The sequence below is a fragment of the Paenibacillus sp. sgz302190 genome, assembly GCF_059820445.1.
On record NZ_JBZYAO010000006.1, the window covers coordinates 57,672 to 115,342 of the forward strand.

The window sequence follows — 57,671 nt, forward strand, 5'->3', positions numbered from 1 at the left end:
AGCTTCAATCTTATGACGGAAAAAATCCGGAATCTGATCAACGACGTCTACAAGCTAGAACTCCAGAAGAAGGACTTGGAGCTGGAACGGGTGCGGGCGGAGCTTAATATGCTGCAAAGCCAAGTGGATCCGCACTTCCTGTTCAACACGCTCAACGCCATTCTGGTCGTATGCAAGAAGTACCGGTATGAGCATGTGACGGAAACTATCCGCAACCTGTCCCAAATATTAAGAAGGCTGCTTAGCTGGAAGGATGACCTAGTGACGATCGAAGAGGAAATCACCTTTATCGAGATGTATCTGCAGATTGAAAAGTTTCGGTTTCAAGACCGTTTTGAATATGAAATGGACATCGATCCGGGGGTCCTCTCCTGCCGGATTCCCAAGATGAGTATCCAATTCTTGGTGGAGAACTCCTGCAAGCACGGGCTTCAATCGGTGAAAGGGGACCGGAGAATCTGCATCTCGGCCGGGTTGGATGAGCGCCATCTGGTCATGAAGGTCAAGGATAACGGAATCGGTATGGACACCGCCAAGCTGAATGGGATATTCCAAAATTTATATATAGAGGAAACAACAGAGAAAAACATTGGACTGCGGAACGTATACAAACGGCTGAATCTTTATTACAACGACAGATCCTTGTTTACAATAGACAGTAAGGAAAATGAACAGACAACCGTTACGATCCGTGTTCCTCTGAATCTGATTCTGCCTCAGGAGGAGCTGGAAGATAATGTATAAAGTGCTGTTTGCCGATGACGAGCCGATCGCATTGGAAGGCATCCGGCTAATGGCCGAATGGGAGGAGCTGGGGTTCGAGATATGCGGCATGTGCGCCAACGGGGAAGAAGCTTTGGCGGTTGCAGAGGACTGTAAGCCCGATCTGATCATTACGGATATCCGGATGCCGGTGATCGACGGCTTGGAACTGATCGACCGGATTCGGGGGCTGTCGGAAAACTACTACCCGATCTTCATCATCATGAGCGGGTACGGCGACTTCGAATATGCCAGATCCGCATTGCGGTACGGAGTGCGCCATTATTTGCTCAAGCCGGTCATGGATAAAGAATGGGAAATGATCTTGAAAGATATCATGCAGGAGCTTGCGGTTCGTGCACAGGAGCATAGCAGGCAGGAGCTGGAGTCGTACAGACTCCTGCCGGCGGTGCTTGCCCCCATTCTCCGAGGAGAGATGCAGGAGCCGGATGAGAGCGTATCCGGACAAATCGGAGAGCTGGACCGACAAGCCAAAGCATGGAGATACATTCTGATCGAGGGGTTGAAGGGAGAGAATCTGGAATGCTGCGCGGCATACTCCAGCCCGCCCCGAGTGATGTTTATCGACCTTATGCCCGGCCAGGCCGGTTTGGTGGCAGACGATGCCCTGGATGTCATTGCTTTGGCCCGAAAGGTCTCTGACGGGCTACGGCAGCAAGGAATGGAAATCTGCGTTTCGGTCGGGCCGTCCGTGCCTTCACTTCTGGATTTGACGGTATCCTATTCGGGGGCGAAGGAGGTGTCTGTCCACCACTTTTTCCATGATGATGAAGGTCTCGTCGTTTATGAATCCGCAGCCCGTTTCGAGGTCAGCTACGATCTTCAGGCCATGGCGACAGCGGAGGAGCTGTTTGCCGCAGCGGAGCGGCTTCAGGAGCAGGAGGCGGCAGACATCATGAAGCGTTTATTCGCCTCATTCCAACAGCATAAGACTGCGCCGGAAGTGGTGCGGATGCTTAGCATGGATGTGGTTTTGAAGAGCACGGAGGTGCTGCGGGAGCTGGGGGCGTCGACAGCTGACATGTGGCCGAGGTTCCGCGATCTGCTCCAAAATGGGCCGAAATCGCTGACGGGCTTGGAACACTCCATGCGGGGTTATCTGGACGAATATATGAACCGGTTGAGGAAGCAGAAGGAATTCAACTCTGGACACCCCCTTCATGGGATTGAACGTTACATTCAGGAGAATTACAAGAAGCCGCTTACGATCAAGGAGATCGGGGAACGGTTTTATATGAATCCTGTGTACCTGGGTCAGGCATTCATGAAGAAAAACGGCGTGGGCATCACTGAATATATACATGACCTGCGTATTGAAGAGTCCAAGAAAATGCTTACGGAATCAGACGCTACGATCCGTTCCATCGCGGAGGAGGTCGGATACGTGCATTATCATCATTTTCTGAGAGAGTTCGAGAAGCGGGTTTCCGAGAAGCCGATCGTGTACAGGCAGACGGGTAAATCCTAAAGAATGGGGAGGGGGAGAACCTTATCATAATGAGGGAGACGGCCTGTAAGAACGGGACATCTAAAGGAGGCTTGCCAAACTATGAACAAGGAAATACCGGCCTTGCACGGGGCTTTCAAAGGATTATTCAGAATCGGCGCCGCCGTTAGTACGCTGATGCCGAAGCCAGCGTTTTGGAGCCTCATCGGGGCTTAATCACGTTTGTGCCTGAGCTGCTGGAGCAGAGCTGTGAGCTCGTGACTGTTAGCCGGCTTTTGGAATTAAGTAAGACGAAGCAGTAAACGTCACGCCGATGGATCAAAGGGGGATCCAATCTACCTTTGAAGAACTCGGCTATTTATTGCTTTTCCTGAGTTTTTACCAGAATCTAACTTGAAGTGCATAGGTCATGAATGAAAGCCGAGAAAAATAAACCGCTCCGAAGAGCGGTTTATTTTTCTCGGAGTGAGGGTTGCCCTCTTTTGTCATCTAAGTTTGAAGAAGCAAAATCACAGGTGATTATGAAGTGAGTGGTCTTTCTACCCGGAGTTGGCTACCCGATTAATGGGCAGCCTCTTACCGATTGTCGAATACTTACGGCTTGAGTTCGATCGCCAGGCAGTTGACGTACGGCGTCGGCTGCCGGTCCGGCAGCGAAACGATGAGCGCTCCGTACGGTTGTTCGAACGGTACTGCGCCTACGCCAAGCAGCCGAACGGATTCCACTTTGTCTGCCGGCGTCAACGCACGAATGACGGCACGATGATCTTCCGGCCACCGCATCTGGAATGCGTAAAGCGTATTTCCCTTTTGGGTGAAACGGAAGTCGCCGGAGTTCCATTCCACCCTGTCCTCCTTGAAATGATCAATGACGACGCGGGAATGTCCTTCGCCCGATACGCGGAACGGCCGGGTGCCGTACACGCCTTCCCCGCATATCCGGATCCATTTGGCCATCTCCTGCAGGATATACGTGCACTCGTCATCAATCGTACCGTCCGGCTTCTGCGGAATATTGAGGAGCAGATTGCCGTTCTTGGCGATGATGTCGACCAGAATTTCAATGACATGCCCTGGTTTCTTATAGACCGTTTTCACATTATAGAACCAATCCCCGACACACGTATCGGTCTGCCACGGGTCAGGCCTGATGTCCGGCGACTGGCTGCGTTCAATGTCGAGGATGCCGATGCGGTAAACGTCCTGCCTGCGGTCCTTCTGGTTATAGACTGCGCGATTCACGCCGCCATAGGCCGCAGCGCTCGTATTGTACAGATGCGCGACCGCATTCAGTCCGGCTGCGAACGACGGGTCATCCAAGGAGGCGTCCCTTTGATCCCAGGCGCTAGCGAACGGCAGTCCGCCATCGGAGTACAGCAGATCCGGCTGGTACAGATCGATGACTTCCTTGATGATGTCGAACCAGCGCTGATGCCACCAAGGATTGATTGTATACCATGGCGTCGGTTCCATTTGCAGGTTGTCCGGTTGATAATGCTCGCGGTTCGGCAAATACAAATCCTCGTACTTGGGATCGTTTCCGTCATAAGGGATGCCCGCATAAGGGCCCTCCTTATCCTGTCCTTTATTGAAATGAAACCAGCTGAACGTCGCTCCCAGATGCTCGGTCAGCCCGAAAGGCAGTCCCCGGCGGGAAGCGGCGGCTTTCCACAGCGCAACGATATCTTTCTTCGGTCCCATGTTGACCGAATTAAAGCGGTGGATTTTCGAGTCGTAGTTGAAAAAGTTGTCGTGGTGCATCGCCTGTGCGACGAAATATTTGGCACCGGCAGCTACGTACAAGTCCATCAGCGATTCCGGATCGAATTTCTCCGCTTTCCACAGCTGTACGATATCTTTGTAGCCGAATGTTGACGGATGTCCGTAATGGCGGATATGGTACCGGTATTGCTCGGAACCTTCGTAATACATGTTCCTGGCGTACCAGTCCCCGTACATTGGCACCGATTGTGCGCCCCAATGCGACCATATGCCGAGCTTAGCATCCCGGAACCATTCCGGGCACTCGAATTTCCTGAGCGATTCAAATGTGGGTTCGAAAGGACCCTTGGCGATGTGCGCCTTAACCATGCGGATCAGGCCTCCTATTTTTTTGTTACAGCCTTATCCTAGCAGTATTGTGGTATACTCATGAATATAGAATCCTAACTTCTTGTTGTATAAAATTATCTATCTTTCCATAATCGGTGATTACCCATGGACAATGCCCAACAACAACTGATCCGGCTTTATCTCGATAACCTTCAGGTTCACGTAACCGCAATGGGACATAACCAGGTTTGGTCCGACTGGCGGGATCTCGATTACACGCCGGACTATAACAAATTTTATTTGATTTGCGATGGCGAAGGCTGGTTGAAAATCGGCGATACGGAGTATACGCCTAAACCGGGGCAGTGGTACCTGATGCCGCAAGGAGTGAAGCAATCTTACTCCTATACGGACGGCCCGCGCTTTACGAAATATTGGTGCCATTTTACGGCCAAGGTCGGGGAAAACAACCTGTTCAATCTGCTAAAAATACCCGTATTTCTCGAACCGGGGAAAGACGGCGAACCGAAGCAGCTGTTCCGAGAACTGCTTTCCTGCGAATCCGGTACGTCCCTATCCGCTCCCCTGCTGATTAAAGCGGCCATGCTGAAGTTGATTGCATATTATGTTGAGCATGCAGCTTCCGACGTGGCAGGCGTCGAACTCGCTGCAGTGTCCGAACCCCTTCAAGGTGTCATCGAGCATATCCAACTAAACTATCATCGAAACTTGACGATCGACGAGTTGGCGGAACGCGCCCATCTGCATCCCAACTATTTTATCCGCGTGTTCAAAAGGCGTTTCGGCACATCTCCGATTCAATACGTTAACAGAAAAAGGATAGAAGAAGCGAAGTGGCTATTGACCTCCACGGACCTCATGCTGGCGGAAATCGGCGCTAAAGTTGGCATTCCCGACATCTCCTATCTATCCAAATTATTCAAATCATCCACGGGTTTATCTCCGACTGCGTATCGATTGACTCATCATCCGAATCCGTCTAATTCGACAATATGAACGAAGATATGGAGGGGGCAAAAGCCCTTTCTTTTTATGTGCTCCGAATCGGTATGATCGCGAAAGAAGTCGGCTCCCCGCAAGACGAATATCCTCTTTCAACCGCTCGCGAAGTTTTTGGGGTAAGGGCGCCTTTTTACGCTCCAACGAACAATTTCTTCAAACATTTCCCCCCCCATGATACAATAGTGTTGAGATGAGGGCAGCAAGCCGCCTATAATCGCATAGAAATCGTAGAATGTTCTGACATCGTTCAAGCAGGAGTGATTATATCGGTTCGGGAGTGGCGCAGCTTGAAAAACATGTCCATTTTGACGCAATTAATTTTCGCATTCAGTGTGATTATGCTCGCTTTAACCTTGGTTGTCAGCTTTTTTTCCTATCAAAAGTCTTCGGAAATTCTCTATCAGAAATCCACCCAGTTTTTGCTATATTCCATCAATCAAATGAAAGAGCGTATGGACAATACATTAGAAGAATACGATGAATTTTCCAAACAACTTGCTTATAGTCCGGCGGTTTTGGACTACTTGACCCAGATCCACATGAAAATACCCCCCAAGATTCCGAAATACGAGTTGGAGAAAGAGATCGCGCGGCAGAGCCAGACATTTGCCCGTGGCATCATCGTTCAAATTTTGGATGAGAACGAGAATGCTTATACGGCTTTCAATGGGTTCGACTTGGCGTGGAAGAATATAAACGAACTGAAAAGTATGGCCTGGTATCCCCACGTCGCTCAAGCGGAGGGAAGCGTGGTTTGGGCGGGAGGCGAGATGAAAAATACGATTCTTGTTCCGGCCGTAATTGGCAGTCGTATCGTTAATAGTTGGACCGATTTGAAGCCTATTGGGCAAATTCTCGTTATTATCCCTGCTACCGTCATTGAAAACATCAGTCAGGACAAGCAACTGGCGGAGATTGAAAATATTCGGATTGTCGATCGCTACCATCGTATCGTTTATTCCAAACAGAAGTCGGAGATAGGTCAAACGATAGCCGCCGGGGAACAGAGACTTCTCCGACTTCAAGACGCGTCGATCATGACGGAAACGATTGAGGAAGAAGACCGATTTATTATCAAAGCCAACTCGTCGTACAGCCAGTTTACCATACTATCCTACGTCAACAAGCATACGTTGGAACGTGAAATGAAGCAGATGCAATACCGCATCATTACGATTGGATTGATCGCTTTGGCGGGGGCGATACTTTTTGTATTGCTTTTCTCCTGGTCTTTATCCCGGCCACTAAGATTATTAACGCAGAGCTTTCAGAAAATCAGACGAGGTATCCTGCTACCGATTCACGGTCAGTATGCAAATCGGGAAGTAATCACACTGATTCATGGTTTTAACAAAATGGTCGGCGACTTAAACAAGGCGGTAAAAGATTTGGCCGACAAACAGATCAGCGAGGAACAGGCGCAGTTAATTGCACTGAGGGCGCAGTTTCAGCCGCATTTTATGTACAACACGCTGAATACGATCTTCTGGATGCTGTATAACAAGGGCGAGGAACAGACGGCGGAGATGGTGCATTCGTTAAGCGAAATGCTGCGATATACGATACAACCCGGTTCGGATTTAGTTCCGTTAAAGGAAGATTTGAAGCAGCTGCAGCGTTATATTACCCTGCAGACTTATCGTTTCGAAGATAAGCTTCAAGTCGATTTGCAAGTGGAAGATGAGATTTTGGATGTCCGCGTCATACGTCTGCTCTTTCAGCCTCTGGTAGAAAATGCGATTATCCATGGGCTGGAACCAATGGATCGAAGTCCAGGACTGATTCGTATCCTGGTGTTTCGCGATGGCGGAGATCTTGTGTTATCTGTCGAGGATAACGGGGTCGGTGTGAGCGAGAACCAATACAGAGACTTGCTGGAGCATCGGGGTTCCCCCAATGATTCCCACACACGTTTGGGCTTGATCAATTTAAATCAAAGAATAAAGCTGATTTATAGGTTGGACAGGGGGATTGAACTGTCCAAAAGCGAATTGGGCGGGTTAAAAGTCACTGTGCGAATTCCTGTTATGGAAGCGGGCGAACGAAGATGATGATTTTGGTGGTTGACGACGAGCGGTTACCCAGAACCTCACTGGCCGGGATGATCAGATCCATCGATCCGAAGCATGTTGTAATGGAAGCCGAGAACACGAACGAAGCTTTGGAATTGTTCACCCTTCATCCCATTGATCTCGTGATCTCGGACATTCGGATGCCGGGCAGAGGCGGATTGGATTTGGTCAAAGAGATCAGGGAGATGAACGAAGAGGCGAATGTCGTGCTGCTATCCGGGTATGCCGATTTTGAATACGCTATAACCGGTATCCGCTTGCGCATATTTGAATACGTTACGAAGCCTGTAAGCAAGCAGCAAGTGACGGAGTTGCTCCGCAAGGTGGAGGATAGGCTTGTGGAGAGGAAATCGAAAAACATGCTGAACCGGTTGCGCGACAAAAATATGCTCGAGAAGCGGATACGCGATTGGTGCCACAACATCCCTATCCCCTATTACGACGAAATGCTCCTGCCGGATTACAGCGAGATCGCTTTGTTTCATATATATGCTTCAAACCTTGTAGAAATGGACCACCGGATACGGTTTTTCTTGAAAAATATTTTCGAAGAAATGTTGTCGGAGATTGGTATTCCGGTGTTTGTTGACGAAATTCGTCAAGTCACGTTAGTGTTCTTCTCCCAAAATGTCCCCGAAGAGTCGTTACTGTTCAAAATCAGGGAAAGTCAGCAGACGGTCGAGCGGCTCATCCGGCAAAATCTGTCCATGGGTTGGGGAGGCATCATCGCCGATTTGGCTGCAATCCCCCGGCTGTATCAGCAAAGTATGGTGACTTTAGGAGCCGAATCGTTGTCCGATTGTACGATTGTGGAGGCGAGCCATTATTTGGTCAAGAAAGCGATTGAACTCATCCAGCAGCATTATGCAGAGGACATTTCGCTTCTGACGCTTGGAGAGCAGCTTCACGTCAATCCGAATTATTTGGGCCGGTTGTTCAAGAAGGAAATCGACATGAATTTCACCGATTATTTGGTGCGCATCAGAATGGACCAAGCGAAGCGACTGCTTAAGCAAACTACGCTGAAAGTATACGAGATCGCGCATGAGGTCGGATACGAAGACAACGCGTATTTCAGCAGATTATTCAAAGCATTGCATGCAATGACGCCGAATGAATACCGCAACCTCGATAAGTCATAACGGCGTAAGGCCCTTTTTCGAGAAACGGAGAAGGGTCGTTTTTTGTCGTTTTAATCCAAGAAAAGTATGTTTGTTCACGTTTCGGAAAAGGTTCAGTCCATTTTATAATTTAGGAGTAATCTATCCAAATACAGAAGGGTTGGTACAGAAGATGAGAACGTTGGCAAATGTGCTGATATCGGTCATTCTCGCAGGATCCATGGTAGCGCTTTCCGCTTGCAGCAACAGCACTGGCGGTAACAAATCGGATCAACAAGACGGCAAACCGGATAAGGTATCCATTCGCATTATGACCAGATGGGCGGATAATACGCCGGGTCCCGTCGCATTCAGAGACCGCATCAAGCAGTTTCAGAAGGAAAACCCGAATATCGAAGTCCTGGATGAGTCGATAACCGACGAATCCGCTTATATGACTAAATTCAAAACGGGTATCGCTTCCGGGGATCTTCCGGCCATCAGCCAGACATGGGGCGGTGAAGCCTTCAAGATTTATGCGGATAACGGAACATTTCTCGACTTATCCGGTGCAATGAATGATGACAAGGGATGGTCGGATCAGCTTCTGCCATTGTTCGAGAACTGGCAGTTTAAGGGCAAAGAAGGCGTCTATGGCATTCCGGCTGAATTTTTCGCTGTAGGCATCTTCTATAACAAAGAGATTTTTAAGAAACTCAATTTACAGCCGCCGCAGACGCTGGAGGAGCTGTTGGAACAGGCGCCAAAGCTGCAAGCGGCTGGATACATCCCAATGGCGTTGGGAGCCAAAGATACATGGCGGGGAGGACACTTCTTTAACAACTTGGTGATGAAGCAGTTCGGTCCGCAAAAAATCGATGATTTGGCCACACGCAAAGCACATTATGATGACCCTGACATGGTTTCCTTATTCAAACTCATCTCGGACTTTAATCAGGCAGGGGTTTTCGGCGACAACGCGGTAAGCGTGGATATGAATCAGGAGAAAGCGTTGTTCCTAAGCGGCCGTTCGGCGATGCATATGGACGGCAGTTGGTTCATCGGCGAGGCTTCTAGCAGTGAAATCAAGGATAAGATCGGCTTTGTTCCGTTTCCTTATTTTAAGGATAAGCCGGAGAATAAAGACAACTGGATGGGCGGCGCCGGCGGCGGTTTCTCCGTTTACGGCAAGCTTAAGGACAAAGAGAAGGGAGCGGCCATCAAACTGTTGAAGTACCTGACATCCGTCGACTATTTCCGGAAACAGGAGGAAGTAAATCAAGGCGGCGTTTACCCAGTTAAAATGTCGCCGAATCCGAATGTGAACAATCCGATCTCCTCGGATTTCGTGAACGCAATCAAGAACGCAAAGGTTTACAAAAATGACGTTCCTTCCTATGATAAACTGCCGCAGTTGCTTGATCGCGTGAGAAATTCAATTCAAGGCTTGTTCGTTAAGAATCCGCCGGAGAAAGTGGCCAAAGAAATTGCCGATGAAATTAAGAAAAGCAATTAACGAAGGGAGTTCAACCGGCAACCTTGTCGGTTGAACCCCTCAATGGAGGACTTCACATGTTTGCACATCGAGCAAAATGGATCGGAATCGGCTTCGTTTTTCCGGCATTGATTCTGTATACCTTACTCCTAATTTATCCCGCCTTCTTTGCTGTTTACATGTCGTTTTTCAATTGGAATCTCATTGCAGAATCAACCATGGAGTTTGTCGGGTTCCATCACTATATGCAGATGCTGGAAGATGCCACATTCTGGAGATCATTGACAAACGCTTGCTGGTTCATTCTAGGCTCATTTCTAGTCCTCATGCCAATCGCGTTCGCTCTGGCCTTGGTTGTGACGGGTGATCGGAAATTCAAGCGGTTTTTCAAGACGGCATTTTTTATGCCGGTCGTTCTTCCGATTACTGCAGTTGGGTTGATGTGGACTTTTATTTTGAACCCTAACTTTGGTGCATTGAACGCTTTGCTAGAAACCTTGGGCTTGGGCTGGTTGGCGCACGACTGGCTTGGCGATCCGGATCGTTCCATTTTTACAGTTGTCCTCGTAAACGCGTGGGTGTTTGCCGGGTTAAATATGGTTATCTTTGCAGCAGGTCTCGTTTCCATCCCCAAGGACATTTACCAAGCAGCCGAAATTGATGGTGCAAGCCGTTCTCAACAGATTGCGCTGATCACAATTCCAATGATGAAGGAAACGTTTAAAATTTTTTCGATTCTTGCAATTACCGGCTCTCTCAAGGTGTTCGACATCGTCTATGTCATGACGGGCGGGGGCCCGAATCAGAAGACCGAAGTGCCGGCATCGCTTCTCTTCAACGAAGCCTTCAGATACAACAATTTTGGCTTAGGAAACAGCATCGGGACGTTTATTCTGGTAACTGGTCTGACGATCAGCCTTATCCTGAATCGCTTCGCCAAACAAGATGCGTAGGAAACGAGGAAACGATGAGAACGAAAAATATCGCAATTTATCTATTCGCAGTTGTATGGGCCGCAATTACGCTATATCCCTTATATTTTACGCTGATTTCCTCTGTGAAGACGAATAATGAAATCTTCGGCATGTCCGCTTTCAAGCTGCCGACCGAATACCATTTCGAGTATTACGTCCGTGTTTTTGTCGAAGCAGGTTTAGGCAAAGCGCTCTTCAATTCATTCTTTATTTCATCTATGAGCACCTTTTTGGTCGTCCTGCTGGCATCGATGGCATCCTTTTACTTGGCCAAAGGGAATGGAAAGCTGCCCGGCTTACTTTACATGTATTTGATCGTAGGCATTATGGTGCCCTTCCATTCGACACTAATACCTTTGGTTAAATTGGTGGCGTTGGTGAACGGGTACAACAGTTACTTGACGATTATTGTCATATATTCGACATTTCATATCCCGTTTGCGGTTTTTCTGATTACCGGGTATATCAGAGGCTTGAACAAGGAAATCGATGAATCCGCTTTGGTGGACGGATGTGGTCCGGTGCGTTATCTATTTTCTTTTGTAATCCCGATTTGCATGCCGATTATTTCCACCACTGCGATTCTGACGTTTTTATTCACTTACAATGAATTGATTTTCGCTGTCTTGTTCTTAACCAAAAAAGAAATGTATACCATCTCGCTCTCCATGCTTTCTTTTGTAGGTGAAAGAAGTGTCGAAATGGGCCCGATTTTTGCCGCCATTGTCATTGCCATCTTGCCGATGATCGCAGTCTACTTGCTGATGCAGGAAAAAGTGATAGGCGGGCTAAGCAGCGGGGCTGTAAAGGGATGAATACGATCGGTTATACGTCGTCTTAGTTCATGAAAAAACGCAGAAAAGTCAGCGGCACAGATAATTAATAGTCCCTCCCCCTCGCGAACCTTTTTTCGCCGTCATGGATCTAGGTGTATAGATATCCGCATGCAGAGGAGCTCGCCGTCCGGCGGATCTGGTTCCCGAGTTCATTGGGGCAGATGTGCTAAGGGGGAGGTCTGATAACCGAGGTACCAGACTTAAACTAGGCCCTTCCTACAGTTCATCGGAAAGCGGAAAGCGTTACGTCCTATCGACCGTTTGAAGGAAATGATTATGCGGGATGGGAATCTGGTCATAAGTACATGTAACAGAGCGGATTTCCGGATACCAACATATAATCAATACGGGGCAATCCCAAAAGTCATCGATGACAGAGGGAATGCCTCTTTTTTGTGTAATATCATTGTGCCAAAATGCATCCCGATTCATCACATGTCATCATTCGAAAAATTCTATTGATCGACATATAGATTGTACAAATGCGCAGGCCATAATGCTGTTGATTGACGCCGCTTACAGCAACAACGGAGTTGTTCCGTCCGCGACAAGATGTATAATGAATAAATCGAAAGTCTAATGGAGAGCCGGTGAATCGTCATGAGCATCCTTCAGCGAATCAGTTTGTCGCGATGGTTCCGCAACCAGCGCATTCGAACGAAAATATTCGCGGTATACATTCCCTTGATTCTAGTCCCTCTCCTCATTCTGGGCTACACCTCCAAGGTTATCTACTCGGAGGCGATCATCGAGAAGACTCGCCGGAAGCGTTTGCACGGGCGTTTAAGAATCTTCATGGGATAATGCCGATATCTGCGCGTGATAAAGGCGTTTCTCTAAAAGCCTATCCACGAATGTCCTTTCATATTTCAATAAAAGGAGATATCGAAATGAATTACCGAATTGAACAAAAAAGGTCTTTTGAGATGTTTGGAGTTTTTGGTCTTGTAAATTCGGACAGGAAAACAGCATTTTCTGAAGTTTCTGAATTCCGTAAAAAAATGTGATGATGCTGGCAGTGTTGTTTATGAACGAATTGCTGGGACGCTTTAGCAACACCGTATTGCACGTATGATCAAGCCGGAGAATCCTTCAAATACATGATATGTTATCATTTACCAAAGGGGCTTGAAGTTATTTGACCGAGCAAATCTCGACAACTTTGTCATTCGAATTGCGGTAGGCATCGCCAAGAACGGTTAGCGCTGCCGTTTGATTCAGTTTCTTCAATCAAGGCTGATGCCTTGTTCCGGCTCCTGAATTTGGATCTGAACCCGAACCAGATAATGCTCGGGTTCAGATAACACCACCTCGTTAAGGATACAATCCTCGTAAGCGTTCCCTTCTATAATCAGCTGATTGCTCTCGATATACTCAAATATTTGCGGGTAAATTTTGTCCGTTTCCCCATAATTCGCTCTGGCATAACACACCAATTCCATAATCTGGTATTTGATTTCCTCCTTCTTCTGGCGAAGCAATTCGAGCGTGCTGGAGGCAGTTCGATTTTCTAGATGTGTTTTGATTTTATCCAGAGGCATGCCAAGCTCTTTAAGCGCTTGTCGGCAACAAGAGCAGGCTTAAATAGACCGATGCGATCATAAAAAATGAGCGTTTTCCGAGCAACTTCGGATAGGCTCGCAAATGAGCTGATCGAAAGAAATTCTGATGGATGCATATTTCCCACCGGGCCGGATTGACTGTATAGTTACTATACAGTATATAATACCATTTGTTACTCCGAGTATTCAACGAATATGCGCGCTAATTAGCCCCAAATCTATAAAAGGAGATCACTTATGTTAAAACGATTGTTGAAAAGCGTCAGAGAATATAAAAAAGAGACGCTGCTTACCCCGTTGTTTTTGCTGGGAGAGGTGGTGATGGAAGTATTGATTCCGTTATTCATGGCTCGGCTGATCGATCAAGGAATTAGCGGCGGGAACATGAGCATGATCGGGAAATATGGCCTGATCCTAGTGCTGTTTGCTCTTACATCCCTTTTGTTCGGGGCGCTTGCAGGCAGATATTCTGCAATTGCAATGGCCGGGTTTGGCAAAAACCTGCGTTTTGATCTGTTTCGGAATGTTCAGCGATTGTCCTACTCCAGCCTCGATAAATTTTCCACCGCCAGCATTGTGACACGTCTTACAACGGATATTACGCATGTTCAGAATGCGTTTATGATGATTATTCGGATGGCTTTCCACAGCCCGGTCATGATGATTTTTGCAACGGTGATGACCTTCCAGATCAGCCCTTCCATTGCGATGCTGTTTTTGGTTGCAGTACCACTCTTGGCTATTGGCATGTATCTGATTATGCGATATTCATTTCCTGTTTTTGAACGGGCGTTTGATCAATATGATGAAATGAACAAGGTGGTACAGGAAAACGTAAGAGGCATTCGTGTCGTCAAGTCGTATGTTCGAGAAGAGAAGGAAGTTTCCAAATTCAGAAAGGTTTCAGAACGAATTTTCACGGAAATGGTTAAAGCGGAACGGATACTGGCTCTTGAAATGCCCTTGATGCAAATCGTTCTCTACAGCGTTATGCTTCTGGTTTCATGGATTGGCGCCAAGCTGGTGGTAGGCGGAACAATGACGACGGGCGAATTGACGAGCGTTTTGGCCTACTCGCTGCAAATTTTGATGAGTCTTATGACCTTGGGCATTATATTGGTTGTCATTGCCATTGCTCGCGCTTCAGCGGTGAGAATTGATGCATTGCTGCAGGAGGAACCGGAAATTAAAAGCCCGGCCTCCCCAGTTATGGATGTTGCTTCCGGAGAAGTTGAATTCCGCAATGTTTCCTTCCGCTATTCCAGCAATGCCGAGAAATTTGCCTTATCTGGCGTCAATCTTCATATTCGTTCCGGACAGACCATAGGCATCATTGGCGGGACTGGCAGCGCCAAAACATCGCTTGTGCAACTAATTCCACGCCTTTACGATGTAAGCGAGGGAGAAGTGCTCGTAGGAGGAACCAACGTCAAAAGCTTTGATATTTATGCTTTGCGCAATCAGGTGGCGATGGTTCTGCAAAAAAATGTTCTGTTTGAAGGCACCATTAAAGAAAATTTGCGCTGGGGCAATGAAAACGCCAGTGATGAGGAGCTTATAGAAGCTTGTAAAGCAGCACAGGCCCATGACTTTATCTCCGCTTTCCCCGACGGATACGATACCCGGATCGATCAGGGGGGAACCAATGTTTCCGGCGGTCAAAAGCAGCGCTTGTGTATAGCAAGAGCTTTGCTCAAGAAGCCCCAAATTCTGATTCTGGATGATTCAACAAGCGCTGTGGATACCAAAACGGATGCATTAATCCGCAGAATGTTTAAAGAAAACATCCCGAATACGACAAAGATCATTATTGCACAGCGTATATCTTCCGTGGAGGAAGCAGACCAGATTATTGTCATGGACGGCGGTAAAATTACAGACATTGGCTCACATGATGATCTGCTGGTCAGAAGCACCATTTATCAGGAAGTCTGGCACTTGCAAACGAAAGGAGGAAAGCAGCATGCCGAGTACTAACAACTATTGGAAAACCAGTATACGCCTGCTGGCTTACTTTAAACATTACAAACTATTGTCCGGGCTGATCTTGCTCTTTGTGCTGCTGGGCTCTGCCGTATCTGTCGTAACCGCTGTTTTTTTGCGCGTGCTGATTGATGATTTTATTGTGCCGCTGCTCGCAGACCAGAATCCGCTCTTTAACAGCCTGCTGCACGCATTAATCTTGCTCGGCGTCATCTACATGGTCGGCGTAATAAGCACCTTTGTCTATAAGCGGATAATGATAACAATCTCGCAAAAAATAATGAGGAATATTCGGGACGATCTGTTTAGCCAAATGCAGAAGCTTCCGTTGAAATATTTTGATCGGAAAGCGCATGGCGATATTATGAGTCATTATTCCAACGATGTCGATACGCTGAGCATGATGCTTGCAGACGCATTGCCGCAGCTGCTATCTTCAACGGTTACAATTATAGTCGTGTTCTTCTCCATGCTCTATATGGATATTCCGCTTACGCTTCTCGTTTTACTTGGCGTTGCGCTCATGCTATGGATAACGAAGATCGTAGGCAAGAAAGCGACCGGATATTTCTTCCAGCAGCAGGAATCGATAGGAAAAGTAGAAGGCTATATTGAGGAGATTATTAATGGTCAGAAGGTGGTTCAAGTATTTTGCCGCGAAGAAAAGGCCATTGAGCACTTCTCAAAAATAAATAATGAGCTGTTCAATCACGCTTCAACCGCCAACACATATTCCAATATTTTGATGCCGATCACGGCCAATATTGCCACCTTGATTTATGTACTCGTTGCAATTTTAGGCGGGGCTTTGGCCATTTCTGGCTGGGATCCCGGCCTGACTTTAGGCAGCATTGCGGCATTTCTTGGTCTTTCCAGAAACTTTACCATGCCCATTTCAGAAATGTCCTCTCAAATCAGTATGTTTGTCGTCTCACTGGCAGGAGCCCAGCGGATTTTCAACTTGATGGATGAAATGCCTGAAGTCGACGAAGGCAGCGTTACGTTGGAAAAGCATAAGGATGAAAGCGGCTGGTATTGGAAGCTGGAGGATGGCTCACACCTGCCTTTAAAAGGAAAGGTTGAATTAAAGCAGGTGTCCTTTTCCTACGATGGCAAGAAGCAGGTTTTGCATGACGTTACACTTTACGCCAATCCGGGACAGAAGCTTGCGTTCGTCGGAGCCACAGGAGCAGGGAAAACAACGATAGCCAACCTGCTGAACCGCTTTTATGATATTGAAGAGGGAGAAATTATTTATGACGGCATTAATATCAAGCGGATTCGCAAGGCTGATCTACGCCGTTCGTTAGGTATTGTTCTGCAGGATACACATCTGTTCACAGGAACAGTTGCTGACAATATCCGATACGGACGTCTCGACGCCACCGATGAAGAAGTCAGGGAGGCGGCCAGACTGTCTTATGCAGACAGCTTTATTGAGCGTTTGCCAGACGGCTATAACACCTGGATCGAAGGAAATGGAGGCGATCTTTCGCAGGGACAGACCCAGTTGCTTGCCATTGCCCGCGCTGCAATTGCCAATCCTCCGGTTATGATTCTAGATGAAGCAACCTCCTCCGTAGATACGAGAACAGAAGGAATTGTCCAGATGGGTATGGATAATCTGATGAAAGGACGAACTGTGTTTATAATAGCTCACCGCCTATCCACAGTGCAACATTCAAATGCGATTATGGTGTTGGATAAAGGGCAAATTATTGAACGCGGAGATCATGAGCAGCTTATCATGCACGGAGGAATCTATTATCAATTATATACCGGGGCTTTTGAACTGGAATAAACAAAGGATACTTCAGGAAATTGTTCGGCTTCTTTTCGATGAGACGCAGGCTTATACATTTCTCGCTATTCTTCAGGCATATGCCGCCGTAACGGTAGAGAATTGAGTAGCAGTTGAGGATGGATGGTGCGATTCTGCGAGTCGCCGCGACAGTACTTTAATCAAATACGCTTTAAGACGGAAGCACAGTCCATTCGCATATGTGAATGAACTGTGTTTTTTGTCTTAAGGATTTCGAAAAAGGATAACGCTTTCATTTTGTCAACGATGGGTAAGCAAAGTAAAGAGATGTACATTGTTTGCCTGCTGGTCCAATCCTATAATAAATGCATACACAACGTCATTGTGTAGAGGTCACAATAAATAAATTCGATGAATGGGGGAAGGACATGGAAGCGAAAAAACACAAATCGAAGGCATTGCTAGTATCCATCATATCGATTGCTGCTTTATTAACCGCGTGTAGCGGGCAGAACAATTCAACAGGTACTGGGCAGGGCAAGGGTTCTAACGTTGAGTCGGGGAGTGCAGCGGGGAATGAGGCGAAGGGAGCAAATGAAGATCCGTTAGGGAAATACGATCCGCCGATTGAAGTGTCTTTCATCCGGAATCTCAACGACGTTGTAGAAAACAACGTGCTGGGCGTGCTGAAGGGCGAAACGTTCGAAGACAACCGCTGGACCCGCTTATACAACGATCAACTGGGCATCAAAATCAAAAATAAATGGATTGTCAAAGGAAGCGATACTTCAGAGCAATATTTGCAGAAATTGAATGTAACTCTGGCTTCCGGCGATTTGCCTGACGTCATTGCAGTGAACGCGACTCAATTGAAGCAATTGGCCGACTCCGGTCAGATTGAAGATATGACGGCCTTATATCAGAAATACGCCTCTCCGTTACTCAAAGAGGTCTCGTCACAGGAGGGTTCAAGTCCGTTCGACGCCGCTACGATTGACGGCAAACTGATGGCGGTCCCGCAGGTTGAATCTTCGATCGAACGCGCCATGTTTATCTGGATTCGTACGGATTGGTTAAAGAAGCTGGAACTTCAGCCTCCGAAAACGCTGGCTGATGTGCGGGCGATTTCCAAAGCATTCGCAGAAAAGGATCCGGACGGCAACGGTAAAAAGGATACATACGGCCTTGGCTTGACCAAAGATTTGTGGGGAGGGGCCATGGGGTTGGAAGGGTTTATGGCCGGCTATAAAGCTTATCCGAATTTGTGGAAGACAGACGCTTCCGGCAAATTAGTTTTTGGCGGTATTCAGCCCGAAGTAAAGAAAGCGCTTCAAGATTTGCAGAGTATGTTTAAGAACGGGGAACTGGATCAGGAATTCGGCATTAAAGACGGGGGCAAGGTATCCGAGCAGATCACTGCCGGAAAGATCGGAATGGAATATGGCGAACAATGGAATTCCATCTGGCCGCTTCAGTTGAACCGGAACAATGACCCGAATGCGCAGTGGCGTGCATTTCCAATTGTTTCGGAATCCGGCGAAACGCCTAAAGTGCCTTTAAAATTCAGTACGACAAGGTTTTTTGCAGTTAAAAAGGGAGTTAAGCATCCTGAAGCGGTTATCAAAATGTTCAATCTTCATCTGGAGAAGAACTTTGGCAAGACAGGGGAGTTTGACAAATATTATGCACCGCCTGAAGCGGAAAGCGTATGGCAGTTATCCCCTGTGACGCCTTCTCCGCTAAAGAAAAACGTGGAGGCGTTTAGAGCCATTGACGCAGCCCGTAAAGCCGGCGACTTCTCGACGTTGAAGGGGGAGCCCAAAACGATACAGGGGAAATTAGATGCTTATAATTCAGGGTCTAAGGACGGGTTTGCGCTGTGGGGCTGGGAGCGAATTTACGGTCCGGAAGGTTCCGAGGGAGTTGTTGACCAGTACGATAAAAACGACCAGTTCCTCATGGATAAGTTCGTTGGCGCGCCTACTCCTACTATGGTGGAGCGCAAATCTACTCTGGAAAAGTTGCAGAATGAGACGTATACGAAAATCATTATGGGCGCATCCGTTGATGAATTCGATAAGTTCGTGCAAGATTGGACCAAGCTGGGCGGAGAACAAATAACAAAAGAAGTAAACGATTGGTATGCTTCAAAGAAGAAGTAGTAACAGGCAGGGGTTGGAAGTGCCTTCCTTCCTCTGCTTATTTTGCTTCATATGACGGAGGATGGATATGATAACAAGGAAACGGTTAAATGAGCTTCCCCTGCATCTGATGATATTGCCGGGATTGCTGCTTATTGTCTTATTCTCATATGTCCCCATGGGCGGGATTATCATTGCCTTTCAAAAGTTTATCCCGGCGAAGGGCCTCTTTGGCGATCAGCGGTGGATTGGGTTGGACAATTTCAGGTACGTATGGAATTTGCCGAGTTTTAAACAGGTTCTTTGGAATACCCTCTTTATTTCGGGTCTTAAGCTTATTCTCGGTCTGATCGTACCGATTGTCTGCGCTGTTCTTCTCAATGAATTGAAGAATGAAGTCATAAAAAGAAGCGTTCAGACAACGATCTATTTGCCCTATTTTCTCTCTTGGGTCGTTCTTAGCGGGATCCTGATCGATATTCTGTCTCCGTCGAACGGTATCGTGAACGGGATGCTGGGCGCTCTAGGCATGAAAAAAATATTTTTTCTTGGGGACAATCATTGGTTCCCGTTTACGCTGATATTTTCCGATGTATGGAAGAATTTTGGATACGGGACAATCGTTTATTTGGCGGCCATTACCGGCATTGATCCGGGACTCTATGAATCTGCAACCATAGACGGCGCCAATCGCTGGAACAAAATATGGCATATCACCCTTCCAGGCATGCGCATGGTTATCGTTCTCTTATGCGTTCTAAGCCTGGGACAACTGTTCAATGCGGGGTTTGATCAAGTATTCAATTTGTATAGTCCTCAAGTATATCAAAGCGGCGATATTCTGGATACGTTCGTTTATCGGATCGGTTTGTTAGATGCTCAATACGGCGTGGCAACTGCTGTCGGACTTTTCAAATCGGTCGTATCGCTCATACTGATATCCGGCTCGTACTTTGCCGCCTATCGATTTGCGAATTATAGAATTTTCTAGAAGGAGGGAAACCTGTGGTACATCTATCGGCTAAACTTGTTTCGGATAAGGGGATCAGGGTATCCCGCAAGCGTATCGATTGGTTTTCTGTTGTGAATACTTCCTTTCTCATCTTGATATCCTTCATATGTGTGCTTCCGTTAATCCATATTATCGCCGTTTCGTTCAGCTCAAGCACTGCGGCGTCGGCAGGCTATGTGAAGCTGTGGCCGGTTGATTTCACCTTGGCTTCCTATGCATATACGGCGAGCCGGGAAGCATTCTGGCAATCCATGCTGGTTTCGTTGGAACGTATTGCGATCGGAACGCCGTTAAACCTATTATTAACTATACTGGTCGCTTACCCTTTAGCCAAAGAATCGGGCTCGTTTCGTTTTCGCAACATCTATGCATGGATCTTTTTTATTCCCATGCTTTTTTACGGCGGCTTGATCCCTTGGTATACGACAATCAAGCAGTACAATCTGCTTGACACGATCTGGGCGCTTGTTTTGCCGGGTGCGGTTCCTGTATTCAGTATCGTGCTGCTGCTTAATTTTTTTCGCGAAGTGCCCAAAGAGCTTGCGGAGGCTGCTACCATTGACGGAGCAGGCCACTGGATAACGCTTTGGAAAATTTATGTGCCGATATCCATGCCCGCGCTTGCAACCCTTGCCTTGTTTTCGATGGTGGAGCATTGGAACAGTTGGTTTGACGGCCTGCTGCTGATGGGGGACCCGAACCATTACCCGCTGCAAAGCTACATCCAGACGATTGTTATTCAACAAAATTTATCGAATATGTCCCGCGACGAAGCGTTGAATTTGGCTCTGATATCGGACAGGACGCTGAAATCCTCGCAAATTTTCCTGGGTTCACTTCCGATTATTATGGCGTACCCATTTCTGCAAAAGTACTTTGTAAAAGGGATTGTTTTGGGAAGCGTGAAGGGGTGACAGCCGAAAGGTATCCCGGAGGGCGATTTGCAATCTTTATGCAAACATGGTTTCAAGTTATAATGAAGGAAAACGTTTGGAGGTTCCCTCTCCTTGCTCAACCGTCAACCGTTCTCTCTGAGAAATACGATTTTCCTGCGGCTGCTCGCTACATTTTTACTGATCATGCTGCCAATTCTTTCGCTTGGCGTCTATTTGTATCACTGGATTGTACAGACGGCAAGCGAAGACATCTCAAAGACTGCTGTCTCCCAGATTACTTTCTATTTGACCGATCTTGAGAACGAGCTGGAGCGAATGAAATTGCAGCAGTTCAGTATCCTGGAAGACGAGGACCTCAATGAATTGACGCTAACCTGGAATTCCATGGACGCCTTCAAGCGCACGGAAAAAATCAACACGTTGTGGAAACGGCTTAATGCCATTCAAAACAGCAGTATGTACATCAAAAATGTGAGTGCTGACATCTTTCCGATTTCAAAATCCGTTTCATCCGCAAATGGGACTCGGGATTTGGACCCGCTATCCTACTACGAGAATCGCTCGAAATTTGACGTCAGGAACAACCAGGTCATCGAGTGGAAAGGGAGCTTATACTTAAGCGCAGCCAAACAGAGCGCCACCAAAGGGGATCAGCCCCTATTTATTATCGAAATCGAACTTGACACCGCGAAGCTTCGGGAGGCGCTAAGTCAACTCAATACATACGCCGGCAGCGGCACACTGCTGTTCTCCAAGAAAACCGGGAACATCCTTGTAAGCGTTTCTGAAAATCAATTGCAACAAGATATGGATGCTCTCGTTTCACAAATCGACATATCGACATTTGCTCAAAAGGGAACCTATAATAGGTTAGGCAGCCGTTATTACACTGCGTTTGCAAGTTCCGATTATCTGAATATGTCCATCATCCGATTCATTCCTGAACAAATCATCAAGAAGCCGCTGGGTAAGTTCTATGCATGGGCATGGCTGTTTATTTTCGTTGCCATTGTGATTATTGCCGTGTATGCGTTCTCCACCTATAAATTTATACATAAACCGCTGCTATCGCTTGTTAAGAGCTTTCGGCGCGTGGAAAGCGGCGATCTTCAGTTTGTTATCGCACATGAATCCAAGGACGAGTTCGGATATTTGTACGGCCGATTCAACCAAATGATCGCGAATCTGCGTTCGCTGATAGATCAGGTCTACAAACAAAAAATTATGACTCAGCGTGCCGAACTGAAACAACTTCAATCTCAAATTAATCCGCATTTCCTATACAACAGCTTTTTTATCCTGAATACGATGGCAAAGACGGGCGACGTCGAGCGAATCGAGCAGTTCACGACTCAGCTTGGGGAGTACTTCCAATTTGTGACCCGTAATGCTTCGGATGAAGTATCGTTGAAACAAGAAATTCACCATGCCAGAATGTACACGGAGATCCAGGAGCTTCGCTTTTCACGGCGCATTCGGGTGCAGTTCGACTCGCTCCCGCGGGAAGCCGAACAGGTGTCGGTTCCCCGGTTGATTATCCAGCCCATCATTGAAAACGCATTCGAACATAGTTTGGAGCGAATGAGGCATAGCGGATTGATTGTCATCCGGTTCGAAGTGGAAGAAAGGGAAATCCGCATCATAGTCGAAGATAACGGCCAAAGCTTGTCGGACCATGCGTTAGAGCGCATAGCAAATTCTTTGGCTGACGATAATGAACATACGGAGACGACAGGTCTTGTGAATATCCACCGCCGTGTAAAGATTACGTTTGGTGATGCGTATGGTTTGCGGGTGAGCAGAAGCGAGCTCGGGGGACTGAAAGTCATCATTTGTTTTTCCTTTAGAGGGGATGAAGCTCATGATTAGATTGCTTATCGTCGATGATGAAGAAATTATTACAGAAGGACTATTTGAGGTGCTTAAGCAATTGAATCTTGGGCTTGATATGTACAAAGCTTATGCCGGAGAAGAAGCGCTGGATTTGATGAATAGAACGAGAGTGGATATTGTGTTATCCGATATTCGGATGCCCGGCATGGATGGCCTGGAGCTCATGAAAAACATACGGAGTCAATGGCCGCATTGCAAAATCATTTTTTTGACCGGATATAATGACTTTGATTATATATACCAGGCGATCCAAACATCGGGGGTGAGCTATCTCCTTAAAAGCGAAGGATATGACAAGATCATCAAGGCGGTAACCGATGCCATTAAGGAATTGGAGAACAGTCTGAAGTTCCATGATCTGATCAAGCAGTCAAGCGAGAAGCTAACTATGCTTGAAACGCTTGCCCAAGGCAATTATTTCAGGTATCTGCTTCAGGGGGCGAGAGCTGCGGAGGAGCTGGGGGTTGATTTCCGCAAATTGGGCATTGTCCTCGATCCCTACCTCCCCGTGCTCGTGGTGCTTGGCGACCTGCAGCGTACGAACCTGCGCCAGTCGTTTGCCGAAAGCCAGGAGGCTGCATTAGCCGTTAAATTTTTGGCTGAAACCTTCCTTGCGGAGCGGACCGACAGTCTTGGAATCATTGACCGATACGGCGACCTTGTATGGCTTATCCAGCCGGAGCGCGGCAAGCGAATAGAGCCAGGTGAAGCCTATGTCCGCACGGTCAGGTTCTTAGAAGGCCAATTTGAGCTGCTGCAGCAAGCCTGTATGGATTCGCTGGGACTCACTTTTGCCATTACGCTCTGTGCTGAACCGTGTGAATGGAAGCAGCTTTCCATGGCGTATGAACGGATCAGAAACCAACAGCATAGGAGAGCAGGCGACGGCGCCCAGATGATACAAACCATTTACATGGAAACGATCGAGACTGCGGCTCCTTCGCGATCTTTGAGGGAAAAGGAGGAAGCGTTGGCGATTCATCTCGAAGGAGGCAGCAGAGAGGGGTTTCTGCTACTGCTGCAAGAGTTGACCGAAACGGCTTTCGTTGAGGGCAGAATCGGGGGCACCTTTGTCTTGGAGCTCTATTACACGATAGCACTGCTTCTATTATCATACATCAATCGTTGGGAGCTGCATGACAAGGTTGAAGCAAGCAGTCTTATGCAGAGAGATATGCATGCATCTTGGCAGGACAGTTTCGTTTATTTGAAAAAGATTGCGGAGTCTTTGTTCGATCTTCGATTGAGCGGAGAACGCAGCAGGGCGGCTGCAGCGATCGACAAGGTCCGTTTGTACATTGACGAACATATTGGCGAGGACTTGTCGCTTGCGCGTTTAGCCAATGTCATTCATTTCAATCCATCTTATTTGTCGCGGCTTTTTAAACAGGAAAGCGGAATCAATCTATCTGAGTACATAGATGAAGCTAGAATAGAAAAAGCGAAAGAATTGCTGAAACAGGACGAGATAAAAATAGCCGAGGTGGGTGTTCGGATAGGGTATGAAACTCCTCATTCATTTACCCGATTTTTCAAAAAGTCATTCGGCTTTACACCGCTGGAATATCGGGAAGGCTTGAGGAAATAAGCGGATCTGCAAAGTTTAAAAGCGGCCAATTGCAGGTCAGCAGATGCTCAAAAAAAAGCTGGACGGAGAACATCGCGTTTTTTCGTCCAGCTTTCATTATTATTTACTTAAAGATGCGCTGCGAGAATTGGTACAGCCCGCTGCTCCAGACTTTCCCTTCGTGTCCGCCCACATCCAGATACCACATGTGCGGGATGTTCATGCCGTTCAAGCTATTATGGAAATTTTGGCTGACCCACAGCAGACCGTCCGAAGCGCCGACGGACAGCCACAGCAGTTTCAGTTGGCTGGCGACCTGAGACGGGTTGGAGATGAGCTGCGATGCCGACTTCGTATTCGGAGCGGACGAGAACGCGCCGATCCAAGAGAACTTGTCCAGATGGGTCAACCCGAAGTTCAGCGTTTGTCCGCCGCCCATCGACAAGCCGGCGAGCGCGCGATGCTGCTTATCCTTGTACACCGGAAAATTAGAGTCGATGTAAGGAACGAGGTCATTGATCAGATCGAACTCAAACTTTTCAAAGGCGGCTACCTTGTCCGGAGCATAAATATCGCCTACCGGACGATCATCCCACATGGCGCGGCCGTTCGGGAATACCACAATCATCGGCTCCAGTTTGTTCTCGGAGTACAGGTTGTCGAGAATATTCCGCGGATTCATATTATTGAGCCATTCATACTGATCCCCGCCAATACCGTGCAGCAAGTAGAGGACGTTATAGGTTTTCGAAGGCGTATAGCCCGGAGGCGTATACACCATTGCGTTCCGCGACTTGCCTACTGTTTTGGAATAATAGCTAATCTGCTGAACGTTCCCGTGCGGAATATTATTGCGGTAAGCATCATACCCCTTCGGAGCCGGGATAACGGGGCCGTTTGCAGCCGCGACTGCAGAGCTGCTCTGCTCCTGTGTCTGGGACGCGGCAGTGGACATCGTCGGCACCAGCAGCGCAGTGGCCAATGCCAGACTTAAAATACGAGTTAAACCTTTCTTCATTTCATCTTCTCCTCCTTGGATTTGTGAATTTTGTTGGCTTTGCCAGCTTGGAGTGAACCCTGATTCACTCTGTTCTGTTACTCGCTCAGAAGCGATCCTCCTTGATGCCGAATTGAAACCCCTTTCAACGCTGAGTAGCATCCCCCCTCCCGGCTTGCAGTACCCTCGCTCGCGAAGCAAAGCAGTGTGCAGTCATTATTGTAAGCGCATACAAATGAATAATACCATATTTGATATATTTTGTAAATGAATACCTTTCGGAATTTGTTAAAAAATTCACGCAGAGACAGAAGAATTCGTCTTATTGTCTTTTCCATGATATTTTGCGGCTCCACATTGAATATTTGTTATTCAGATTAATGATTTGGTATTTCTGGCATCAAGGGGCAAGCCTATAATGGAAACAGTCCGCCGCAGCCAGTTTTACCAACTATCGTTATTAGGAGGAGTCAACGTGTATCGGAAAGTATACTCTACACTTTTAAGCATCAGTCTTGTTGTCCCTTTCTTCTCGCCGACAGCGCCGGCTTTGGCCGCTTCTGCAGAAGCAAAGCCATCGTCTGCGGATGTTAGCTTCGTGGACATGAATGGTCACTGGGCGAATCTTGCTGTTGCGAAATTTGCAAAGGCAGGTGTTGTAACCGGTTACGACAATCAGGAGTTTCATCCGGATGAGCCGGTAACACGCGCTGAATTCGTCACATTCCTTAACCGTGTGTTCCGGTATGAGGGTAATGGACCGTCATCGTTTACGGATGTTAAACCTTCCGATTGGTATATGGATTCCGTATCCAAAGCTGCACAGGCCGGATTAATCGAAGGGTACCCGGATGGGAGATTTCTACCGAATGAGCGAATTTTGCGTCAAGATGCCGCACTTTTGCTAGCTCGGGCTTTTCAAATCGGCAGCCATGCCAATGATTCGACATCCCGGTTCCACGATGCTGCGAAAATTGATGATTATGCAAAATCAGCAATGGCCAGTCTAATCTCGGCGGGATATCTGGCAGGGGACGACGGGCAAAATTTGCAGCCCAAACGTGCCGTTACACGTGCTGAAACCGTAGAACTGCTGGGTCGCATAATTGGCTGGATGAGCCCGGATTTTGGCGATGCCAAGACGGGGGGAATTGGCGGAAATGCAATTGTCAATAGGCCCGGAACGACGCTGCAGGATGTGAAAATTGGCGGCAATCTTTATGTTACGGAAGGAGTAGGCGAAGGAGAGGCTGCATTCAGCGGCATTACGGTTGCCGGCGACACCGTTATTAAGGGGGGCGGAACGCATTCCGTCATTTTTAATAAGTCACAGCTGTCCCGAATGGTACTGAGTAAGAAGAATAACCTCGTCAGGGTGGCTTTAAACAACAGCTCTTCGGCTAACATCATCGAGGTCAATCATCCAGCTATTGTGGAATTGTCTTCAGGTTCCAAGGTGAAGGAAGTGCGAATCGGGGAAGCGGCGCGCGGCTCCAAGATCGTGAACAAAGGTACGATTGAGCATCTGAAAGTAGGTGCTGACGGCGTTACGGTTAACGGTCAACCGGTGAGCAAGGGCGATGAGCTTAAATTGCCCGAAAACCCTGGAGCGATGCCTGGTTCGTCATCTGGCGCATCCGGTGCATCCAGCACATCCGGCTCTTCCAGCTCTGGCAATTCTTCGCAAGACGATCCTTGGCAATTAGTATGGAACGACGAGTTTAACGGCAGTACGGTCGATACGAGCAAATGGAACGTTCAGGACACAGGCACAGTTTACAATAATGAGTTGGAATATTACAGTCCTAACAACGTAAGTATCGGGAAAGACGGTGACAAAAACGTACTTGTTCTAGAGGCAAAAAAAGAATCTCACTCGGGTCGCAACTTTACGTCGGGTAAGCTGACATCTCAAATGAAAGGCGATTGGACGTATGGAAAGTTCGAAGTGCGTGCCAAATTGCCTGTTCAGCAAGGCATGTGGCCGGCCATCTGGATGATGCCTACGGACGAACATAATCAATATGGACCATGGCCAGGCTCCGGCGAAATGGACATCATGGAGCTTACAGGGCCGGTTGCGACCGATCCCGCTAATGCGGATGTGTACCCGCGGAGGGTCCAGGGCACCATTCACTACGATATTCCGCATGCGCAGCAAGCGGATCACTACGTGCTGCCGCAAGGACAGACATTTGCCGACGATTATCATGTGTTTTCATTGGAATGGCTGCCTGGGAAAATAAGTTACTTTGTCGATGGTCATAAATATTTTGAAACGAACGATTGGGGTACGAAAGGGGACGGGCAGCCGGAATATTATACGTATCCTGCGCCGTTTGACCGGCCTTTTTATATGATTTTGAATCTGGCCGTCGGCGGCGATATGCCGGGAAATCCGAAGGACGATTTTGCATCTGATAAAATGTATGTCGATTACGTCCGCGTTTATAAATACAATGATTTGGACAAATTGCCCGACGTGACCGGCAAGCGTCCTGATTCCTCCGGTAATCATACGCCTCAGCGCGCTCCTATGCCGGACGGAAATCAAATTTGGAACAATAAATTCGATGGGGGTACTGATAAAAGCGGCGTTCCGCTTATGTGGCAGCTGCTTAAGAACGTCAATGGAGACGGAAATGTCAGTATCGTCGAAGATCCTGTAAAGGGGAAAGCGGCAAAAGTCGAAGTCACGAATGCAGGCGACCAGCTGTATTCGATTCAACTTACGCAAATGCCCCTCATGCTGGAAAAAGGGAAAGCATATGAGGTGACGTTTGACGCCAAGGCCGATGCGCCTCGTTCGGTCATGTCCAAGCTGACACAATATCAGGGAAGTTGGACGGCTTATTCGGGGGAGGTTACCAAACAGCTCACCGATCAATGGGATACCTACCGTTACTCCTTCAATATGAAGGGTAAGACCGATAATAACGCCCGTTTTGAATTCAATCTCGGCAAGACATCTACAGCGAGCGTTTATTTTACAAACGTAAAGGTGGTCGAGATTCCGTGGATACAGGAACCGCAAGAGGAGAGGAAGCCTCTTAGCGACGGCAATCTGATATTTAACGGCGGATTCGATCAAGGCACGGACAGAATGGCGTTCTGGAATCTTGCAAACTCTTCGGGAGCAAGTGCAGCGGCTTCAGTCAGCAACGATATTGTGGCTTCAACCTACATGATGGATCGCAAGCTATCGGTCATTACGGCAAATGGCGGCACTTCTCCGGATAGTGTAGTACTGTCGCAAGCGGGACTTGTGCTGTCCAAAGGAGCTGCGTATACGTTAACGTTTGATGCTAAGGCAGATCACAACCGTTCGATTGGGATCGGACTCGATACGGGAGCGAGCGGCGGTGTAACCTTCACGGGCGAGCCGGCCGTGAATCTGACGAATACCATGACTACTTATACCAAGCATTTTACAGTCAATGATACAAACGCTGATTCTACCTTGAAATTTCTGTTAGGCGGCGACAAGGGAACATTTGTATTGGATAATGTACGTTTGATTAAACGTAACAATCCTTCTACAGTGAATGATTATGCTCATATCCCGGCAGACCAGTATTGGGAAATGCAAGGGACAACGTTGATTGCAAGCGGGGAGGGCGGCAAAGAAGTTACAGGAATGTCCCCGGGCAATTATGCGGATTACAAAATCAGCATCGCGCAGCCAGGACGTTACGTGCCTTCGGTAAGGGTCTCAAACGCCAAAGACGACTCCGTATTGAATTTTACGGTTCTGGACGAGTCCCTGCAAGCAGTAAAAACAGCCACGGTTGCCGTTGGCCATGCTGAAGGCGGACAAGCGTATAAAACGATTTATATCGAACCGTTTGATCTGCAAGCAGGAACCTATTACTTGCGTTTGACCGGGCAGGATTATGACACCGTATGGATCGACTTATCCCGGGAAATGATCCAAAACGGGGATTTCGGCAGTAAGGATACAACTGGATGGGCACTGCTGAAAAACTCCCCAGACCCGGGCGTGCAAGCTTCCACAATGTCCGCGGCCACCGGGGAATTAAGCGTGAACATCGGAGGACCGGGCGCGAACGATTGGGATGTCCAGGTCAAACAAGCCGTTAACAAAGCGCTTATGAACGGAAAAACATATCGCTTAAGCTTCGACGCTTCAGCCTCAGTTCCGCGGGATATTAAGGGAGTGGCGCAGCTTAACGGAGCGCCGTATACGAATTATATGGAACAAACCGTTAGTCTGGCCACCTATAAACGGCATTTCGAGAAAGTATTCACAATGACAGCCGATGATCCGGATTCTGTGCTTCAGTTCAGTTTAGGCAAGCTCGGCGATATTTCTGTCTCTCATTCCGTGTACCTGGACAATGTTTCTCTGGTGCAGATTATGTCTCAAAAAGCGAATTTGATTCCGAATGGCGATTTCTCTTCCGGTATACCGGGTTGGACAACATTCTCGCAAGATAGCGGTCAGCTTGCCATCTCGAATGACAATGGGGCACTTAAGGTAGATGTCGGTACTGCCGGAACAGAATCATGGCATCGCCAGGTTTACTACGAGGGAATCGGCTACAAGAAAGGCAACCAATACACGCTGACGTTCAAGGCGCATTCGACAATACCGCGCAAGATGAACATTAGTATCGGTTGGTCTGATGCTGCACACAACTACGAATGGCATGGCTATGGCAGTAAAATTATTGATTTGGGCACGGTCGATCAGACCTATACGTTTACTTTTGTTGATGACAAGGATACTACGGACAAAGGACGGGTAAGCTTCGAGCTTGGCGATATTGCCGGAGGCAATGCCGGTAACTTGAGCGTATTTATCGACGACATTTTCTTAGCCAACGATGGTACGATTGCCCCTTAACTTCGAAGGAAACGCGAGAGAGTCGGAAGGTTGCGCAAATGCTTGTTCATTGCCAATCCGGAGGCTCTCTCCGTTTTTTGATCACTTAGCAGTAAACAATCAGATGTTGTTTTTTTGTTATCGATGCTGTCGATTTGTTATTTAAGGCCTGTTCTTTCAAATCTATAATAAAGATGTAACAACGGTACCGGTTACTTACTACTCACTTATTTAGGGGGATTTCCATGCGTCTGCTTGGTAAAAAAGGATTAACAGTATTGACTACCTGTTCTATGGCACTTGTTTTCACAGCTTGCGGTGGTAATACGGCAACAACTGACAGTAAATCAAATCAAAGTTCCACCTCTGAAGGAAAAGGGGAAAAACCGATCACGTTGAAACTGGCTACGTGGGAACAGCCGACAAACATTGCGGCTTTGACGAAAGTCAACGAAAAGTTTCATGCGAAATATCCGAATATTACGATCACTTTAGATACATCCAAACCGGACGCCGCCTATCAGACATTACTGCAAACCCGCTTAAATGCCAATGATGCGGATATCATTACGAGTTTCGCAATCAACCCGAAAAAAGATTGGCATAAAGGCGCAGCCGTTCCTCCGCTGCAGCAATACATCGATGCCGGTTTGATTGAGGATTTGACGGGCAAACCGTATTTGAATAATTATTTCCCGGAAGCGCTAAAGAATGCAACCACTTATAAGGATAAAGTTTGGGGCATTGATATTGGGACCGTTACTTACACAGGCGTATTTTACAACAAGGAATTGTTTGAGAAAAACGGTTTGAAGGTACCGACGACTTGGCCGGAGATGATGGACGTCTCTAAGAAGCTGAAAGACAGCGGAGTTGCTCCGTTTACCCTTGCCGGCAAAGATGTATGGCCGCTCGGAATGGTGGCTAACGGATTCATTCAGGCTATTGAGCCTAATGTCGAGCAATTGGACAAGAAGTTATGGTCTGGGGAAGCTAAGTTTACCGATCCGGTATTCTCGGAAGTATTCACCAAATATCAACAAATGTTGGACAACACCGAGAAAGACTTTATGGGCATCGATTATGCTTCGGTCGTCGGACGGTTTGCAACCGGTAAAGCGGCTATGATGCCTGATGGGATCTGGAATTCGGGTGCCATCGAGAAAGCGAATCCGAATCTGAAATTTGGATACTTCCCGATGCCTGCCAGCGATAAAGCGGAGAATAATAAAAATTTCTTCGGTAAATATGACATGTCTCTATTAGTCGCTGCAAAATCGGCCAATAAAGAAGCCGCATTAAAGTATCTCGAATTTATCTCTCAACCGGATATCTATAACGAATTTATTAATACAGTTGGTTTCTTGCCTACTCAGCCAAATGTCAAATTCACGAATTCGTTTATGCAGGAAGTTGCTCCGCTTGCAAGCGGTTTGAAGCTGGCCATGGATGTTATCTGGCAAGCGCCGCAAGGAGCCGGCGATTACACGGGCAGCCCGACGCCTGTTCAGTTTCTAAAGCCGGCAGGCAAGGAAACTCCTGAAGAAGTTATGCAGAAGATGCAAAAAGAGTGGGAAGTCGAAATGAAAAACGCTAAATAATTGAAGACAAAGACTTGGGGGTAGTCCTGCTTATGCGCCTACCCCCATTTTTCACTGGACAGGAGTTGCTGGAGATGTATCCATTCGGTAAAAAGTGGCATAGATGGGCTCCTTACGGATTCCTGTTGCCGGCATTAATCATTTACATTGCATTTTCTTTCGGACCCTCAATGGTTAGCATTTTATATTCATTTACCGATATTTCAGGGGTTGCAGGAGTGAAGTGGCACTTTATCGGTTTTGATAATTATAAAGAGTTTTTTCATTCAGGCAGAACGGCGGCTTATTTGGCTTCGGTCAAGAGAACTGTCATTTTTTCTTTGGCTGTCACGATCGTGCAGACAGCTATCGGGCTTCTTCTCGCTATCATCATTAATTCGAAATTGAAAGGCCATTTGTTTTACAGATCGCTGATTTTTATGCCGGTCGTGTTGGGCGTAACCGTCTTCGGATTGATTTGGTCGCTCATGTTTAATCCGATGGATGGCCCGGTTCAGAAGCTGTTGGGGATATTCGGCGGCTCTTCAACTTTTTTGGGCTCCTACGATTTGGCGTTCTACATCGTTATCTTTATACAAATTTGGGGCTCGTTGGGATATACGGTGGTCATCTTTCTTGCCGGCTTGCAGGCAATCCCGGGCGATCTTTATGAAGCAGGTCATATTGATGGCGCCAGAGCATGGCAATCGTTTGTTCATATCACTTGGCCAATGCTGGCTTCGACGGCCACAGTCAATTTACTTTTGGCCATTATTGGATCGCTGCAAACCTATGACGTAGTTTTTGTTCTGACTCAAGGCAACTTCAACACAAGTGTACTTGGTTATGAAATATATCGTGCCGCATTCGGAGGTACGCCGGGTGCTTTAGGACTTCGACAAGGATTTGCTTCGGCGGTTGCTGTTATTCAATTCGGCATTGTCCTGGTCATAGCAGTAATTGCTCAATATTATTTACGGCGAAGAGAGGTGCAGTTGTAATGAAGATGCATTTGGTGCCTAGACCTCTCGGCTATCTCATCATGCTGATCATGGTGATACTTTACCTGTATCCCCTTTTATATCTGTTTAATGTTTCCTTTAAGCCGGACGTCGAATTCATTGTGGACCCGGTAGGCATCGTCAAGCAGTTCCAACCTGAAAACTATGTGAATGCATGGAAACAGGGCAATTTTAGCACGTACATTTGGAACAGTTTACTTTATACCGGGGTATCGGTCGGGGCGTCAGTTCTGATTTCCGCTCTGGCTGCTTTTCCCGTATCCCGCAGTTATATCAAATGGAGCAGCTTTGTGTACGTATTTTTTATGATCGCGATTTTTTTGCCGAACAATATGATTCCGCAGTGGAATTTGATCCATTGGTTAGGCTTGTATAATACTAGAATCGGATATATTTTGGTGAACACAGGGATCGGTCTTGGATTTATGCTCATGACGGGCTACATAAAAGCGGTCCCAAGAGAATTGGATGAAGCGGCCAGCATCGATGGCTGCAGCTATTCCAGATATGTGATGACGATAATTATGCCTCTAATAAAACCTGTATTGGCGACAAGCGCGATTTTGCAGGCAATAGGGGTTTGGAACAACGTGATTGGGGCGACCATATATCTTTCCGATAAGAAGCTATTTCCAATTGTACTGGGCTTATTCAAGTTCTATGGCCAATTCAGCAACCAATGGACTTTATTGGCCGCGGCCCTCGTCATCGTGGCAAGTCCGATGATCATCCTGTATATTTTCTTGCAGCGGTACATTATTGAAGGCGCCATGACGGGAGCAGTTAAATCTTGACGGTCAAACCTTGATTGAAGAAGGACGGTAGTCCCGATGAAAAAGCGCTTCGTTGTACCCTTCGTTCACTTGATTCCCGGATTTATCAAGAAACGTGTCGGCTGGAAATTGGCAGCTATCATTTTCTTTAGTATCGTCATTTTGGTCAGTGTGCTTGGAACGCTTTCCTACAAAGTTTCTGAAAATATTATCAAAGACAAAGTGGCCACGGCTGCCCATCAAACGGTTATTCAAGCGGCTCAAAAGCTTGATTTGCAATTGAAACTGTTTCAAAGCGTTTCGACTCAGCTGACAGGCGACAATTCACTGAAAACAGCCATATATGAATTGCAGATATCGCAAGCGAGAGCGGCAACTGTGAACAAAATTGCTTCTCGACTTGATAGTTATCGTTTAAGCTCTCGATTTATAAAAGGGATTTACCTCGTCCCCGCAGATGCGCCGGGTCAAGATGTGGAGCTTTATTCTGTAGATAAAGATATTCATGCAATGAAACTGGACTTCAGTTCCGAATGGTTCAAGAAAACGCTTCAGACTCCGGTCGATCAGGTTGCCTGGTTTGATGCCAAAAACGGAGGATACATTTCCGATGCAGCTAAACCCGTCTTCTTAATGGGGAGATATTTGAAAACCTTTGACGGTGTAAGCAGGGATTATGCGTTATTTTTCGAAATTGATCTGGATGCGCTGACTTCCAATCTGGCAGACATTCAAATTAGCGATAACTCCAAAACATGGATTATTAGTGAGCACAACCAAATTGTTCAATCGCTGAAAGTCGAAGAAATTGGAATGACTTCGGATGTATTCCTGGAGGGGAGAAGCGGGATAGGAACCGAGACACGGCAAGGCATTCAAGAACTGGCTGTTTATCATCCACTGAGCTCTGTGAATTGGCAAGTTGTTGAGACTGCTTCCGTTAGCGAATTAACACAAGAGACCCGAAAAATAGTGTCTTTTACGATATATATGATCGTGATCTCGGCTTTGATTGCTATTTTGATCGGATATTTGATCATTCGTTTCATCGTTCGTCCTTTAGAGCAAATGCGCAATATGATGAGCAATGTTGAACGTGGAAATTTCTCGATTCGCGTGGGCGTTAAAGGCGACGATGAGATCGGCCAACTGGGAGAAAGCATCAACCGAATGCTGGCTCAAGTATCGATACTTATTGAAAAAACGAATGTATCCGTATTTGAAGTAATGTCCACTTCAAGGCTGCTGCTTCAGGTTTCACAACAAACAGCAAATTCAGCCAAGGAAATCACGCAAGCTACGGAAGAGATTTCGAACGGAGCCATTCGGCTTGCGACGGAAGCTGAACGCGGAAATCAAGTCAGCGCAACCCTCGGAGAACGAATGAAACAGGTGATTGAGTACAGCTCCTTGATGTTCGAATCCGTTGCCGATATACAAAGTATCAGTATGCATGGCGGACGAAATATGACTGAACTCATTCATAACACTAAATCTGTAGAGGATATCATGCATCGAATGAACGAACGCATAGGCAGATTGAATGAGAGCACGTTATCGGTTCAAAATGTTTTGGGACTCTTGGTCCAATTGACAAAACAAACTACGATTCTATCTCTAAACGCCTCTATAGAAGCGGCAAGAGCCAGCGCCGCAGGCAAGGGATTTGTTGTTGTTGCCGAAGAATTCCGGAAATTAGCGGAGCATTCCAGGCATTCGCTTCAGATTGCAGAACAATTAATCACTTCCATTGATCATGAAGTAGAAGCTACTGTAGAAGTCATTTCAGAAGTATTCCCTATCTTTCAGTTGCAGATGAATTCTGTACAAGAAACCGATCTTATCTTTAAGCAAGTGCAATCTACAATGGTCGATTTTCAAGGCAAAATCGGGGGGATTTCAGAGGTTCTTCATGATTTGGAAACGGTGGAGCATGCGCTTTCAGAGTCTATGCAAAGTGTAAGCGCGTTTTCTCAGCAATCCTCGGCCGGGTCAGAGCAGGTAACATATCTTTCACGCGAGCAATTCCAGATAAGTGAAAAATTAGTTGTTTATTCGAGCCAAATGGAATTGCTGTCCGGAACGCTGAAAGATGTATTGCAACAATTTAGAATTTCAACTAATAAATCATGATCGATATAAAGAAAGGAGAATGATCAATGGCACAAATACGATTCCCGCAAAATTTTCATTGGGGAGCGGCGACTGCCGCTTATCAAATCGAAGGAGCCTGGAAGGATGACGGGCGAGGGGCTTCTATATGGGACACATTTTCACATACGGCCGGAAATGTAAAGAATGGCGATAATGGCGATGTCGCATGCGATAGCTACAATCGTTACAAAGAAGATATCGCAATTATGAAAGACTTGGGAACTACGATGTATCGCTTCTCTATTGCGTGGCCCAGGATATTGCCTGATGGCACCGGAGAGCTCAATTTGAAAGGTCTCGAATATTATTCAAATCTGGTTGATGAACTTTTAGCGGCCGGAATCGAGCCCGTTTGTACGTTATATCATTGGGATTTGCCGCAAACGTTGCAGGATCGTGGCGGATGGGAGAACAGAGATATAATTGATGCGTTTGTTGCCTATTCGGAAATCATTTTCCGCAAATTTGCAGGGAGAATCAAGTACTGGATAACTCTCAACGAACCATGGTGCATTTCATTTCTCTCCAACTATATGGGTATTCACGCGCCGGGGAATCGGGACTTGCAGCTCGCCGTTACGATTTCACATCATCTCCTGATCGCTCATGGCCGAACCGTGAAACGTTTCAGAGAACTGGGAATCGAAGGCCAAATAGGTTATGCCCCTAATGTGACGTGGTTGGAGCCATATTCCAACCGCAAGGAAGATGCGGATGCATGCCGAAGAGGCGTTGCCTACTTTCTGGAATGGTTCATGGACCCTGTTTTATTAGGAACGTATCCGCAATTTATGCTCGATTGGTTTGCGGCAAAGGGAGTCAAATTGGAGATCGAGGATGACGATATGCAAGTTATCCGCTATCCGATAGATTTTATAGGCATTAATTATTATACGGGGAACGTAGGCCGATATAAGCAGGACGAAGGTTTATTCGACTATGAGGATATCGATACCGGGTATGCCAAGACGGATTTTGACTGGTTTATTTATCCCGATGGGTTTTACAGTGTGCTGTGTTATATTACGCAAAGGTATGGGAATATCCCGCTGCTAATTACAGAAAATGGCGCTTGTTATAACGATGAGGTAGAGGAAGGGCACGTAAACGATACGAGGAGAATTGAATATTTAAAGCAGCATTTGATCCAGGTAAATCGTTGTTTGGAGAGCGGCGTGAATCTGATCGGTTATCTTACCTGGTCATTGCTGGATAATTTTGAATGGGCGGAAGGATACGGCAAACGATTTGGACTCGTACATGTCGATTTTCAAACGTTAACCCGCACGCCAAAGAACAGTTTCTACTGGTATAAGGAAGTTATTCGTCAAAACGGCTTTGATTTGTAGATTAAGGTCTTCTATCAAATGCCGGAGTTTGTCGTTACAAAAAAACGCGGAGCGTCTTAACGATGCTCCGTTCTTTGAATTTTCAAAATCGCTCAGTTTGACCGGTCCCTGAACTCCTGGGGAGTCATTTGACTGTATTCTTTGAACAGCTTTATAAAATAGTGTGCAGTCGAGTAACCGAGCATGGATGAAATCTCATAAATTTTAAGTTGGCTATTGGTTAATAAATGTGCTGCTTTTTCCATTTTAACCTGAAACAAATAATCACTGATGCTTTTTCCGGTTTCGGATTTATAAATTTTAGAGAGATAGACAGGATGTAAGTGTACATGGTCTGCAATGGACTGAAGGGAAACATAACCGATATTCTGATCTACAAAGTCATGTACTCCGTTAATAAGAATGGCACGCTGATCCTGGTGCTCCAGATCAAAATAGGCTCTTAATTGTCCTACGGCATTCATAGCCCAATTCTTCAGCATATCGGGCGAGTGGAACTTTCTGGCCTCATCCATGATGGAGCCGATGATATCCCCCAGCAACTTGTTATTTTTATGGGCAATATAATAAAATGCCGTTTTCAGATAATGTCTGGTCTCTTCGATATGCTCCTGAGACTGCGTTCCGCTGTTTTTTAACTCATGAAAAACAGTGTGAAGCTTTTCTTCAATGGCATCCCAGCGGTTCGCTTCGAACAAATGAAAGAAGGTCGGAGGTTCATATAGCGATTGCATAATTTGGATGTCCCTATTGCCGGATTGCTGATCCACGGTCAGGAAAACCCCGGTATCTTGTCCGATTCTCCGCCTGATTAAGGAGACCGCAGATTGATAAAGCCCGCGCATTTCGTACGGGAATTTCCCCCAGGTTGTTGTCGCGATGGAAACGGCGCCTTTAAGATACAAATGGATGTTTTTTTGCAATTGAAAGGCGGTTTGAGTGATGGAATGGGTATGGACATCCGATGATTTCGGCTTGAGCAAAAAGACCAAATACTCATGTGCATCTTTACATGACCAGATGTCGAACTGTTCATGGAACAATTCGTTTGCAATGTTGACAATGGCATACTCAAACAGATGGATGCTATTCATGTCCTGCTTTTGAAAATAATCTTCAAGCCGCACGATCATAAGCGCGACGCGTTCATCGATCAGTGGGGGGAGCTGATACTTCTGAATTTGTTCGGCAAGTTGGTCATTCGAGAACCGTCGTCCTTGTAGAAGTTCATTAAGCAGCCGGTCTCGCAGCAAAGGAAGATGCTCTCGAAACGTCTGCATCGTATTCTGGAAGGAAGCTAATGTCTCCCATTCACGTTGAATCTCAAGATGCAATTGCCGAAGCACTTCGATCAATTGCTCATCCCCGATCGGCTTTAGCAAATAAGCGCTTGCTTGGTGCTGGATAGCTTTCTTGGCATATTCAAATTCCGCATAACCGGTAAGCAGCACGCATTTGATATGTTTCCACCCGCTGCGAATTTCTTCGATCAGCTGCAGGCCGGACATCTCGGGCATGCTGATATCCGTGATAACGATATCGATAGGATTGTGTCTAAGGATTTCTAACGCTTCTTGTCCTGAGTAGGCTTTGTGGACTTGTTCAAACTGCAACTCCGCCCAAGGGATTGTGACAGACAAGTCATCTACAACATAAGGTTCATCGTCAACGAGTAGTATTTGTAACATGATTGAGTCCTTTCTTCTGGATGCGAAGTGTGACTTTGACTCCCCCAAGCTGGGAAGGTTCAATGTGCAAACCGGACAAGTCGCCATACTGGTGTTTCAAACGCTGCTGAACGTTCCAAAGCCCGCATCCGCCATCCTCGCGGATTGGCGTGTCTAGTACGGCGTAGAGCTTATCCATTTGGCGGGGATCCATTCCCGCTCCATTGTCTTCGACTGAAATGATCAGTGTGTCATCTTTCGTTTCTCCATAGATGATGATCCGGCCGCCACCCAATTTCTTTTCGATCCCATGGATAATGCTGTTCTCAACGATGGGCTGGATTAACAATTTGGGAATGGGCTCCGCAAGCAAAACGTCCGTGATGCTTATGGAATAATCGATACGTTGTTTGCGCAGATTTTGAATCGATAAATAGTTTTCCACCAGCTTCATTTCTTGTCCGATCGTTGTCAATGAATGATCCATTCGCGTTATGTAGCGATAATACTCGCCAAGGTTAAGCGCCATCGCTTCAACGGAGTCCGTATCGCCTACTCTTGCCTTGCTTTTCATGAAAAAAAGGCAGTTATAAAGAAAATGCGGATTAATTTGTGCTTGCAATTGCTTCAGATAAGCATCCTTGGCCCGTAGTTGTTCGAGATAGACACGTTCGATCAGTTCCTGAACCTTCTGAGCCATTTCGTTAAACCCTTGATTCAACATGGAGAATTCGTTATTTGCCTTCGTCCGGATTCGCGTGGACCAATAACCTTCCTTCATCTTGTTTACCGCTCTGAGCAGAATGCCAATTGGGCGCTGTACCTGACGGAACAAGTTTAGAGAGAACAAAGTGCTGAGGGCAAGCAATACGAAAGAAGCGGTGATAAATGACAGCCTGCTGGTTCTAATTGGATGTAAAATTTGTTCAAGCGGCGAATAATGAACCATATACCATCCTAACGATGATGAACGAATCATACTGACCAGATATTGCTTGCCTTCCAGATAGACGATGGTTGAAAACTGCTGCTCAGCATAAATGTTCTGCAGATTGTCAATAATCCCGGTTGCCAGCTTTGTGTCCAAATTCTGATTTCGTATAAGCCCGAATTTTGGATGGTACAGGAAAGTATCGCCGAAATACTGATATTCCCCGATCATTTTTTGCAAATTGGATACTGGAAAACGGACTTCAATGATCATATTCGACAATTCCGGCGTTTCTGCAAAGTCGACAGGATCCGCGAGCAGCAAGTGAAATCCGCCATCCGCATTTTTCATCTCATAATTCCAGCCTTTGAGCAGTGGCTTCTTAAGCAGAGACTCTTCGAAAACAGCCGAAGCATCTGAAGACAGGGCCTCGCGTTTTTGTATATTGTAAATTGTAATCTGATTCTCCCACGTGCTTGAACTGGTTTGCAGAGCCAACTTTTCCAGAACTGTCAGCGTGGTTTTGTTAGGGTCAATAAGATGATTGAGATCTTGGATATGTTCATATTCGCGAATGGTCGGATCGCGTTGCAAGGTATAAACCAAACCGGCTAACTGATTGATGTTATTGTCCATTTGTTTGGTGAAAAAGTCTAAATGATTCAAATCCGAAGTTTTGATTTGTTCGGTGATGACGTCAACATCCTTTTGGTAGGATAATCCATATAGCAATAATGTTACCGATATGATCGCGAATAGGAATCCAGTTATTTTGACGAAAAGATTAGCGCGCACTCGCAACGGACCCATCCTTTACTTCCCAATTGTTTTTCTTAGTGAAATTATACCATAGTTGACTTTAAAATTTGTGATAAGATACATTTAGTACGAAGCTGTTCGGAAAGGCAGGCCTCCTGATGGGAAAGATATGGGGAAAAATACTGATGGTAATGGTGCTGATCATTTGCTCCGGATGCATGGAAACAAACCATAAAGAACACGCCGGTTCCTCTCTTACGCAAGAGACGGCACATTACGACGCGATACTGGGAAAATATATACCCCCGGTAACCATGTACACGGTTGGCTCGATAAACCCCGACATGAAATTTAAAAATGGCGAGAATTTGGAGAAAAATGTACATACCAAATGGGCTGAAGAACGTTTGGGTATCCGAATCCGGTATCTCTGGACGATTCCCGATTCCAACGGGGCTTACGCCAACAAACTGCGAATAGAGCTGGCTAAAGGCAATATGCCGGATATTGTTGCCACAAGGGATCGGGATGTGATACAAGAATTAATCGACTCGGGACAATTCATGGAAACCGGTGATTTATTCGACAAATACGCCTCACCTGTCTGGAAAAGCGCCATGCAGGAGGACCCTTCGGTATGGGATTTCTTTATGCGCGATGGGAAAAAATATGCGATTCCAATCCTTGACTATCGGTATACGACAGATCCGGTACTCTGGATTCGTCAGGATTGGTTAGATAAGCTGCACCTGCCGGTTCCTGGAACGATAGAAGAGCTTGAAAGTGTGATGGGAGCGTTCACGTATAAGGACCCCGACGGAAACGGAAAGGATGATACATTCGGCCTATCGATTGGATTAAGAAACGGCCCCAGCACGTGGATGGCTGATTCCAGCTGGATTTTCGGCGCATTTGGGACAATACCCAAGCAATGGAATCGGGCGGAAGACGGTAATCTAAAGTATGGATCAGTCCAGCCCGGCGCCAAGGATGCATTGCAGTTGTTGAAAAGATGGATCCAACAAGGTTATGTTTCAAAAGAAAGCGAATGGTACAACGAGACGAAAGCGGCGGATTTATTCATTGCCGGCAAGGCGGGCATTATCGCAGGTCCTTATTGGATGTCGGGATGGCCGTTATCCGATCTGCTGAAGAACGACTCCAAAGCTGTGATTAAAGCGATACCCATTCCCAGCGGTCCGAAAGGTTTTGTTGGGAGAAGAGGGACGCTGCCCGTTAACGGGGCCGTGCTTATTAATAGAAAGATGAAGGATCCCGAAATTTTCTTCAAGTACCAAAACTACTTGTTTGATTATTATGCCACTTCAACAGGCGAATTTGCACATGGACTTGCGCAGGACTACGATTGGACGATAGTTGATGGAGTCCCTTCGGCAATGGAGCACGCATTAATCCCGGGAGGAGCCGTTAGAGTGGCATCCTATACGTTGACCTTTGATGGAGCGCGTATTCCGTCCAAAGTCATGGATGCCATTCCAAAGGAAATCGCGCCCGTATTGTTCTCTCCGGCAGAAGCTTCCAAGAAAGAAGCGTTTACAGGGCCGCCTACTCCAACTATGAAAACAAAATGGGAACTTCTTCAAAAGCTTGAACAGCGGACTTTCCAAGAAATCCTGTTCAACGATGCTCCTGAAAGCGACTTTGATTTATTTGTAAACAAGTGGTTCGCTTACGGGGGAGATAAGATTTCTCAAGAAGTTAACGATTGGTATCGCGTTCAAAGAGCAAAATAAATGGAATAAGAAGGGCCGCTTACGCAGCGGTCCCCTTATTTTTGCATTTTGGAATAATTAATTCAATAAGGGAATGTTTTTCATATATAGGTTAATATATTGGTATGAATATTGGTTTAGTGTTATTTCGGGGCAATTTCATTCATGCTATAGTAACAATAAAGTTGAATGTAAGCGCTTTTATTGGAGTGTCTTACTACTAGAAGGGGGAATGAAGCTCTTAGTGTTCCCGATTCATATTAAATCTAAATTAAGGTGGTGTTTTTTGTATGTGGAAAAAGTTTCTAACCCGATTTGCACTTTCAGTTGTTCCGGTTTTAATCCTCATTCCGGCTGTAAAGGCTGATGCCGGTCAAGTCTTATGGGAACCTCTTGACGGTTATAACCAGTCTATTTGGACGAAGTCGAACGGATACAAAAATGGAGATTCTGTTTTCAATTGCAATTGGCGGGCAGGCAATGTGAATTTTTCCGCTGGTAAGATGGAACTATCGATCACAAATGATGTTCAGGGGGCAAATCCTCCATATGCATGCGGGGAGTACAAGTCGAATAGCTATTATGGCTATGGTCTGTATGAAGTTTCGATGAAACCGGCTGCAGTCTCCGGTGTGATTTCTTCTTTCTTCACTTATACCGGACCGTCTTTCAATGCGCCGTGGGATGAGATTGATATTGAATTTTTGGGGAATAAAACCAATAAAGTGCAGTTTAACTATTATACGAATGGTGTCGGTCATCATGAGATCTTGGCAGACTTGGGATTCGATGCCTCCCAAGGTTTCCACACATACGCTTTCGACTGGCAACCAGGCTATATTAAGTGGTATGTGGACGGTGTCCTTAAAGCAACTGCGACGAACAATATTCCATCCCATCCGGGCAAGATCATGACAAACCTCTGGAATACGAATGGGGTTGACGAATGGGCAGGTCACTACAACGGAAATAGGGCAAAAGCAGTCTATGATTGGATCAAATTTACTCCGTCACAGTAAGAACGATCTCTTCAATCTTCAAGCAGCTCAACAAGTCTTCTAGGATAAAAATGTTATAAAAATAAGCCCTGCGGCTAAAATGAGCGTAGGGTTTATTTATATTTATACCAACATTTTTGATTTTTGTAATTAGATTCAAATAAAAAATGGTCATTATCTCCCCAAGATACATAGATCGGAAAAGTTTGTGACAACCGGTTGACACACGATATGTCAACCGATTATCATAAAAATGATAGCGCATTCAATTACACTTGAGGGGGAAACGGATTTGAAAATTATGAAGAGTGTTGCTGCGGGAATGGGTTCGATCTTGTTGCTTTCCACATTAGCGGCATGTTCCCAGAACAATGCCTCAAGCTCCTCGCCGGGAGCCGGTCAACAGGCAAAAGGCGTCAAGCTTACTTTTTTTAATACTTCAGCAGAAGTAAACAACGTGTTCGAGGACCTTTTTAAAATTTATCACGAGCAGAACCCTAATGTAACCGTTGAATTGATTCCAACGCCAATTGGAGGCGCGCAGTTGGAGAAATTCCAATCCCTGCTGGCATCCGGCAATCCGGCCACAATAGCCAATCTTGACCCGGGAACGATTCTCCAGTATAAGGACAAGTTCATGGATCTAGAGACGGAGAAAGCGAAATATGAGAAACTGACGAAGCCCGGGGCGGTTGACGTCGCTTTGCTGGACGGCAAATTCTTGGGCATTCCATGGACAGCTCAAGGCTATGGCTTATTGTATAACAAACGGGTCGTTGAGGAATCAATCGGGGGGGCCTTCGATCCGGCATCCATCAAAACCCGTAACGATCTGGAGGCGCTGTTCAGGAAAATTGAAGCTGCCGGCAAAGCGCCTGTGATGATTCACGGGGCGGATTGGTCCTTAGGCGCGCATTATTTGGGACTGGCCTATTCTTTGCAATCGCCGAAAGTGGAGGAGAATCGCAAGTTTGTAGAAGATTTGAAAAATGGCAAAGCCAATTTGGCGGACAATCAGCAATTCACCGGCCTGATGGACACATTTGACTTATTAAAGAAATACAATGCCAGAAAAAATGACCCGCTTGTCGCAGATTACAGTAAAGACAGCACAGATTTCGCCAAAGGCAACGCGGCATTTTATTTTATGGGAGATTGGACTTGGGCTGTAATTGGCACTCTTGAAGGAAGGGATAAAGAATTCGGCATCCTTCCGGTACCGGTTAGCAACAATCCGGCCGACTACGGCAACACTCAGGTAGCATATACGGAACCGAAGCTGTTCGCCATTGATAAATCCGGATCCACTCCGGAGCAGCAGGCAGCGGCCAAAGCATTTATCGAATGGATGCTTACAAGTGAGCAGGGACAAAGTGCGATTGTGGCCAAAATGGGCTTATCCATGCCTTATAAGGATGTAAAGGTGAAAAGCACAAACGTAATTTCCGATGCCGTAGCCAAATACGTCGATCAAGGGAAAGTGCTTAATATCGGAGTCATCAATTATTTGCCGCAGGACTGGTGGTCCAAAACCGGGGCTTCCATGCAAAAATATTTGGCAGGAAAGATAGACCGAAAAGGTCTCGCATCAGAGGTTCAGGATTATTGGAAGTCCAATGCAGGGAAGTAAAGGGTGCGGCGATATGAGAAGCAAAATTTATATTAGGAATGCGGGGACTTTTATGCTGTTCGGGGCCCCCGCCGTACTGGCATTTGCCGCAGTTGTCTTGATCCCGTTCCTGGTTGGAGTATACCTGACGTTTACGAATTGGGATGTTCGAACGGCAAACATTTCATTCGTTGGCTTGTCTAATTACTCAAAAGTTGTTCATGATAAAGTTTTTCTCGCCCAATTGTGGTTTACCATTAAATATGTATTGCTTACGGTACTCATCTCCAATGTGGCAGCTTTCTTTATAGCATTGATGTTGACCAGCGGGGTGAAAGGAGAACAATGGCTTCGAACGGGCTTTTTCACTCCGAACTTAATTGGCGGAATCGTACTGGGATATTTATGGCAGACTCTATTCTCGCAGATCATGCCATATATAGGGAATAAGTACGGATGGGCATTGTTTAAATCGTCGTGGTTAACGGATACGGATACCGCATTTTGGGCGCTCGTCATCGCAACGGCTTGGCAATTAATCGGTTATCTCATGATCATTTATATTGCCGGATTCTCGGGCGTGCCCAACGATGTGTTGGAAGCTGCCAGCATAGATGGGGCGAACGGTTACTCAAGACTTCGCAGAATCATATTGCCGCTTTCGATCCCGGCTATCGTCATATGTATTTTTATTTCCATCTCCCGCTCATTTTTAACTTACGATATCAACCTTGCCTTAACGAAAGGCGGGCCGTTTAATTCGACCGAATTAGCCTCTTATCATATCGTGCAAAAAGCTTTCTTGTCCAATCAATACGGAATCGGACAGGCGGAAGCGGTTGTCTTGTTTGCCGTCGTAGCCCTGGTTGCGCTTACTCAATCTTACCTGCTCAAGAAATTGGAGGTCGAATCGTAATGGCTGTTCGACAGTCCGCATCCATGATCAAATCCGTCATTCTGTATGTGTGTTTATTTGTATTTTTAATTCCCTTTTTGCTGGTCGTCATGAACTCTTTCAAAAAAACGCAGCAGTTTATCGAAGATCCGTTATCGATTCCCGGCAGTATTCATTTTGAGAACTACACCCATGCATTTAACAACATGAAATTCATGCAAGGGCTCTCTAACTCGCTATTTATTACGATCGTTGCTGTTTTCATTATTGTTATTTTCTCGTCCATGACCGGATATTTGTTTGTTCGTTATAAGTGGAAACTGAATGCCGTCCTATTTTTCATTATGCTCGGCTCCATGGCGCTTCCGTTCCAGGTGATCATGATTCCTCTGGTCATGCTGTACGGAAAGCTGGATCTGCTAAATATGAAGGCAACACTGCTGTTTTTGTATTTGGGGTTCGGGGTTCCCTTCGGCGTATTTACCTTTCATGGGTTTATCAAAGGGATTCCTTACGAATTGGAAGAATCGGCTTTTATCGAGGGGAGCTCGAGGCTGCGAACTTTTTTCCAGATTGTGCTGCCTTTGTTGAAGCCGGTTTTCGTGACGCTCATTGTCCTGGATGTGCTCTGGATTTGGAATGATTATTTGCTGCCCAGCCTGGTTTTGCTATCGCCGGATCAAAGGACGCTGCCTCTTTCTACGTTTACGTTTTTCTCTTCCTATTCGGTTGATTACGCGCCTTTAATGGCAGGATTAATGATGACGATTATTCCCGTGCTGGTTTTATATCTTTTTGTGCAAAATCAAATCATCAAAGGGATTACGGAAGGAGCCTTGAAATAAAGGCTGCAGTGCAGGGGACGGTGCGTGCTGCGGCTGAAAAAATTGTAGATTAAGCGTATAATGGTCTTTAAAAAGTCAGGTGGTCACAAGCTATGCCCAAAATCGATGATGTAGCGGAAAAAGCGGGGGTTTCCGTGACTACGGTTTCCCGTGTGCTTAATAACCGGGGATATATCAGTCAGGCGACGTTGGATAAAGTACATGAGGCGATGAAGGAGCTGAATTATCATCCGAATGAAATGGCTCGTTCTTTGTTCAGAAAAAAGTCGTATATGATTGGCCTCATTATTCCTACGGTTGCTCATCCTTTTTTTGGTGAATTGGCTCATTACCTTGAATCTTATGCCGACCAACGCGGGTATAAAATGATTCTGTGCAATTCGAATCGCGATGTGTCGAAAGAACGCAAGTATATCGACATGCTGAAAAAAAATCAAGTGGATGCAATTGTTATGGGCAGCATGGTTTTGGATGTCGAACATTATCGTAATCTGAACCTTCCTATCGTAGCTTTCGATCGGGTTGTCGACGACAATATTCCTGTTGTGACCTCCGATAATTTGCTGGGCGGAAAGCTTGCAGCGCGGCTGCTCATCGGCAAAGGCTGCCGAAAGCTGGCTTATATGCAAGGCGGAATTGGCGGCCAGCATCATAATGATTTACTTGCCGGAGGGAGATATCAAGGATTTATCGACGAACTGCAGAATACCGGGATCGAACACTTTGCTTTGAATTTGGAAGGACACGACTTGGATAATAGGCCAAGCGAGGAGCGAATTGTCCGTTTTCTGCAGGAGCATTCGGAAATAGACGGGGTCTTCGCCAGCAGCGATATGATCGCATCCATAGTTATTCAAGCATGTCGCCGATTAGATAAAAGAATTCCGGAAGAGATGAAAATTATCGGATATGACGACGTGAGGGTCGCTTCTTTATTGGCGCCGCGCCTTACAACCATCAGGCAGCCTATTCAAGAGATGAGCGAATTGACGATCGACTTGATTGTCAAACAAATCGAAGGCGAGAAGGTGCCGATGGTAAATTCTTTACCCGTCACATTAATTGAACGAAGCACTACGTAAGTTTTATGGAATAGAGAAATCATGGAGGTTTGCAAGAATGGATTTCAAAAGCAAAGTGCTGCCGGAAATCAGGCAGTCTTTAACGTCACTCCCTCATTTTCAGCTTCCCGATGATTTGGCGGAGGTAAGGCAAAGCCCATTGCCGCAATCATTGAAGTCCGAATATGTTCGAATCGCCGACCGTATGATTTCCGGCGCAGCCGGGCAAGAGATGCTGATCAAAATTTTCGAACCCGTTCAGAGAGATGGGAAGAAGCTGCCCGCTTTACTATGGATTCATGGCGGAGGATATGTGTTAGGCCACCCTAACGGTGAACAAAGTCTCTGCGAATGTTTCGCAACAACCGCCAACTGTGTTGTCGTTTCCCCTGATTATCGGCTTGCTCCCGAACACCCGTTTCCGGCAGCGATTGAAGACTGCTACGCTGCTTTGACGTGGATGACGAACGCCGCGGCTGAGCTCAATATCGATTTGTCGCGGATTGCGATTGGCGGAGGAAGCGCGGGCGGAGGGTTGGCCGCTGCATTGGCCCTGCTGGCCCGTGATGAAGGAGGACCTTCGATCTGTTTCCAAATGCCGTTATACCCGATGATCGACGATCGGAATATAACGCCTTCCAGCTACGAGATTACAGATCCTGCTGTTTGGAACAGGGCTAACAATCAGGTGGCTTGGAAGATGTATCTTGGCGAGCATGCCGATGGCGATATTTCCCCGTATGCGGCGCCTAGCCGTGCGACGAACCTGGCCGGTCTTCCTCCGGCGTATACTTGCGTAGGCCAGCTTGATTCGTTTCGCGACGAGACGATCGAGTATGTCACGCGGCTTGCCCAAGCCGGCGTCGACGTGGAATTTCAGCTTTATCCCGGGTGTTATCATGCCTTTGAGCACGTCGTTCCGGAGGCGGAAATCAGTCAACGCGCCCGGCACGGATATGTGAATGCTCTGGCAAGAGCTTTTAAACGTTAAGTTTTATCGGCGGAGGGAGGCTTAAGCCTCTCTTCACTTATTTGTAGAATTGAAAATGTTCTTTTAAAAAGGAAGGTTGCCATGTTTAAGAGGACAAAGCCGATTTCGTTAGTTTACAAATTTTCACTCCAAATTACGTTGATATTGGCGATACTTGTAGCGGTTCTGATCATCAGCAACATATATTCCTTCAATGTAGTGGAAACGAATATAGTGAACAGCTCCAAATATACGATGGGGATTCACATGAACAATATCCAAAATCGCTTGGACAGCGTTTCCAAAGATGTAAACGAAGTGTTCGAAAATCATATAGACGACGTCATGCTCTACTCGAAAAAAGATGAGAGCGGCAAATACTTCGACGCCTTGCGATTAAAAAATATATTGGTCTCGAAAGTGTCAAATAACGAAAGCATCGATGCTTTATTTATTTTGGAGCCTAGTGAGCGCCTCTTTTTGGTGCAGTTCGGTAAAAGCATACTTTCCAATGAAAATCAAACTGTATCCGATTACTTAAAAAGTGAAACCTTCGCGGGAAATACGGCGATCGGGAGAGAGTGGTCCCCGGTTCAGCTGAACGGAATCAGTTATGAAATCATCAGCTTCAAGGTATCGGGCATTATGATCGGCGCGGCGGTAAAAGCCGACTCTCTCATGAATGTCGTGAGAAAGACTTCAGATTCCCAAAACCATTATGTATTAACCGGTAAAAACGGAAGCATGCTTGCCGTATCCGATCCATTCCTTTCTCATGTGAGCTCGCTGCCGGATGTCCGTGAAACTTCGTACAAGCTTGACGGCAAATATTTCGTCATTTCAGAGGATGTGCCGGAGATCGGAAAGCTTTCGAATATGATAGAACGCAAGAGCGTATTGTCCGGTTTGGATTTTATCCAATGGGTGATTGTTTCTCTTGGGGTTGTTGCCTTAGTTATCGTTCCCGCTGTATTATTTTCACTTTCGCGCGAGATTATTAAGCCCGTTCTTGAGCTTGTCAAAGCAACGAAGGAACTGGAAAAGGGAAACTGGAATTACCGGCTGCCGCTGCATCAAACGTCCGTCGAGTTCGCCAAATTGTTTCATTCATTCACATCGATGATCCAAGAAATAAAGCAGTTAAAGATCCATTCATATGAAGAGAAGCTGGAACGGAACAAAGCCGAGCTCAAGTATCTTCAAATGCAAATAAAACCCCATTTTTTCTTGAATGTCATCACGACCGTTTCCAGCCTTACGTATCAAAATAAAAGCGAAGAAATTCGCAGGCTGATCGACTATTTGTCGGACTATTTAAGATATATGTTCAAAGGAGGCTTGGTGAACGTAACCATAAGGGAAGAAATCGATCACGTGACCAATTACATTCGCATGCAAGAGATCAAGGTTCCCAATCACATCTTCCACATGATCGATATCGAACCAAACTTGGAGCAGCGTGTGCTGCCGCAATTTCTTATACAAACCTTTATTGAGAATACGTTTAAGCATGCGTTAGTTTACGGGGATATTTTGTCGATATTTATTAAAGTGGAAACATATTCTTATCACCAAGAGGATTTTATTAAAATTACGATAGAAGATAACGGGGAAGGGTTTCCTGCGGAGATCATAGATGAAGTGAATGCCGCCGGTACGAGCGACAATGATACGGGGCAGAGAATCGGCATTTCCAATATTAAAAGAACGCTGCGTTTGCTGTATAAAAGGGATGGATTATTAAAGCTTTCCAATAACGAACCGTCGGGAGCGAGGGTGGAAATATGGCTTCCTTCTCAGGCATCCTCGGTTCAGGTCCAGGAGGGAAAACATTGAAGTGTCTTTTGATTGATGATGATATTCCGACCGTAGAGGTCATGCGCGACTTTATTGATTGGAGTTCATTTGGAATTGCTGCCATATTTGCTGCGCATAATATTACGGATGCCAAAGTTCTCATTGAAGCCAATAAACCGGATATCATTATTTGCGATATCGAAATGCCAAAGGGTTCAGGACTTGACATGATTAAATGGGTAAGGGAGAGCCGTCATGACTGTGCCTTTATTTTCTTCACTTGTCATGAAAATTTTGAATTCGCATCGACGGCAATTGCCTACAATACGGATGCTTACTTAATCAAGCCTTTTGACAAAAACAAGGTCGAATCGGCTCTCGCCAAAACTGTAAACACGCTGAGGGCGAAGAATCGGCTGCAAGAGTACAGCCAATTCGGCGCCAGTTGGCTAAAAAATAAATCAATTGTCGAGCAAAGCTTTTGGAGGGATGTTGTTTTTGCCCAAATTTCCCCCCGCTTGGATTTGATTCAAGGTGAAATTCGGAAGAGAGACCTGTCTCCGGAATTGGAATACGGTTACTTTCTGGTGCTGACGAGCATCGGCAAATCGGATATTGAGGAAAGCTGGGATGAAAGCACCTTCATCTATGCGTTCGCCAATCTGACCTCGGAAACGATGCTGGACAATTTGCATGTTAGCCAAGTGATCAATTATCAGCAAGAGGACCGTTACTATATGGCGACGATCATAGGCGGAAGCAGTGCGCCGGAAGAGATTGCCGCGAGATGCCGCAGGCAAATCCGATATTGCCGGGAATATTTTCATTGCACAGCGACCTGTTATATCAGCAAGAAAGTATCGATTGACTTCTTGCATGCAACGAGAGCCGCATTGGAGGTCTTGGACAGAAATAACATCATTTATAAAGGCGATGTCCATTACCAGGAAGACCGCTTCGACTATGAAACGAATGAGTCTTACACGCTGGATGTGAACGTATTCGAGCAATTATTTATCGAAGGCGAAAAGGTACAAATCGTCAACAAGCTAAAAAAAGATCTCGAAATGTTGGCGGAGGGCAATAAGCTTGATGCCGGCATCTTGCATTCCATCAAACAGGATTTTATGCAGCTTGTATACTCGCTATTGTATAAAAATAAAATACTTGCGCATAAGCTGTTTTCCGATAACGTCTCCGGAATATTGCTGCAGAAATCCGAACATAGTGTCATGGACATGATGAAATGGGCTGCATTCGCAACGAATAAAACAATCGATTATATAAGAGAAGTGAAACAGTCCGAAAGTGTTGTGGAGAAGGCGAAAGCTTTTATACACAATCATTATCATCAGGAGCTGAATCGCGAGGATGTCGCTGCCAGCGTCTTTTTGTCGCCCGATTATCTCGCGAAAATTTTTAAAGCCGAGACAGGATTATCGATCAAAGAATACCTGAATGAGTATCGTATCCTTGTTGCAAAAGAACGGCTTATTCAAGGCGGCGAGAGCATCGGAACGATTGCCGTCGAAATTGGTTTTGACAGTATCTCTTATTTCTCCACGGTTTTCAAAAAAATAACCGGCGAAACTCCGAATGCTTTTAGAGCCAAGTATAAACCGTAATGCAAAGAAGGCCGAAAGGGTCTTCTTCTTTTTGTGAAACCACTGATTTTCGCAAAAACAGCGCTGATTTTTGAAAGATAAACCTACGGATAAGGATTAAACTGTAATCGTATTCACAAATTACTTCTGGAGGCTGCAAAATATGATAAAGACAAAAAGTATCTTAGCATCAGCGATGTCTGTAGCGCTTCTCGGTACCGTGTTGACTGCATGCTCCGGCGGAACCGGCCAATCCTCCGAATCCACCGGCGCGCCGGCGGATGGGAGCAGCGGCAAGGTTGACAAGGTTGTTATAGCCCTGCCGTCATTTAATAAAATTCCCGACGATATGAGCAGTATTAACGACGCGATCAACAAAATTACAACGAAGAAGATTCATGTGCAAGTAGACTTTAAAGTGTACGGACCGGCAGACTACGCACAAAAAGTAAATTTGGCGCTTCAAAGCGGAGAGCAGTTGGATTTATTCACCAGCCCGGGCCAATTCCCTACGTATGCCGCCAAAAAGCAGCTCTACCCTCTGGACGATTTAATCAATAAATACGGCCAGGAAACAAAGGCAACTCTGGACAAAGACTTCGGCGAAGGATTGCTGAAAGCGACAACGATGAACGGGCATATGTATGGAATTCCGGCCAATAAAGGGATGTCGGTCCCGCTGAACTTTGTATATAACGCCGATCTGCTGAAAGAGACCGGTTTTACAGCGGACGATATCAAGTCAGTAGGCGATTTGCCGAAAATATTCGACGCTGTTATGAAAAAGCATCCTGATGTCGTACCTTTTGCTCCCATTAATGTAAATCCAAGCGATACCAATCTGGTCAGACTGTTAAGAGGAATGAATGATATCGATCTTCTAACCGATGAGTCCGGGGTTGGCGTCGTTGTCGGAAATAGCGGCAAAGTGGTCAATCTTTATGAAACGGATGCGTTTAAAAACGGCGTTGCCATGATGAGGGATTGGTACAATAAAGGTTATTTGCAAAAAGATGCGGCTACGACCTCGACCAATTATGCCGATTTAGTTTCGTCGGGACGCGGCTTCTCCACTCTGGGCGGTTACAGCGGCATGGAAGCCGGCAAAGCATTAAGCGCGCAGACCGGCAAGAATGTCGCCATGAAACGAATTGCTCCTTTTTATTTCGATACGCAAGCTGTTGACTTTGTTGTGTGGATGATGTCAAGCACGACGAAAGTGCCTGAGGCTGCCATGAAGCTCTTGAACTTGACTTTTACGGATAAGGACCTGTTAAATACGATGCTTTATGGAATCGAAGGCCGGGATTATGTAAAAGTGGACGATCATCATGTGAAATATCCGGATGGAAAAGATGCGGCAACCGTACCTTATACCGCCCAACTATCCTCCGGCATTCTCGGCTCCGAATCGCTCCAATATCAACTTGAAGGTACGGATTGGAAGGATATCGATCTTAAACTTAAAGAGAACAAAGAAACGAAGAGGTCGCCGTACTTCGGATTCATCTTCGATCCGTCTTCCGTAAAAACCGAGCTGAGCGCGGTAAATAATGTGGTCAACCAATACATTCCCGGATTGATTTGCGGGGCATTGGATCCGGAAACGACCCTGCCCAAGTTTGTGAAAGCACTCAATGACGCCGGAGCGCAAACCATCGTTCAGAAGAAGCAGGAGCAATTGGACAAATGGCTTGCTGAGCAAAAGGTGAAGTAATATGGATAAGCCGGTAAAGAAAAACAGGAAGAAGGCCAGCAATACTGTGCCGCTTCTGCTGATTGCGGCTCCCGGTTTGTTATACTTGCTGATCAACAACTACATTCCGATGTTCGGGGTATTTATCGCCTTTAAGGAAATGGATTTTACAAAAGGAATATTCGGAAGCGATTGGGTAGGGCTCAAAAACTTCGAGTTTTTATTCCGGACCTCCGATGCGTGGATGATGACCAGGAATACACTTCTTTACAATGTTGCGTTTATTATTCTGGGTACGATCGCTTCCATATTTATCGCAATTCTGATGTCGGAGCTGTTAAACAAGTTTTACTCAAAGTTTTTTCAATCAGGCCTAGTTCTTCCTAACCTGGTATCTATGGTAATCGTATCTTTTCTTGTATTTGCTTACTTGAACGCCGATAGCGGGTTCATCAACCATTCGATACTGCAGCCGCTCGGCATATCGGCCGTAAACTGGTATTCGGAGCCTAAATACTGGCCTTACATCCTGGTTATCATCCAGCTATGGAAAACGGCGGGATACGGTTCTATCGTCTACTTCGGTTTTATCGCGGGAATCGATAGAAGCATTTATGAAGCCGCCAAGATTGACGGCGCAGGCAAACTCAAACAAATAAGCATGATCACTCTTCCATTGCTGACGCCAACTATAATCATACTTGGATTAATGTCGGTCGGCCGCATATTCAATTCCGATTTCGGACTCTTTTATCAAGTGCCGTTGAATGCGGGAGCCTTGTACAGTACGACGCAAACCATCGATACCTATGTATATCGGGCCCTCATGCAGGTTAACGATATCGGCATGTCGGCGGCGGCCGGTCTATATCAGTCACTCGTAGGCTTTATTCTTGTTATCCTGGCAAATGCCATTGTGAGGAGAATAAATTCCGACAACGCGCTTTTCTAGGAGGAAATGTATAATGACGAGCTTGCAATCCAGAGGAGAACGGGCATTTGCCATATTCTCCGCAGCAGCCATGACCTTGATCACCGTATGCGCTTTTCTGCCTTTTATCTTGATGCTGGTGGCATCGTTCACCGACGAAAAGACGCTGATTAGAGACGGATACAGCTATTTTCCGGCTAAAATGAGCATGGAAGCGTACGTATATTTATTCGGCAATATGTCGACCTTTGTGAGGGCGTATGGGGTTTCCATTTGTGTGACTGTCATCGGAACCGTCGTCAGCCTCGTGATCACGGCAATGCTTGCGTACCCGATGTCAAGGAAGGACTTCAAATATCATAATGCCCTTGCATTTATCGTATTTTTCACCTTGCTGTTTAATGGCGGTATCGTACCTTCTTATATGATGTGGACTAAAGTTTTTTCGATCAAAGATACGTTAGCCGCATTGATTGTGCCGAATTTGCTGATGAATGGCTTTAACGTTCTGCTGGTAAGGAATTTCTACAAGCATAACGTGCCTGCCGCGCTTATCGAATCGGCCCAAATCGACGGAGCCAGCGAAATACGGACGTTCTACAGCATTATGCTGCCGCTTTCGGTTCCGGTCATGGCGACGGTCGGATTGTTTACGGGACTTGCCTACTGGAACGATTGGATTAATGCGCTTTACTTTGTTACCAAGCCGCAATATTACGGGATTCAAAATTTGTTGATCCGTCTGATGAATAACATCCAATTCTTAAAATCCAGCCAGGCAAGCAGCATGCTGGGGGCCGGCGCGGCCGATCTTCCGACCACGGCGGTACGGATGGCCATGGGCATTATCGGAATTTTGCCGATCTTGGCCGTACTGCCGTTCCTGCAAAAATATTTGACGAAGGGTGTCGTTGTCGGCGCTGTAAAAGGATAGCACTCTACCATTGAAAGAAGGTCATGAAATGAATGTTGGGCAAGTCATTGAAGCGATTATAACGGATTCTTGCGGCACCTTCAGGCTGGAGAACACGGGCGATAGATTGGTTAGCGGCAGTCCCGATATGGAAGTAACGGGTATTGTAACGACGTTTATGGCAACTGTCGATGTGATTCATCAGGCGATTGTTTGCGGAGCCAATATGATTATTACACACGAACCTACCTTTTATACCGGAATTGACGAAACGGTCTGGCTGCAGGACGACCCTGTCTATCAGGCCAAACGAGCATTATTGGAGGATCACCGGATTGCTGTCTGGCGGTACCATGATTACATGCACATGGCAAAGACAGACCGAATTTACGACGGGCTTCTCAAGGAGATCGGCTGGGAAGACCATTTGTTGGACAAGGATTCACCCCATGCATACCGGTTCGAAGAGGTCACTTTGGCGGAACTGGCCGGCTTCTTTAAAGAAAAATTGGGCATGAATGTCATACAAATCGTAGGCGATCCCGGGATGAAGTGTTCCAGGGCGGGAATTTTGGTAGGCGGAGGCAGCTTAGGTCTGGGCCGGGAACAAATGCCGATGGAGCTGATGCGCGATAAGAACCTGGATGTGATCGTATGCGGCGAAATCGTGGAATGGACACTTTGCGCTTATGTCAATGATGCCCGTATGCTCGGACTGAACAAAGCGATGATCGTCGTAGGCCATGAACGCAGCGAGGAATGGGGCATGAAATATATGGCCGAATGGCTGAAGCCTTTGGTGAACGGCATACCGGTTTCGTTTGCCGATGCTAAGGAGCCGTTCGTGTACTTGTAATTTCAAAAAAGGAGAATAGAACGATGGCAATGCTGCAAGTGAATTATTATTCCAAAGCTTTACGGAGAGAAGTCACGTTCAATGCGCTGATCCCGTTGGATATGATCGAATTCCCCGGGCAAGCCAAATCGGAAAAGAAACCGATGAGAACCTTGTATCTATTGAACGGATACACAGGCAGCTATACGGATTGGATCAGCTTCACAAGAATACGGGAGTTATCCGACAAGCACCGTATCGCGGTTTTTATGCCGGCCGGGGAAAACCATTTTTATGTGGATGATGTCGACAAAGGAGCATTGTACGGGGAATACGTCGGAAATGAACTGGTTGCTTACACCCGCGAAATGTTCCCGATATCCCATCGAAGAGAAGATACCTTCATCGGTGGTTTATCGATGGGGGGTTATGGAGCCATTCGAAACGGCTTCAAATATGCCGAGCATTTTAGCCGGATCATCGCCTTGTCTTCAGCCCTCATTACTTACAAGATTGCCGGCGTGGGCAGCGATTATACCGACGGTGTGGCGGATTATAAATATTTTACGAGGGTATTCGGTGACTTGGATCAGCTTCAAGGGAGCGATAAAGATCCGGAAGCCTTGGTCCTAAGCTTGAAGGGGAAAGGAGCGGCGGTTCCGGAGATCTATATGGCTTGCGGTTCCGAAGATTTTTTGTTGGACGTCAATCGGCAATTTCGAGATTTTTTAGTTTTGGCACAGGTTGAGAACACGTATATCGAAAGTCCTGGGGGGCATACCTGGGATTTTTGGAATGAATATATCGAAAAAGCTTTTTTATGGGCGATGGAATAAAGTACAGGGGATGACAGATGTGTTTGAATTCGGGGATAGCATACCGTTAAGAGATAAAAAGCATGATATTTTGACTGTTGGCGAGCTTCTTATCGATATGATGACAACGGAATATGACGATAGCGATGAATGTGACACGTACCGCAAGTTGTTTGGAGGCTCTCCTTCCAATATAGCATTGAATGTGAAAAAATTGGGAATCCGCCCGCTTGTAGCTTCTGCAGTCGGAGATGACGGATTGGGCAGGTTTCTCGTTAAACAACTGCAGCAAG

Annotated in this window: 41 protein-coding genes and 1 pseudogene (2 of these 42 cut by a window edge); 37 read left to right on the forward strand and 5 right to left on the reverse strand. The window is 46.4% G+C overall.

Annotation, left to right across the window (positions count from 1 at the left end; all coding sequences use genetic code 11):
• Both AC6RNO_RS09505 and AC6RNO_RS09510 read left to right on the forward strand, forming a co-directional pair.
• Positions 1 to 744 carry the 3' end of a histidine kinase gene (locus AC6RNO_RS09505; RefSeq protein WP_497105288.1) on the forward strand. 1,083 nt of this gene lie to the left of the window's left edge, so the window shows 744 of its 1,827 coding nt (coding positions 1,084–1,827); the start codon falls outside the window, past its left edge; its stop codon occupies positions 742 to 744.
• Entirely contained in the window at positions 737 to 2,251 is a 1,515-nt protein-coding gene (locus AC6RNO_RS09510; RefSeq protein WP_488434132.1) for a response regulator transcription factor, read from the forward strand. Before AC6RNO_RS09505 ends, AC6RNO_RS09510 begins: the two co-directional genes overlap by 8 nt.
• Before the next feature lie 573 nt (positions 2,252 to 2,824).
• Here AC6RNO_RS09510 and AC6RNO_RS09515 read toward each other — a convergent pair.
• Entirely contained in the window at positions 2,825 to 4,321 is a 1,497-nt protein-coding gene (locus AC6RNO_RS09515; RefSeq protein ID WP_497105289.1) for an alpha-L-fucosidase, read from the reverse strand.
• A 126-nt stretch (positions 4,322 to 4,447) separates the two neighbouring features.
• Here AC6RNO_RS09515 and AC6RNO_RS09520 point away from each other — a divergent pair, with 126 nt between their 5' ends.
• The 7 genes and pseudogenes from AC6RNO_RS09520 to AC6RNO_RS09550 form a co-directional block, all read left to right on the forward strand.
• The gene (locus tag AC6RNO_RS09520; RefSeq protein WP_488434134.1) at positions 4,448 to 5,299 is read left to right on the forward strand and encodes an AraC family transcriptional regulator; all 852 of its coding nucleotides are present in this window, start codon (positions 4,448 to 4,450) and stop codon (positions 5,297 to 5,299) included.
• Positions 5,300 to 5,601: 302 nt separating this feature from the next.
• Complete coding sequence (locus AC6RNO_RS09525) at positions 5,602 to 7,356, forward strand: histidine kinase (protein ID WP_497105390.1); 1,755 nt, start codon at positions 5,602 to 5,604, stop codon at positions 7,354 to 7,356.
• The gene (locus AC6RNO_RS09530) at positions 7,353 to 8,519 is read left to right on the forward strand and encodes a response regulator (protein WP_497105290.1); all 1,167 of its coding nucleotides are present in this window, start codon (positions 7,353 to 7,355) and stop codon (positions 8,517 to 8,519) included. Before AC6RNO_RS09525 ends, AC6RNO_RS09530 begins: the two co-directional genes overlap by 4 nt.
• Positions 8,520 to 8,670: 151 nt before the next feature.
• The gene (locus AC6RNO_RS09535) at positions 8,671 to 9,993 is read left to right on the forward strand and encodes an ABC transporter substrate-binding protein (protein ID WP_474682066.1); all 1,323 of its coding nucleotides are present in this window, start codon (positions 8,671 to 8,673) and stop codon (positions 9,991 to 9,993) included.
• A gap of 56 nt (positions 9,994 to 10,049) precedes the next feature.
• Positions 10,050 to 10,925, forward strand: a complete 876-nt coding sequence (locus tag AC6RNO_RS09540) for an ABC transporter permease subunit (RefSeq protein WP_497105291.1) — start codon at positions 10,050 to 10,052, stop codon at positions 10,923 to 10,925.
• Positions 10,926 to 10,939: 14 nt separating this feature from the next.
• A complete protein-coding gene (locus AC6RNO_RS09545; protein ID WP_474682068.1) occupies positions 10,940 to 11,761 on the forward strand; it encodes a carbohydrate ABC transporter permease in 822 nt (273 codons plus the stop codon).
• A gap of 776 nt (positions 11,762 to 12,537) precedes the next feature.
• A pseudogene (locus AC6RNO_RS09550) lies at positions 12,538 to 12,924 on the forward strand (AraC family transcriptional regulator); the annotation flags it as partial.
• 84 nt (positions 12,925 to 13,008) lie between these two features.
• On the opposite strand, the gene AC6RNO_RS09555 reads toward AC6RNO_RS09550, so the two are convergent.
• Positions 13,009 to 13,323 carry a hypothetical protein gene (locus AC6RNO_RS09555; RefSeq protein WP_497105292.1) on the reverse strand — a complete coding sequence of 105 codons (315 nt, stop codon included), beginning with the start codon at positions 13,321 to 13,323 and terminating at the stop codon, positions 13,009 to 13,011.
• Between the two features lie 258 nt (positions 13,324 to 13,581).
• On the opposite strand from AC6RNO_RS09555, the gene AC6RNO_RS09560 reads away from it, so the two are divergent.
• From AC6RNO_RS09560 to AC6RNO_RS09590, 7 genes are all read left to right on the forward strand, one after another.
• Positions 13,582 to 15,321 carry an ABC transporter transmembrane domain-containing protein gene (locus AC6RNO_RS09560; RefSeq protein ID WP_497105293.1) on the forward strand — a complete coding sequence of 580 codons (1,740 nt, stop codon included), beginning with the start codon at positions 13,582 to 13,584 and terminating at the stop codon, positions 15,319 to 15,321.
• On the forward strand, positions 15,308 to 17,128 hold the full coding sequence (locus AC6RNO_RS09565) for an ABC transporter transmembrane domain-containing protein (protein WP_497105294.1): 1,821 nt from the start codon (positions 15,308 to 15,310) through the stop codon (positions 17,126 to 17,128). The genes AC6RNO_RS09560 and AC6RNO_RS09565 overlap by 14 nt, the downstream gene beginning before the upstream one ends.
• 389 nt (positions 17,129 to 17,517) lie before the next feature.
• Positions 17,518 to 19,251 (forward strand): extracellular solute-binding protein, encoded by a 1,734-nt coding sequence (locus AC6RNO_RS09570; protein WP_488434137.1) that lies wholly within the window; start codon positions 17,518 to 17,520, stop codon positions 19,249 to 19,251.
• Positions 19,252 to 19,318: 67 nt separating this feature from the next.
• Positions 19,319 to 20,221, forward strand: a complete 903-nt coding sequence (locus AC6RNO_RS09575) for an ABC transporter permease (protein ID WP_474682073.1) — start codon at positions 19,319 to 19,321, stop codon at positions 20,219 to 20,221.
• Positions 20,222 to 20,235: 14 nt separating this feature from the next.
• Positions 20,236 to 21,156: an ABC transporter permease subunit gene (locus AC6RNO_RS09580; RefSeq protein ID WP_497105295.1), complete on the forward strand. Its 921-nt coding sequence runs from the start codon at positions 20,236 to 20,238 to the stop codon at positions 21,154 to 21,156.
• 93 nt (positions 21,157 to 21,249) lie between these two features.
• On the forward strand, positions 21,250 to 23,007 hold the full coding sequence (locus AC6RNO_RS09585) for a histidine kinase (protein ID WP_497105296.1): 1,758 nt from the start codon (positions 21,250 to 21,252) through the stop codon (positions 23,005 to 23,007).
• Complete coding sequence (locus AC6RNO_RS09590) at positions 23,000 to 24,619, forward strand: response regulator (protein WP_497105297.1); 1,620 nt, start codon at positions 23,000 to 23,002, stop codon at positions 24,617 to 24,619. Before AC6RNO_RS09585 ends, AC6RNO_RS09590 begins: the two co-directional genes overlap by 8 nt.
• A 103-nt stretch (positions 24,620 to 24,722) precedes the next feature.
• Here AC6RNO_RS09590 and AC6RNO_RS09595 read toward each other — a convergent pair whose 3' ends face one another.
• The gene (locus AC6RNO_RS09595) at positions 24,723 to 25,616 is read right to left on the reverse strand and encodes an alpha/beta hydrolase (protein WP_488434142.1); all 894 of its coding nucleotides are present in this window, start codon (positions 25,614 to 25,616) and stop codon (positions 24,723 to 24,725) included.
• A gap of 454 nt (positions 25,617 to 26,070) precedes the next feature.
• Here AC6RNO_RS09595 and AC6RNO_RS09600 point away from each other — a divergent pair, with 454 nt between their 5' ends.
• From AC6RNO_RS09600 to AC6RNO_RS09625, 6 genes are all read left to right on the forward strand, one after another.
• Positions 26,071 to 30,462: a carbohydrate binding domain-containing protein gene (locus AC6RNO_RS09600; protein WP_497105298.1), complete on the forward strand. Its 4,392-nt coding sequence runs from the start codon at positions 26,071 to 26,073 to the stop codon at positions 30,460 to 30,462.
• A 224-nt stretch (positions 30,463 to 30,686) separates the two neighbouring features.
• Positions 30,687 to 32,042, forward strand: a complete 1,356-nt coding sequence (locus AC6RNO_RS09605; protein WP_488434144.1) for an ABC transporter substrate-binding protein — start codon at positions 30,687 to 30,689, stop codon at positions 32,040 to 32,042.
• Positions 32,043 to 32,116: 74 nt separating this feature from the next.
• Complete coding sequence (locus AC6RNO_RS09610) at positions 32,117 to 33,022, forward strand: ABC transporter permease subunit (RefSeq protein ID WP_497105299.1); 906 nt, start codon at positions 32,117 to 32,119, stop codon at positions 33,020 to 33,022.
• Complete coding sequence (locus tag AC6RNO_RS09615; protein WP_497105300.1) at positions 33,022 to 33,837, forward strand: ABC transporter permease subunit; 816 nt, start codon at positions 33,022 to 33,024, stop codon at positions 33,835 to 33,837. The genes AC6RNO_RS09610 and AC6RNO_RS09615 overlap by 1 nt, the downstream gene beginning before the upstream one ends.
• 36 nt (positions 33,838 to 33,873) lie before the next feature.
• Positions 33,874 to 35,949, forward strand: a complete 2,076-nt coding sequence (locus AC6RNO_RS09620) for a methyl-accepting chemotaxis protein (RefSeq protein ID WP_497105301.1) — start codon at positions 33,874 to 33,876, stop codon at positions 35,947 to 35,949.
• Between the two features lie 26 nt (positions 35,950 to 35,975).
• Positions 35,976 to 37,319: a GH1 family beta-glucosidase gene (locus AC6RNO_RS09625; RefSeq protein WP_497105302.1), complete on the forward strand. Its 1,344-nt coding sequence runs from the start codon at positions 35,976 to 35,978 to the stop codon at positions 37,317 to 37,319.
• A gap of 92 nt (positions 37,320 to 37,411) precedes the next feature.
• Here AC6RNO_RS09625 and AC6RNO_RS09630 read toward each other — a convergent pair whose 3' ends face one another.
• Both AC6RNO_RS09630 and AC6RNO_RS09635 read right to left on the reverse strand, forming a co-directional pair.
• Positions 37,412 to 39,055: a response regulator gene (locus AC6RNO_RS09630; RefSeq protein WP_497105303.1), complete on the reverse strand. Its 1,644-nt coding sequence runs from the start codon at positions 39,053 to 39,055 to the stop codon at positions 37,412 to 37,414.
• Positions 38,985 to 40,727 (reverse strand): histidine kinase, encoded by a 1,743-nt coding sequence (locus tag AC6RNO_RS09635; protein WP_497105304.1) that lies wholly within the window; start codon positions 40,725 to 40,727, stop codon positions 38,985 to 38,987. The genes AC6RNO_RS09630 and AC6RNO_RS09635 overlap by 71 nt, the downstream gene beginning before the upstream one ends.
• A 107-nt stretch (positions 40,728 to 40,834) precedes the next feature.
• Here AC6RNO_RS09635 and AC6RNO_RS09640 point away from each other — a divergent pair, with 107 nt between their 5' ends.
• The 15 genes from AC6RNO_RS09640 to AC6RNO_RS09710 all read left to right on the forward strand — a co-directional run.
• Positions 40,835 to 42,430 (forward strand): extracellular solute-binding protein, encoded by a 1,596-nt coding sequence (locus tag AC6RNO_RS09640; RefSeq protein ID WP_497105305.1) that lies wholly within the window; start codon positions 40,835 to 40,837, stop codon positions 42,428 to 42,430.
• A gap of 269 nt (positions 42,431 to 42,699) precedes the next feature.
• Positions 42,700 to 43,428: a beta-glucanase gene (bglS, locus tag AC6RNO_RS09645; protein ID WP_474682087.1), complete on the forward strand. Its 729-nt coding sequence runs from the start codon at positions 42,700 to 42,702 to the stop codon at positions 43,426 to 43,428.
• Between the two features lie 280 nt (positions 43,429 to 43,708).
• Positions 43,709 to 45,037: an extracellular solute-binding protein gene (locus AC6RNO_RS09650; RefSeq protein WP_497105391.1), complete on the forward strand. Its 1,329-nt coding sequence runs from the start codon at positions 43,709 to 43,711 to the stop codon at positions 45,035 to 45,037.
• 13 nt (positions 45,038 to 45,050) lie between these two features.
• Positions 45,051 to 45,932, forward strand: coding sequence for a carbohydrate ABC transporter permease (locus AC6RNO_RS09655; protein WP_488434152.1), 882 nt, complete (start codon positions 45,051 to 45,053; stop codon positions 45,930 to 45,932).
• A complete protein-coding gene (locus AC6RNO_RS09660) occupies positions 45,932 to 46,756 on the forward strand; it encodes an ABC transporter permease subunit (protein ID WP_497105306.1) in 825 nt (274 codons plus the stop codon). The genes AC6RNO_RS09655 and AC6RNO_RS09660 overlap by 1 nt, the downstream gene beginning before the upstream one ends.
• Positions 46,757 to 46,848: 92 nt before the next feature.
• The gene (locus AC6RNO_RS09665) at positions 46,849 to 47,838 is read left to right on the forward strand and encodes a substrate-binding domain-containing protein (RefSeq protein WP_497105307.1); all 990 of its coding nucleotides are present in this window, start codon (positions 46,849 to 46,851) and stop codon (positions 47,836 to 47,838) included.
• A 37-nt stretch (positions 47,839 to 47,875) separates the two neighbouring features.
• Complete coding sequence (locus AC6RNO_RS09670) at positions 47,876 to 48,808, forward strand: alpha/beta hydrolase fold domain-containing protein (protein ID WP_497105308.1); 933 nt, start codon at positions 47,876 to 47,878, stop codon at positions 48,806 to 48,808.
• A gap of 81 nt (positions 48,809 to 48,889) precedes the next feature.
• Positions 48,890 to 50,623, forward strand: a complete 1,734-nt coding sequence (locus tag AC6RNO_RS09675; protein ID WP_497105309.1) for a histidine kinase — start codon at positions 48,890 to 48,892, stop codon at positions 50,621 to 50,623.
• The gene (locus AC6RNO_RS09680) at positions 50,620 to 52,209 is read left to right on the forward strand and encodes a helix-turn-helix domain-containing protein (protein WP_497105310.1); all 1,590 of its coding nucleotides are present in this window, start codon (positions 50,620 to 50,622) and stop codon (positions 52,207 to 52,209) included. The genes AC6RNO_RS09675 and AC6RNO_RS09680 overlap by 4 nt, the downstream gene beginning before the upstream one ends.
• A gap of 142 nt (positions 52,210 to 52,351) precedes the next feature.
• Positions 52,352 to 53,905 carry a DUF3502 domain-containing protein gene (locus AC6RNO_RS09685; RefSeq protein WP_497105311.1) on the forward strand — a complete coding sequence of 518 codons (1,554 nt, stop codon included), beginning with the start codon at positions 52,352 to 52,354 and terminating at the stop codon, positions 53,903 to 53,905.
• 1 nt (position 53,906) lies between these two features.
• Entirely contained in the window at positions 53,907 to 54,836 is a 930-nt protein-coding gene (locus AC6RNO_RS09690) for an ABC transporter permease subunit (protein ID WP_497105312.1), read from the forward strand.
• A 13-nt stretch (positions 54,837 to 54,849) separates the two neighbouring features.
• Complete coding sequence (locus tag AC6RNO_RS09695) at positions 54,850 to 55,749, forward strand: ABC transporter permease subunit (RefSeq protein WP_497105313.1); 900 nt, start codon at positions 54,850 to 54,852, stop codon at positions 55,747 to 55,749.
• Between the two features lie 28 nt (positions 55,750 to 55,777).
• Complete coding sequence (locus AC6RNO_RS09700) at positions 55,778 to 56,584, forward strand: Nif3-like dinuclear metal center hexameric protein (protein WP_497105314.1); 807 nt, start codon at positions 55,778 to 55,780, stop codon at positions 56,582 to 56,584.
• A 23-nt stretch (positions 56,585 to 56,607) separates the two neighbouring features.
• A complete protein-coding gene (locus AC6RNO_RS09705; RefSeq protein WP_497105315.1) occupies positions 56,608 to 57,399 on the forward strand; it encodes an alpha/beta hydrolase-fold protein in 792 nt (263 codons plus the stop codon).
• 19 nt (positions 57,400 to 57,418) lie between these two features.
• Positions 57,419 to 57,671 carry the start of a PfkB family carbohydrate kinase gene (locus tag AC6RNO_RS09710; RefSeq protein WP_497105392.1) on the forward strand. The gene runs 704 nt beyond the window's last position, so the window shows 253 of its 957 coding nt (coding positions 1–253); its start codon is at positions 57,419 to 57,421; its stop codon lies off the right edge, out of view.

Coding starts and splice junctions, on each gene's coding strand:
- AC6RNO_RS09635 (WP_497105304.1), bottom strand. CDS start 40,727: ATGGGTCCGTTGCGAGTGCGCGCTAATCTTTTCGTCAAAATAACTGGA.
- AC6RNO_RS09700 (WP_497105314.1), top strand. CDS start 55,778: ATGAATGTTGGGCAAGTCATTGAAGCGATTATAACGGATTCTTGCGGC.
- AC6RNO_RS09540 (WP_497105291.1), top strand. CDS start 10,050: ATGTTTGCACATCGAGCAAAATGGATCGGAATCGGCTTCGTTTTTCCG.
- AC6RNO_RS09595 (WP_488434142.1), bottom strand. CDS start 25,616: ATGAAGAAAGGTTTAACTCGTATTTTAAGTCTGGCATTGGCCACTGCG.
- AC6RNO_RS09570 (WP_488434137.1), top strand. CDS start 17,518: ATGGAAGCGAAAAAACACAAATCGAAGGCATTGCTAGTATCCATCATA.
- AC6RNO_RS09695 (WP_497105313.1), top strand. CDS start 54,850: ATGACGAGCTTGCAATCCAGAGGAGAACGGGCATTTGCCATATTCTCC.
- AC6RNO_RS09620 (WP_497105301.1), top strand. CDS start 33,874: ATGAAAAAGCGCTTCGTTGTACCCTTCGTTCACTTGATTCCCGGATTT.
- AC6RNO_RS09605 (WP_488434144.1), top strand. CDS start 30,687: ATGCGTCTGCTTGGTAAAAAAGGATTAACAGTATTGACTACCTGTTCT.
- AC6RNO_RS09685 (WP_497105311.1), top strand. CDS start 52,352: ATGATAAAGACAAAAAGTATCTTAGCATCAGCGATGTCTGTAGCGCTT.
- AC6RNO_RS09640 (WP_497105305.1), top strand. CDS start 40,835: ATGGGAAAGATATGGGGAAAAATACTGATGGTAATGGTGCTGATCATT.
- AC6RNO_RS09650 (WP_497105391.1), top strand. CDS start 43,709: ATGAAGAGTGTTGCTGCGGGAATGGGTTCGATCTTGTTGCTTTCCACA.
- AC6RNO_RS09565 (WP_497105294.1), top strand. CDS start 15,308: ATGCCGAGTACTAACAACTATTGGAAAACCAGTATACGCCTGCTGGCT.
- AC6RNO_RS09525 (WP_497105390.1), top strand. CDS start 5,602: ATGTCCATTTTGACGCAATTAATTTTCGCATTCAGTGTGATTATGCTC.
- AC6RNO_RS09670 (WP_497105308.1), top strand. CDS start 47,876: ATGGATTTCAAAAGCAAAGTGCTGCCGGAAATCAGGCAGTCTTTAACG.
- AC6RNO_RS09705 (WP_497105315.1), top strand. CDS start 56,608: ATGGCAATGCTGCAAGTGAATTATTATTCCAAAGCTTTACGGAGAGAA.
- AC6RNO_RS09615 (WP_497105300.1), top strand. CDS start 33,022: ATGAAGATGCATTTGGTGCCTAGACCTCTCGGCTATCTCATCATGCTG.
- AC6RNO_RS09560 (WP_497105293.1), top strand. CDS start 13,582: ATGTTAAAACGATTGTTGAAAAGCGTCAGAGAATATAAAAAAGAGACG.
- bglS (WP_474682087.1), top strand. CDS start 42,700: ATGTGGAAAAAGTTTCTAACCCGATTTGCACTTTCAGTTGTTCCGGTT.
- AC6RNO_RS09520 (WP_488434134.1), top strand. CDS start 4,448: ATGGACAATGCCCAACAACAACTGATCCGGCTTTATCTCGATAACCTT.
- AC6RNO_RS09535 (WP_474682066.1), top strand. CDS start 8,671: ATGAGAACGTTGGCAAATGTGCTGATATCGGTCATTCTCGCAGGATCC.
- AC6RNO_RS09555 (WP_497105292.1), bottom strand. CDS start 13,323: ATGCCTCTGGATAAAATCAAAACACATCTAGAAAATCGAACTGCCTCC.
- AC6RNO_RS09665 (WP_497105307.1), top strand. CDS start 46,849: ATGCCCAAAATCGATGATGTAGCGGAAAAAGCGGGGGTTTCCGTGACT.
- AC6RNO_RS09575 (WP_474682073.1), top strand. CDS start 19,319: ATGATAACAAGGAAACGGTTAAATGAGCTTCCCCTGCATCTGATGATA.
- AC6RNO_RS09515 (WP_497105289.1), bottom strand. CDS start 4,321: ATGGTTAAGGCGCACATCGCCAAGGGTCCTTTCGAACCCACATTTGAA.
- AC6RNO_RS09675 (WP_497105309.1), top strand. CDS start 48,890: ATGTTTAAGAGGACAAAGCCGATTTCGTTAGTTTACAAATTTTCACTC.
- AC6RNO_RS09690 (WP_497105312.1), top strand. CDS start 53,907: ATGGATAAGCCGGTAAAGAAAAACAGGAAGAAGGCCAGCAATACTGTG.
- AC6RNO_RS09610 (WP_497105299.1), top strand. CDS start 32,117: ATGTATCCATTCGGTAAAAAGTGGCATAGATGGGCTCCTTACGGATTC.
- AC6RNO_RS09545 (WP_474682068.1), top strand. CDS start 10,940: ATGAGAACGAAAAATATCGCAATTTATCTATTCGCAGTTGTATGGGCC.
- AC6RNO_RS09625 (WP_497105302.1), top strand. CDS start 35,976: ATGGCACAAATACGATTCCCGCAAAATTTTCATTGGGGAGCGGCGACT.
- AC6RNO_RS09590 (WP_497105297.1), top strand. CDS start 23,000: ATGATTAGATTGCTTATCGTCGATGATGAAGAAATTATTACAGAAGGA.
- AC6RNO_RS09530 (WP_497105290.1), top strand. CDS start 7,353: ATGATGATTTTGGTGGTTGACGACGAGCGGTTACCCAGAACCTCACTG.
- AC6RNO_RS09655 (WP_488434152.1), top strand. CDS start 45,051: ATGAGAAGCAAAATTTATATTAGGAATGCGGGGACTTTTATGCTGTTC.
- AC6RNO_RS09660 (WP_497105306.1), top strand. CDS start 45,932: ATGGCTGTTCGACAGTCCGCATCCATGATCAAATCCGTCATTCTGTAT.
- AC6RNO_RS09510 (WP_488434132.1), top strand. CDS start 737: ATGTATAAAGTGCTGTTTGCCGATGACGAGCCGATCGCATTGGAAGGC.